The organism is Cyanobium sp. ATX 6E8, assembly GCF_024346335.1.
In the GTDB taxonomy this organism is placed as follows: Bacteria; Cyanobacteriota; Cyanobacteriia; order PCC-6307; family Cyanobiaceae; genus Cyanobium_A.
Genome location: NZ_JAGQCT010000011.1, coordinates 1 through 55,558, shown reverse-complemented (window position 1 = coordinate 55,558; position 55,558 = coordinate 1). Strand labels below are relative to the sequence as shown.

Annotated in this window: 54 protein-coding genes and 1 tRNA gene (1 of these 55 cut by a window edge); 25 read left to right on the top strand and 30 right to left on the bottom strand. The window is 67.0% G+C overall.

Annotated features, from left to right (window positions below; translation table 11 throughout):
- On the top strand, positions 1–1,227 hold the 3' portion of the coding sequence (locus KBY70_RS10055; protein ID WP_254988402.1) for a DNA polymerase III subunit gamma/tau. 585 nt of this gene lie to the left of the window's left edge; the window shows 1,227 of its 1,812 coding nt (coding positions 586–1,812); the start codon falls outside the window, past its left edge; its stop codon occupies positions 1,225–1,227.
- Between the two features lie 45 nt (positions 1,228–1,272).
- Here the strand turns inward: KBY70_RS10055 and KBY70_RS10050 are convergent, their stop codons facing one another.
- Both KBY70_RS10050 and KBY70_RS10045 read right to left on the bottom strand, forming a co-directional pair.
- Positions 1,273–2,616: a glycosyltransferase gene (locus KBY70_RS10050; protein WP_254988401.1), complete on the bottom strand. Its 1,344-nt coding sequence runs from the start codon at positions 2,614–2,616 to the stop codon at positions 1,273–1,275.
- Positions 2,617–2,640: 24 nt separating this feature from the next.
- The gene (locus tag KBY70_RS10045; protein WP_254988400.1) at positions 2,641–4,239 is read right to left on the bottom strand and encodes a SpoIID/LytB domain-containing protein; all 1,599 of its coding nucleotides are present in this window, start codon (positions 4,237–4,239) and stop codon (positions 2,641–2,643) included.
- Positions 4,240–4,316: 77 nt separating this feature from the next.
- On the opposite strand from KBY70_RS10045, the gene rpmI reads away from it, so the two are divergent.
- Genes rpmI through KBY70_RS10030 form a run of 3 tightly spaced genes read left to right on the top strand, consistent with a single transcriptional unit; the run spans position 4,317 to position 5,477 of the window.
- Positions 4,317–4,514: a 50S ribosomal protein L35 gene (gene rpmI, locus KBY70_RS10040; RefSeq protein ID WP_094558996.1), complete on the top strand. Its 198-nt coding sequence runs from the start codon at positions 4,317–4,319 to the stop codon at positions 4,512–4,514.
- Positions 4,515–4,567: 53 nt separating this feature from the next.
- Complete coding sequence (gene rplT / locus KBY70_RS10035) at positions 4,568–4,915, top strand: 50S ribosomal protein L20 (RefSeq protein ID WP_094558995.1); 348 nt, start codon at positions 4,568–4,570, stop codon at positions 4,913–4,915.
- 19 nt (positions 4,916–4,934) lie between these two features.
- Complete coding sequence (locus KBY70_RS10030; protein WP_094558994.1) at positions 4,935–5,477, top strand: tetratricopeptide repeat protein; 543 nt, start codon at positions 4,935–4,937, stop codon at positions 5,475–5,477.
- A gap of 19 nt (positions 5,478–5,496) precedes the next feature.
- On the opposite strand, the gene KBY70_RS10025 is transcribed toward KBY70_RS10030, so the two are convergent.
- Complete coding sequence (locus KBY70_RS10025) at positions 5,497–6,114, bottom strand: hypothetical protein (protein ID WP_254988399.1); 618 nt, start codon at positions 6,112–6,114, stop codon at positions 5,497–5,499.
- 58 nt (positions 6,115–6,172) lie between these two features.
- Here KBY70_RS10025 and KBY70_RS10020 point away from each other — a divergent pair, with 58 nt between their 5' ends.
- From KBY70_RS10020 to KBY70_RS10010, 3 genes are all read left to right on the top strand, one after another.
- A complete protein-coding gene (locus KBY70_RS10020; RefSeq protein ID WP_315859730.1) occupies positions 6,173–7,003 on the top strand; it encodes a thiazole synthase in 831 nt (276 codons plus the stop codon).
- 99 nt (positions 7,004–7,102) lie between these two features.
- Complete coding sequence (locus tag KBY70_RS10015; protein WP_254988398.1) at positions 7,103–8,296, top strand: NAD-dependent epimerase/dehydratase family protein; 1,194 nt, start codon at positions 7,103–7,105, stop codon at positions 8,294–8,296.
- Positions 8,297–8,312: 16 nt separating this feature from the next.
- Positions 8,313–9,449: a glycosyltransferase family 4 protein gene (locus tag KBY70_RS10010; protein WP_254988397.1), complete on the top strand. Its 1,137-nt coding sequence runs from the start codon at positions 8,313–8,315 to the stop codon at positions 9,447–9,449.
- A gap of 1 nt (position 9,450) precedes the next feature.
- Here the strand turns inward: KBY70_RS10010 and mrdA are convergent, their stop codons facing one another.
- From mrdA to cbiD, 5 genes are all read right to left on the bottom strand, one after another.
- A complete protein-coding gene (gene mrdA / locus KBY70_RS10005; RefSeq protein WP_254988396.1) occupies positions 9,451–11,208 on the bottom strand; it encodes a penicillin-binding protein 2 in 1,758 nt (585 codons plus the stop codon).
- Between the two features lie 2 nt (positions 11,209–11,210).
- The gene (locus KBY70_RS10000) at positions 11,211–11,594 is read right to left on the bottom strand and encodes a hypothetical protein (protein ID WP_094558989.1); all 384 of its coding nucleotides are present in this window, start codon (positions 11,592–11,594) and stop codon (positions 11,211–11,213) included.
- A gap of 50 nt (positions 11,595–11,644) precedes the next feature.
- Positions 11,645–12,226 (bottom strand): hypothetical protein, encoded by a 582-nt coding sequence (locus KBY70_RS09995; protein ID WP_094558988.1) that lies wholly within the window; start codon positions 12,224–12,226, stop codon positions 11,645–11,647.
- A 108-nt stretch (positions 12,227–12,334) separates the two neighbouring features.
- Positions 12,335–13,939 carry a glutamine-hydrolyzing GMP synthase gene (guaA, locus tag KBY70_RS09990; protein ID WP_254988439.1) on the bottom strand — a complete coding sequence of 535 codons (1,605 nt, stop codon included), beginning with the start codon at positions 13,937–13,939 and terminating at the stop codon, positions 12,335–12,337.
- 47 nt (positions 13,940–13,986) lie between these two features.
- On the bottom strand, positions 13,987–15,168 hold the full coding sequence (gene cbiD / locus KBY70_RS09985) for a cobalt-precorrin-5B (C(1))-methyltransferase CbiD (protein WP_254988395.1): 1,182 nt from the start codon (positions 15,166–15,168) through the stop codon (positions 13,987–13,989).
- Between the two features lie 75 nt (positions 15,169–15,243).
- Between cbiD and KBY70_RS09980 the strand changes: the two genes are divergently transcribed.
- Positions 15,244–16,395 carry a pyridoxal-phosphate-dependent aminotransferase family protein gene (locus KBY70_RS09980; protein ID WP_254988394.1) on the top strand — a complete coding sequence of 384 codons (1,152 nt, stop codon included), beginning with the start codon at positions 15,244–15,246 and terminating at the stop codon, positions 16,393–16,395.
- A 60-nt stretch (positions 16,396–16,455) separates the two neighbouring features.
- Positions 16,456–16,527 (top strand) — tRNA-Gly (locus KBY70_RS09975).
- A 405-nt stretch (positions 16,528–16,932) separates the two neighbouring features.
- On the opposite strand, the gene KBY70_RS14570 is transcribed toward KBY70_RS09975, so the two are convergent.
- Positions 16,933–17,178 carry a hypothetical protein gene (locus KBY70_RS14570; protein WP_369802005.1) on the bottom strand — a complete coding sequence of 82 codons (246 nt, stop codon included), beginning with the start codon at positions 17,176–17,178 and terminating at the stop codon, positions 16,933–16,935.
- Positions 17,179–17,222: 44 nt separating this feature from the next.
- Positions 17,223–17,480 carry a hypothetical protein gene (locus tag KBY70_RS09970; RefSeq protein WP_094558984.1) on the bottom strand — a complete coding sequence of 86 codons (258 nt, stop codon included), beginning with the start codon at positions 17,478–17,480 and terminating at the stop codon, positions 17,223–17,225.
- Positions 17,481–17,624: 144 nt separating this feature from the next.
- Here KBY70_RS09970 and KBY70_RS09965 point away from each other — a divergent pair, with 144 nt between their 5' ends.
- Positions 17,625–18,077: a DUF6554 family protein gene (locus KBY70_RS09965; RefSeq protein ID WP_233128383.1), complete on the top strand. Its 453-nt coding sequence runs from the start codon at positions 17,625–17,627 to the stop codon at positions 18,075–18,077.
- Between the two features lie 100 nt (positions 18,078–18,177).
- A complete protein-coding gene (locus KBY70_RS09960; protein ID WP_094558983.1) occupies positions 18,178–18,459 on the top strand; it encodes a hypothetical protein in 282 nt (93 codons plus the stop codon).
- 5 nt (positions 18,460–18,464) lie between these two features.
- On the opposite strand, the gene KBY70_RS09955 is transcribed toward KBY70_RS09960, so the two are convergent.
- Positions 18,465–20,054 (bottom strand): DEAD/DEAH box helicase, encoded by a 1,590-nt coding sequence (locus tag KBY70_RS09955; RefSeq protein ID WP_254988393.1) that lies wholly within the window; start codon positions 20,052–20,054, stop codon positions 18,465–18,467.
- Between the two features lie 74 nt (positions 20,055–20,128).
- Between KBY70_RS09955 and KBY70_RS09950 the strand changes: the two genes are divergently transcribed.
- Entirely contained in the window at positions 20,129–20,551 is a 423-nt protein-coding gene (locus tag KBY70_RS09950) for an HNH endonuclease (RefSeq protein ID WP_094558981.1), read from the top strand.
- Here the strand turns inward: KBY70_RS09950 and KBY70_RS09945 are convergent.
- On the bottom strand, positions 20,497–20,760 hold the full coding sequence (locus tag KBY70_RS09945) for a hypothetical protein (RefSeq protein ID WP_143592817.1): 264 nt from the start codon (positions 20,758–20,760) through the stop codon (positions 20,497–20,499). The genes KBY70_RS09950 and KBY70_RS09945 overlap by 55 nt on opposite strands.
- A gap of 35 nt (positions 20,761–20,795) precedes the next feature.
- Here KBY70_RS09945 and KBY70_RS09940 point away from each other — a divergent pair, with 35 nt between their 5' ends.
- Positions 20,796–21,746 carry an SDR family oxidoreductase gene (locus KBY70_RS09940; protein WP_254988392.1) on the top strand — a complete coding sequence of 317 codons (951 nt, stop codon included), beginning with the start codon at positions 20,796–20,798 and terminating at the stop codon, positions 21,744–21,746.
- 108 nt (positions 21,747–21,854) lie between these two features.
- Entirely contained in the window at positions 21,855–22,904 is a 1,050-nt protein-coding gene (pdxA, locus tag KBY70_RS09935) for a 4-hydroxythreonine-4-phosphate dehydrogenase PdxA (RefSeq protein ID WP_254988438.1), read from the top strand.
- A gap of 18 nt (positions 22,905–22,922) precedes the next feature.
- Here pdxA and accB read toward each other — a convergent pair whose 3' ends face one another.
- Both accB and efp read right to left on the bottom strand, forming a co-directional pair.
- Entirely contained in the window at positions 22,923–23,408 is a 486-nt protein-coding gene (gene accB / locus KBY70_RS09930) for an acetyl-CoA carboxylase biotin carboxyl carrier protein (protein WP_094558978.1), read from the bottom strand.
- Between the two features lie 5 nt (positions 23,409–23,413).
- Entirely contained in the window at positions 23,414–23,974 is a 561-nt protein-coding gene (efp, locus tag KBY70_RS09925; protein WP_094558977.1) for an elongation factor P, read from the bottom strand.
- 191 nt (positions 23,975–24,165) lie between these two features.
- Between efp and KBY70_RS09920 the strand changes: the two genes are divergently transcribed.
- A complete protein-coding gene (locus tag KBY70_RS09920; protein WP_254988391.1) occupies positions 24,166–25,197 on the top strand; it encodes a peptidylprolyl isomerase in 1,032 nt (343 codons plus the stop codon).
- Between the two features lie 63 nt (positions 25,198–25,260).
- Here the strand turns inward: KBY70_RS09920 and gap are convergent, their stop codons facing one another.
- Complete coding sequence (gene gap, locus KBY70_RS09915) at positions 25,261–26,283, bottom strand: type I glyceraldehyde-3-phosphate dehydrogenase (protein ID WP_094559209.1); 1,023 nt, start codon at positions 26,281–26,283, stop codon at positions 25,261–25,263.
- 191 nt (positions 26,284–26,474) lie between these two features.
- Here gap and murC point away from each other — a divergent pair, with 191 nt between their 5' ends.
- The 3 genes from murC to KBY70_RS09900 are packed head-to-tail and all read left to right on the top strand — an operon-like array spanning position 26,475 to position 29,228.
- Positions 26,475–27,935 carry a UDP-N-acetylmuramate--L-alanine ligase gene (murC, locus tag KBY70_RS09910; RefSeq protein WP_094559208.1) on the top strand — a complete coding sequence of 487 codons (1,461 nt, stop codon included), beginning with the start codon at positions 26,475–26,477 and terminating at the stop codon, positions 27,933–27,935.
- 4 nt (positions 27,936–27,939) lie between these two features.
- A complete protein-coding gene (murB, locus tag KBY70_RS09905) occupies positions 27,940–28,851 on the top strand; it encodes a UDP-N-acetylmuramate dehydrogenase (RefSeq protein WP_094558975.1) in 912 nt (303 codons plus the stop codon).
- 35 nt (positions 28,852–28,886) lie between these two features.
- Entirely contained in the window at positions 28,887–29,228 is a 342-nt protein-coding gene (locus tag KBY70_RS09900) for a YbaB/EbfC family nucleoid-associated protein (protein WP_254988390.1), read from the top strand.
- On the opposite strand, the gene rsgA is transcribed toward KBY70_RS09900, so the two are convergent.
- The 4 genes from rsgA to grpE are packed head-to-tail and all read right to left on the bottom strand — an operon-like array spanning position 29,203 to position 32,393.
- Positions 29,203–30,333 (bottom strand): ribosome small subunit-dependent GTPase A, encoded by a 1,131-nt coding sequence (rsgA, locus tag KBY70_RS09895; protein ID WP_254988389.1) that lies wholly within the window; start codon positions 30,331–30,333, stop codon positions 29,203–29,205. The two genes, KBY70_RS09900 and rsgA, sit on opposite strands and share 26 nt — an antisense overlap.
- Entirely contained in the window at positions 30,323–30,583 is a 261-nt protein-coding gene (locus KBY70_RS09890) for a sulfurtransferase TusA family protein (RefSeq protein ID WP_254988386.1), read from the bottom strand. Before KBY70_RS09890 ends, rsgA begins: the two co-directional genes overlap by 11 nt.
- Entirely contained in the window at positions 30,580–31,701 is a 1,122-nt protein-coding gene (dnaJ, locus tag KBY70_RS09885) for a molecular chaperone DnaJ (RefSeq protein ID WP_094558972.1), read from the bottom strand. Before dnaJ ends, KBY70_RS09890 begins: the two co-directional genes overlap by 4 nt.
- Complete coding sequence (gene grpE, locus KBY70_RS09880; protein ID WP_094558971.1) at positions 31,701–32,393, bottom strand: nucleotide exchange factor GrpE; 693 nt, start codon at positions 32,391–32,393, stop codon at positions 31,701–31,703. The genes dnaJ and grpE overlap by 1 nt, the downstream gene beginning before the upstream one ends.
- A gap of 88 nt (positions 32,394–32,481) precedes the next feature.
- Here grpE and KBY70_RS09875 point away from each other — a divergent pair, with 88 nt between their 5' ends.
- From KBY70_RS09875 to KBY70_RS09865, 3 genes are read left to right on the top strand one after another with little or no spacing between them, the layout of a single operon-like run.
- Complete coding sequence (locus KBY70_RS09875) at positions 32,482–34,278, top strand: GspE/PulE family protein (RefSeq protein WP_254988383.1); 1,797 nt, start codon at positions 32,482–32,484, stop codon at positions 34,276–34,278.
- 7 nt (positions 34,279–34,285) lie between these two features.
- A complete protein-coding gene (locus KBY70_RS09870; protein WP_254988381.1) occupies positions 34,286–35,365 on the top strand; it encodes a type IV pilus twitching motility protein PilT in 1,080 nt (359 codons plus the stop codon).
- A gap of 21 nt (positions 35,366–35,386) precedes the next feature.
- Positions 35,387–36,646, top strand: coding sequence for a type II secretion system F family protein (locus KBY70_RS09865; protein WP_254988379.1), 1,260 nt, complete (start codon positions 35,387–35,389; stop codon positions 36,644–36,646).
- A 9-nt stretch (positions 36,647–36,655) separates the two neighbouring features.
- On the opposite strand, the gene KBY70_RS09860 is transcribed toward KBY70_RS09865, so the two are convergent.
- The gene (locus KBY70_RS09860) at positions 36,656–37,867 is read right to left on the bottom strand and encodes an NAD(P)/FAD-dependent oxidoreductase (RefSeq protein WP_254988437.1); all 1,212 of its coding nucleotides are present in this window, start codon (positions 37,865–37,867) and stop codon (positions 36,656–36,658) included.
- 98 nt (positions 37,868–37,965) lie between these two features.
- Here KBY70_RS09860 and dusA point away from each other — a divergent pair, with 98 nt between their 5' ends.
- Positions 37,966–38,991 carry a tRNA dihydrouridine(20/20a) synthase DusA gene (gene dusA / locus KBY70_RS09855; protein WP_254988378.1) on the top strand — a complete coding sequence of 342 codons (1,026 nt, stop codon included), beginning with the start codon at positions 37,966–37,968 and terminating at the stop codon, positions 38,989–38,991.
- On the opposite strand, the gene KBY70_RS09850 is transcribed toward dusA, so the two are convergent.
- From KBY70_RS09850 to KBY70_RS09820, 7 genes are all read right to left on the bottom strand, one after another.
- Positions 38,988–39,500: an RNA recognition motif domain-containing protein gene (locus KBY70_RS09850; protein ID WP_094558966.1), complete on the bottom strand. Its 513-nt coding sequence runs from the start codon at positions 39,498–39,500 to the stop codon at positions 38,988–38,990. The genes dusA and KBY70_RS09850 overlap by 4 nt on opposite strands.
- Positions 39,501–39,558: 58 nt before the next feature.
- Positions 39,559–40,953, bottom strand: a complete 1,395-nt coding sequence (gene argH, locus KBY70_RS09845; RefSeq protein ID WP_254988377.1) for an argininosuccinate lyase — start codon at positions 40,951–40,953, stop codon at positions 39,559–39,561.
- 48 nt (positions 40,954–41,001) lie between these two features.
- Positions 41,002–42,402 (bottom strand): PP2C family protein-serine/threonine phosphatase, encoded by a 1,401-nt coding sequence (locus KBY70_RS09840; protein WP_254988376.1) that lies wholly within the window; start codon positions 42,400–42,402, stop codon positions 41,002–41,004.
- A gap of 67 nt (positions 42,403–42,469) precedes the next feature.
- Positions 42,470–43,999 carry a signal recognition particle-docking protein FtsY gene (ftsY, locus tag KBY70_RS09835; protein WP_254988374.1) on the bottom strand — a complete coding sequence of 510 codons (1,530 nt, stop codon included), beginning with the start codon at positions 43,997–43,999 and terminating at the stop codon, positions 42,470–42,472.
- A 7-nt stretch (positions 44,000–44,006) separates the two neighbouring features.
- Complete coding sequence (gene nusB, locus KBY70_RS09830; RefSeq protein ID WP_254988372.1) at positions 44,007–44,648, bottom strand: transcription antitermination factor NusB; 642 nt, start codon at positions 44,646–44,648, stop codon at positions 44,007–44,009.
- A gap of 15 nt (positions 44,649–44,663) precedes the next feature.
- Complete coding sequence (locus tag KBY70_RS09825; protein WP_254988370.1) at positions 44,664–45,389, bottom strand: DUF502 domain-containing protein; 726 nt, start codon at positions 45,387–45,389, stop codon at positions 44,664–44,666.
- 57 nt (positions 45,390–45,446) lie between these two features.
- Positions 45,447–46,097, bottom strand: a complete 651-nt coding sequence (locus KBY70_RS09820; protein WP_254988369.1) for an HpsJ family protein — start codon at positions 46,095–46,097, stop codon at positions 45,447–45,449.
- 47 nt (positions 46,098–46,144) lie between these two features.
- On the opposite strand from KBY70_RS09820, the gene queG reads away from it, so the two are divergent.
- From queG to KBY70_RS09805, 3 genes are all read left to right on the top strand, one after another.
- The gene (gene queG, locus KBY70_RS09815) at positions 46,145–47,092 is read left to right on the top strand and encodes a tRNA epoxyqueuosine(34) reductase QueG (protein ID WP_254988367.1); all 948 of its coding nucleotides are present in this window, start codon (positions 46,145–46,147) and stop codon (positions 47,090–47,092) included.
- Between the two features lie 72 nt (positions 47,093–47,164).
- Positions 47,165–48,097 (top strand): tetratricopeptide repeat protein, encoded by a 933-nt coding sequence (locus tag KBY70_RS09810; protein ID WP_409996052.1) that lies wholly within the window; start codon positions 47,165–47,167, stop codon positions 48,095–48,097.
- Between the two features lie 76 nt (positions 48,098–48,173).
- Positions 48,174–50,669 carry a DNA topoisomerase (ATP-hydrolyzing) subunit A gene (locus tag KBY70_RS09805; RefSeq protein WP_254988365.1) on the top strand — a complete coding sequence of 832 codons (2,496 nt, stop codon included), beginning with the start codon at positions 48,174–48,176 and terminating at the stop codon, positions 50,667–50,669.
- On the opposite strand, the gene purF is transcribed toward KBY70_RS09805, so the two are convergent.
- The 3 genes from purF to KBY70_RS09790 form a co-directional block, all read right to left on the bottom strand.
- On the bottom strand, positions 50,666–52,180 hold the full coding sequence (purF, locus tag KBY70_RS09800) for an amidophosphoribosyltransferase (RefSeq protein ID WP_254988364.1): 1,515 nt from the start codon (positions 52,178–52,180) through the stop codon (positions 50,666–50,668). The genes KBY70_RS09805 and purF overlap by 4 nt on opposite strands.
- 71 nt (positions 52,181–52,251) lie before the next feature.
- Positions 52,252–54,621: a phosphoribosylformylglycinamidine synthase subunit PurL gene (purL, locus tag KBY70_RS09795; RefSeq protein ID WP_409996051.1), complete on the bottom strand. Its 2,370-nt coding sequence runs from the start codon at positions 54,619–54,621 to the stop codon at positions 52,252–52,254.
- Between the two features lie 65 nt (positions 54,622–54,686).
- Complete coding sequence (locus tag KBY70_RS09790) at positions 54,687–55,394, bottom strand: hypothetical protein (protein ID WP_254988363.1); 708 nt, start codon at positions 55,392–55,394, stop codon at positions 54,687–54,689.
- Positions 55,395–55,558: the final 164 nt, after the last annotated feature.

The following is a 55,558-nucleotide window of genomic DNA, read 5'->3' as shown; positions in this document are numbered from 1 at the left end:
CAGGAGTCGATCGGCATTACCCCCGAAGCCCTGCACGTGGTGGCCCAGCGGGCCCAGGGGGGCCTGCGCGACGCCGAGAGCCTGCTTGATCAGCTCAGCCTGCTGCCGGCGCCGATCGAGGCCATGGCGGTGTGGGAGCTGCTGGGGGCAGTGCCAGAGCAGGAGCTGCTGGCGCTGGCCCGGGCCCTGGCTGGCGCCGAACCCCTCGCCCTGCTGGAGAGCAGCCGGGAGCTGCTGGAGCGGGGCCGGGAGCCCGCCGCGGTGCTGCAGGGGTTGGTCAGTCTGCTGCGCGATCTGGTGCTAGCCGGCACCGCCCCCGACCGGCTCGAGCTCACCAGCGTGTCGCCCCAGTTCCGCACCGAGCTGCCCGATCTAGCCCGCTCCATCGGCAAGGCGCGCCTGCTGCAGTGGCAGGCCCAGCTCAAAGGCAGCGAGCAGCAGCTGCGCCACAGCGTCAACCCGCGCCTGTGGCTGGAGGTGCTGCTGCTAGGCCTGCTGGCCGAACCGGTTGCCACAGCCACAGCGGCTCCGGTGGCCGCACCAGTCTCCGCGCCTGCATCAACCCCCGCACCCGCCCCAGCTCCAATTCCGGTTCCCGTGGCCGCGGCCGCCCCCCTGCCGGCCACCCCGGCACCACCAGCAGCCGCACCAGCAGTCGCTCCGGCCGCCGAAAACGCCACCAACCTGCCAGAGCTGTGGCAACAGATCCTGGCTGGGCTGGAGCTGCCTTCCACCCGCATGCTGCTGTCCCAGCAGGCCCAGCTGGTGCGCCTTGACGAGCGCCGGGCGGTGGTGCAGGTGGCCGGCAACTGGATGGCCATGGTGCAGAGCCGCGCCTCCCTGTTGGAGGCCGCCGTGGCCAAGGCCCTGGGCAGCCCGCGGCAGCTGGTTTTGGAAGGCGGGGGCGAACACACGCCCCCCCCCAGCGCCGCCCCAGCGCCAGCGGTCACCCGGGTGATTGCGCCCCCAGCTCCTGCCGCAACTCCTGCCCCAGCCCCAACCCCGACTCCCGCGGCCATGAGTCCCTCAGCGCCGGTGGCCCAGACCCCAATGGCCCAGCCGGCTGCGGCTGCGATTCCAACGCCTGCTCCAACCCCCGCTCCAGCTCCAGCTCCGGCCGCCCCCCTCGATGAAAAGGCGAGGCGGCTGGCCGAGTTCTTCAACGGCGAGGTGATCGAACTCGATGGCCCGCTCGACGGCATTCCCTCCAACGAAGCGGCGGCCTGAACCACGGCGGTCTGAACCAGCCAGGGCTTAAACGGTCCCCCTGGCTCAGGCGGTGGCCGGATCCTCGATCGGGGTGTCCTCGTCTTCGCCGAGGTGCATGGTTTTGACCCACACCAGGGTCTTGGGCAACAGCGCCATGCGCAGGCTGGTCCAGGGAATCACCACAAACCAGTGGGCCAGGTAGGCGATGCCCAGGGCCAGGTTCCAGGGATTCATCGCCGGCAGCGCCGGGCCTTCGCTGGGACGGCGGCAGCCCGCCAGGATCGCGCCGCCCGAGAGACCAAAGGCCACAAATGAGAGGGGCCAGATCGTCGGCGGGGTGCGGGTGAGCACGGCGCCGAGCAGATCGGCGATCGCCACCACGGGCAAGACGTACTGAAGCAGGAAAAAGCAGGCCAGATCGAGTTTCTGAGTGCCGTTAAGCCGATCCGAGAGCAGGCCCGGCCCGTAGTCGAAGAAGCGCTGCAGGCCGCCTTCAGCCCAGCGCTGACGCTGGCGCCACAGGGCCGCCAGGCTGAGCACGGCCTCCTCCTGCACCGGCGGGTCCCACAGGATCCCGATCGGCTGACCATCAAGCAGCAACCGGAAACTGAGGTCGAGATCGTCGGTGACCGTGGCCTCGTTGAAGCCACCGCTGCTGAGCAGGGCATCGCGGCGCAGCAACTGGCCGTTGCCCCGCAGCTCCGCCACACCGCCCACCGCCAGTCGGCCCTGCTGGATCACCGCATCCAGGGCCATCTCCATGGCCTGGGCCCGGGTGAGCCAGTTGGCGTTGGCATTCACCTCCGCCTTGCGCAGCTGCACCGCCGACCAGCCACCCGCCTCGGCGTAGGGGATGAGCTGCTCCAGGGTGTCGCTCTGGAGATCGGCATCGGCATCGAGCACAAACATCCAGCGCCCCTGCAGCTGCTGAAGCACGAGGTTGAGGGCGCCGGATTTGCCACCGCCGGCATCGGGCTCCCGGCGCAGCACCTGCAGAAAAGGATGGCGCTCCTGCAGCTCCGCTAACACCTGAGGGGTGCGGTCGCGGCTGGCGTCGTCGATCACCCAGAGCCGCAGTTGGCCCTCCGGGTAGCGCAGCTGGGCGATGCGCTCCACCAGCCGGCCGATCACGGCCTGCTCGTCGCGGGCGGCCACCACCACATCCACCGCCGGCAGCGACTCAGGCGGATGGGAGGGGTCTATGGAAGGGGGAGACGCGGGTCTGAAAGCCTGCAGCAACACGGTGCGCAAGCTGTAGCTGCCCAGCAGCAGCGCCAGGCTGAGGGCGGGAATCAGGCGCAGCGATTCGGCCAGCCAGTGGGGGGACAGGCCCGCCCAGCCACAACCGATCAGGAAGAGGGCGGACTTGCCACGACGGTGATCGGTGGAACGGTCACCCGCAGCCATGGCGATCCCGGAAGTGGCCAAACTCTAAGGGGAGCTTGCGGCAGGGCTGTTGGGCCCCGTGGGGTTCGCACCTGGCAAGGCGCCCAAGGGCTGCAGACTGGTGCCCGGGTAGTAGTGCTCGAGAATCCGCGCCAGGCTCCAGCCACGCCGGGCCAGATCGATGGCACCGGCCTGCGACAAACCGGCGCCATGGCCAAAACCACCGCCCTCAAAGCGCCAGCGCCCCAAACCATCAGGCCGCACCACAAACAACGTGCTGGGCAACTGCCGCAGGGTGCGGCGGATGGCATCGCGGCGCAGCACCTGGCGCTGCGGGGCACCTGCCGAGCCCTTCGCCTCGATCTCCAAGGCCAGCACCCGGCCGCTGGGGCCCCGCTGCAGCACCGCCACACGGGTGGGGGCAGCCAGTGGCAGGGCGGCACGGCTGAGTGCCTGCTGGATCTGGGCGGCATCGAGGCTGCGGCTCCAACGGAAGCGGGGATGGTCGAAGCCGTAGGCCCGGGCGGTGGCAGCTAGGGCCGCCGGCACCCGGGCCGGCTCCAGGGGCAGGGCGACGCGAGCCTGCACAGCAGGCGAAGCATCCACCCGCGGCCGCAGGTAGGGCAGCGCGTCGCCGCTCCACACCTCCTCAAACCCAGCCGCAATGCCGCCGTTGGTGGCGTGATACACCGCATGAATCGGGGCGCCTTGCCAGGCCAACACCTGGTGACGGGTGGCGCCGATCGCCTGGCGCACCGCCGCACCGGCCTGGCGCGGATCCGCATACACCTGGCACTGGGTGTCGGCGCAGAGGTGGTAGCCATCCACCGCAAACCGCTCCTGGTTGCGCACGGCCCAGGTGCGGGCGAGCACCGCCTGGGCTGCCAAGGCGGCCGGGGGAGCACCGGCCCCGATCTCGTGGGGCACCACGCCGAGCAGATAGCGCTCCAGGGGCACCTCCTCCACCAGCGTCCAGCTGCCGTAGGCATCGCTCTGCAGCCGGAACGGGCCGGCAAACACGCCCCCCTGCCAGCGCAGGCCCCCCGGCGCCTCGAGTCGCAGCGGACCCTCCAGCAGCAGCGGGCCATCGGAGCGCCGCAGCTCCAACACGAGGCGCTGGCGCTGCAGCTGCTCCAGCCGCCGCACGGTCACCCCCGCAGGCACCGGCGCATCGGCGGCGGCCCACACCTCCCACTCCCCCGGATGGGCGATCACCGGGCTGGCCCCGGCCTGGCGCCAGCGGGCTGCGGCCTCCTGGGCACTTTCATGACTGGCGAAGGGGCCCCACACCTGGCGCCGCAAGGTGAGGGGATCGGCCAGGGGCTCGCTGCGCCAGTGCAACTGCAGCTGGGGCGCCTGAAACCGCTGGCCGCTGGCGGTTTGCAGGGTGAGGTTGCCGGCGGCACTGCGCAGCTCCAGGGGAGCCGGCGGGCGCAGATGGGCCGCCAGGGCCACCCAGAGCACGGGTGAGGCAGCGGCCACCGCCGGCGGCGGCGGTACGGGCCAATGCAGAGCAGAGGGGGGCACCACCGCCGAAGGGACCGGAGGCACCGCCGCCCGACAGCCCCCGGCCAGCAGCAGCGAACCCATCCAGACCGCCGCCGGCATCAGCAATTGGGGCGGGGAGATCCGGGAGGAGGGCATCGCGGTGGGTCGGGGGTCTTGGTGGAAGGCACTGCCACGTCGTACTCTGGTTGTCTGTGCCCGCCGCGACGCGAGACATGCCGAAGCTCAAGACCCGCAAAGCAGCCGCCAAGCGGTTCAAGGCCACCGGCAGCGGCAAGTTCCTGCGTCGTCGGGCTTTCCGCAGCCACCTGCTCGACCACAAGAGCCCCAAGCGCAAGCGCTACCTGGGCACCATGGCAGTGGTTGACGAGCGCGATGCGGACAACGTGAGCGCCATGCTCCCCTACGCCTGACCTGCAGGCCTGCCGCCGCATCTTCAAGTTTTTATTTTTTCTGATTTCCTGCCATGGCTCGCGTCAAGAGGGGCAACGTTGCCCGCAAACGCCGTAACAAGATCCTTCGCCTCGCCCGCGGCTTCCGCGGCGGCAACGGCTCCCTCTTCCGCACCGCCAACCAGCGGGTGATGAAGGCGCTGTGCAACGCCTACCGCGACCGTCGCCGCCGCAAGCGCGACTTCCGCCGTCTGTGGATTGCCCGCATCAACGCCGCCGCCCGCCTCAACGGCCTCAGCTACAGCCGCCTGATGGGGGGTCTGAAAAAGGCTGACGTGCGCATCAACCGCAAGATGCTGGCCCAGCTCGCCGTGGTCGATCCGGCCAGCTTCACCAGCGTGGTGGGTGCCGCCAACAACTGAGTTTCACCCGTAGGTCTCCTTGGACGCCCTCCTGCCGCAGGCCTACCTGATTGGGCTGATTGTTCTCCTCGGGGTCGCCGCTGTGGTGGTGGCCCGTCAGATCTGGCGGGTGCGGGCCGATGAGGTCACCCTCGCCAAGCTGGAACAGAAGGATGCAGCCAAGCCCTCCGATGCAGCAACGCTCTACGAACTCGGCTCCGTCCAACTGCGCAAGCGGCTCTACGGTCAGGCGGCAGAGTCTCTGAAACAGGCCTTGAAAAAGGCTGAAGCCTCCAAGGAACCTCCCGAAGCCCAGGCCGTGATCCAAAACGCCCTGGGTTTTGCGTTAGCTGCCCAAAACAACTACAAGGGCGCCCTTCGCCACTACCGCCTGGCCCTGGAGGCCAAGCCGGCCTATCCCGTGGCGCTCAACAATTTGGCTTACGCCCTCGAAAAGCAGCTCAAGCTTGAAGAAGCCCGGGCCACCTACGAGCAGGTGATCGCCCTGGATGCCAGCAACAAAACAGCGCGCAAACGCTTGAAGCTGCTCGAGCGCAAGGCTGGCCTCAACCAAGCCGCCTGAACCGGCCAATCCCCTGCGCTCACCAGAGTCCGCGCACCGCTGCACCAGAAGCACTGCCCATCCCGCCTGAGCTGCCTGCATTAGTGGAGCTCACCGGGCGCAGATCCAGACGCCCGCCTGGGTTGGTGAGCCGAGGGGCCTGCCAACCGGACAGCTGCAGCCCCTGCAAGCCCGTGAACACCCCGCCGGGCTCGAGACCTGCCACCTCGCACTGGCAGAGCATCAATAAATCGAGCTGGTCCGACTCCGCATTGAGATTGCCCTGCACCGGCGTGGTGACCCCGCCCAGCGTGAGCTCACCGCGTAGGTCAATCATCTGGCCCATCGGCACAACACTGGCCAACCGCAGCTCGGCGTTGACGGCCTGGGACTGGCCAAACGACTGATAGCGCCCGCTCCAGTTGAGCGGCATCTCCCGCGCCAAAAGCTGAGCTCTGGCCACAGGATCAAAGGTTTCGGCGCCACCGAGGCCGCTGAGCGACTCACCGCCCAGAATTGACGCAACAGGGGGCGTGAACGGCACAAATGCGTCGCTGGCCAGGGGGGTGGCGGCCATCGCGGCAGACGCCGCCAGGGGCAGAACAGCCAGGGGCAGAGCAGCCAACGGCCAGGCGGCCCGAAGCACGGCGATGGACACGACAAGGGTTACCAACTGATGGGAGGCTAGGACCGTTGCCGAGATCTGGGCCTGCTCCGTGGTCACCCCCGTCCGTCCAAGCGATCCGCACACCGACCGGGATCCGCTCGTGATCGGCGGTCGCCGCTTCCGCAGCCGCCTGATGACCGGCACCGGCAAGTACCCAAGCCTGCAGGCCATGCAAGCCAGCCTGGCCGCCAGCGCCTGCGAGATCGTCACCGTGGCGGTGCGGCGTGTGCAAAGCCAGGCCGCCGGCCATGAAGGCCTGATGGACGCCATCGACTGGACGCGGATCTGGATGCTGCCCAACACCGCCGGCTGTGCCACTGCCGAGGAAGCGATCCGCGTGGCCCGCCTGGGGCGGGAACTGGCCAAGTTGGCCGGCCAGGAAGACAACACGTTTGTGAAGCTGGAAGTAATCCCCGACACGAAGCATCTGCTGCCCGACCCCTTCGGCACCCTTGAGGCGGCCGAGCAACTGGTGAAGGAAGGCTTCACCGTGCTGCCCTACATCAATGCCGATCCGCTGTTGGCCAAGCGGCTGGAGGAGGCGGGCTGCGCCACGGTGATGCCGCTGGGCTCACCGATCGGCTCGGGCCAGGGGATCCGCAACGCCGCCAACATCGCCCTGATCATCGAAAACGCCACGGTGCCGGTGGTGGTGGACGCGGGCATCGGTGTGCCCAGTGAGGCCGCCCAAGCCATGGAAATGGGGGCCGACGCCCTGCTGATCAACAGCGCCATCGCCCTGGCGGGCGATCCCCCTGGCATGGCCCGCGCCATGGCCCTGGCGACGGAAGCTGGTCGCACGGCCTTCCACGCCGGCCGGCTGCCGGTCCGGGGCCAGGCCAGCTCCAGTTCCCCCAGCGCCGGTCGGGTGGGCAGCTGAGCTCCCTGCCGAACGCCTGTAGTAGCTTGCGAGGCAGAGCATCCGCTCGTCCTGCAGGGGTCTGGGGTTTTTCGGAATGAGGTCGGAATGGGGGTTGGGATGAAGGTCTTCGTTCTCGGTGGCGACGGCTTCTGTGGTTGGCCCTGCGCGGTGAACCTCGCCGACGCGGGCCACGAGGTGGTGATCATCGACAACCTCAGCCGCCGCAAGATCGACGTCGACCTGGAGGTCGACTCGCTCACCCCAATCGCCACCATGGGCGACCGCCTCAGGGCCTGGGAGCAGGTGGGCGGCAAGTCGATGCGCTTCGTGCACCTCGACCTGGCCCATGAGTACCAGCGGCTGGTGGATCTGCTGGTGGCCGAGCGCCCCGACTCAGTGGTGCACTTCGCCGAACAGCGGGCCGCGCCCTACTCGATGAAGAGCAGCGCCACCAAGCGCTATACCGTCGACAACAACGTCAACGGCACCCACAACCTGCTGGCCGCCATTGTGGAGAGCGGCCTCGACATCCACATCGTGCACCTGGGCACGATGGGCGTGTACGGCTACGGCTCCCACCGCGGCGCCACCATCCCCGAGGGCTATCTCAAGGTGGAGGTGCCCCAGCCCGACGGCAGCCGCTTCGAGGAGGAGATCCTGCACCCGGCCAGCCCGGGCAGCGTCTATCACATGACCAAGACGCTGGATCAGCTGCTCTTCCTCTACTACAACAAAAACGACCAGATCCGCATCACCGACCTGCACCAGGGGATCGTCTGGGGCACCAACACCGAAGCCACCGAGCGGGATCCGCGCCTCACCAACCGCTTCGACTACGACGGTGACTACGGCACCGTGCTCAACCGCTTCCTGATGCAGGCAGCCATCGGCTACCCGCTCACGGTGCATGGCACCGGCGGCCAGACCCGCGCCTTCATCCACATCCGCGACTCGGTGAAGTGCGTGCAGCTGGCGCTGGAGAACCCGCCAGCCCGGGGCGAACGGGTCAAGATCTTCAACCAGATGACCGAGAGCCACCAGGTGGGTGAACTGGCCCGCAAGGTGGCCGCCCTGACGGGTGCCGAGCTCAACTACCTGCCCAACCCCCGCAATGAGGCCGTCGAAAACGACCTGATCGTCGACAACCGCTGCTTCATCGAGCTGGGCCTCAACCCCACCACCCTCGACGACGGCCTGCTGGCGGAGGTGGTGGATGTGGCCCGCCGCTGGGCCGACCGCTGCGACCGCAGCCGCATCCCCTGCCAGTCCGCCTGGACCCGCACCCAGGCCCAGGCCATCCAAACGGTCTGACGCCGGCCCCCCACCCTTGAAGATCGCCTTTTTCACCGAGACCTTCCTGCCCAAGGTGGACGGCATCGTCACGCGCCTCACCAAGACGGTGCAGCATCTGGTGGCGGCTGGCGATGAGGTGCTGATCTTCTGCCCGGAAGGCGCCCCCGAGACCTACATGGGAGCCCAGGTGGTGGGGGTGCCGGCCATGCCCCTGCCCCTCTACCCCGAGCTGAAACTGGCCCTGCCGCGGCCAGCGGTGGCCGAAGCCCTCGATCGCTTCCAGCCCGACCTTGTGCACGTGGTGAACCCGGCGGTGCTGGGCCTGGGCGGCATCTGGCTGGCGAAAACCAAGGCCTACCCCCTGGTGGCCAGCTATCACACCCACCTGCCGAAGTACCTCGAGCACTACGGCATGGGCATGCTGGAGCCCCTGCTGTGGGAGCTGCTCAAGGCCGCCCACAACCAGGCCCGCCTCAACCTCTGCACCTCCACAGCGATGGTGCAGGAACTAAGCGAGAAGGGCATCCAGCACACCGACCTGTGGCAACGCGGTGTCGACACCGAGCTGTTCCAGCCCTCGCTGCGCTCCGACGCCATGCGGGCACGGCTGCTCAACGGCCAGCGCGACACGGGCAAGCTGCTGCTCTACATCGGCCGCCTCTCGGCCGAGAAGCAGATCGAGCGGATCCGGCCGGTGCTCGACGCCATGCCCGATGCGCGCCTGGCCCTGGTGGGCGACGGCCCCTACCGCCAGCAACTGGAAAAGATCTTTGCCGGCACCCCCACCCATTTCGTCGGCTACCTGGCCGGCCAAGATCTGGCGGCCGCCTACGCCAGCGGTGATGCCTTCCTGTTCCCGTCGAGCACCGAAACCCTGGGGCTGGTGCTGCTCGAAGCCATGGCTGCAGGCTGCCCGGTGGTGGGCGCCAACCGGGGCGGCATTCCCGACATCGTTAGCGACGGGGTGAACGGCTGTCTGTACGAGCCCAACCAGGAGGGCAGCCTGGCCGCGGCCGTGGAACGCCTGCTCGGGGATGCGAGCCAGCGGGCCCAATTGCGCCAGAACGCCCGCGAGGAAGCCGAGCGCTGGGGTTGGGCCGGCGCCACCGAACAGCTGCGCGGCTACTACCGCACGCTGCTGGAGCAGCCGAAACTGCAGCTGGTGGCCTGAATCAGGTTCGGGCGGCCGCGCTGGGCAGGCTGCCTCGGAACCAGGTCGTCATCAGGGCCTTCACCATCGGCACCGCCACGGTGCCGCCATAGCCGCCGGAATTTTCTCCAAAGGCAATGATCACCAAGGTGGGTTTGTCGGCCGGCGCATAGCCGCCGAACCAGGCATGGTCGGGCCGGGGTGGATCCTCGCCGGTGCCGGTCTTGCCCGCCACCGGCGGCAGGCTGGGATCGTTGAGCATGGTGGCGGTGCCGTTGGTCACCACCTGGCGCAACCCATCGCGCAGCACCTGAAGGGTGGCTGGCTTGAGGCCGATCCAGGTGCGTTCGGCGGGGCGCTCCACCAAGTGGGGCGTCACCAGCCAGCCGCCATTGGCCACCGCGGCGTAGAGCCGGGCCATCTGGATCGGGGTCACCTGCAGGGCCCCCTGGCCAATCGCCGAGGTGATGGTGTCGACCGGCGTCCAGCCCTCACCCAGCACCTCCCGTTTCCAGGCCTGATCACCCAGCAGCCCTGGGGTCTCCTCCTCCACCAGCTCCACGCCGGTGACCCGGCCGTAGCCCATGCGACGCGCCGCCTTAAACAGCTCATCGGGGCCGACTTTCAGCCCCACTTGGTAATAGAAGGTGTTGCTGCTCACCGCTAGGGCGAAGGGAAAGCCGATGGCCCCATGGGCGCCATGGTCGCCGTAGCAGAGGCCGGCGTAGCAGAACGAATTCATCGTCATCACCTTGGAATCGGCCGCATAGCGGCCCGATTCCAGCCCCGCCACGGAGGTGACGATCTTGAAGGTGCTGGCGGGGGGGAAGCCCTGGAAGGCGCGGTTGAGCAGGGGCGAATCCGGGGCGTTGAGCTTGGCCCACTGGCTGGAGCTGGGAGCGGGGGAAAAGACGTTGGGATCGAAGCTGGGGCGGCTGGCCAGGGCCCGGATCGCCCCGGTCTGGGGGTCGAGCGCCACGATCGCCCCCTTGCGCACCCCATCGAGGGCCCGCTCCGCCGCTTGCTGCAAGGCCAGATCGAGGGTGAGGCGCAGGTCCTTGCCGGCCCGGGCGGGCTTCTCCCCCAGGATCCGCTGCACCTGGCCCGCCGCATTCACCTCCACCTGCTGGCCACCCCACTCGCCGCGCAGGTGGCGTTCAAACTGCTTCTCCATCCCACTGCGGCCGACCCGATCGCGGATCCGGTAGCCCTTGACCTGTAGCTGGTCGTATTCCTCCTCCGTGATGCCGCTGGTGTAACCCAGCACGTGGGCCGCCAGCCGGCCATGGGGATAGCTGCGCAGGATGTCCACATCCACCTCGGCGCCCGTCAGCCCGTTGGCCTGCTCGCGGAAGCGCAGCACCTGCTCGGGCTTGAGGCCACTGGCCAGGGGGATGCGAAACCCTTCCGCATTGGCGCCGCTGCGGCGCCGCTCCTCCAGCTGGGACGGCGCAACGCCGATCACCGCCGCCAGCCGCTCCCGCAGGGCCGGCCACTGGGCATCGCCCACCTCCCGGGGCTGGATGTAGAGGTTGTAGGTGAGGCGACTGGTGGCCAGCACCTGGCCATGGCGATCCAACAGCCGGCCCCGGATCGGATTGCGGGGCATCAACCGGATCCGGTTTTCATCAGCCCGGGCGCGGTTCTCAGCGCCGTGGGCCAGCTGCAGCCAGGCCAGGCGCGCCACCATGGCGCTGCTGAACAGCACCACCACCACCAGCAACACGGCCGGTTGACGGCCCATGCCGGTGTGGCGCGACGCTGCCGGACCAAACGCCATGCTCAGTTGCTGCCGGCGGCCAAACGCTCTGGGCTGCCGAGCCGCTGCTCCAGCTGCTCCAACCGCTCGGCAATGCGGGCCAACCCGTGCTGCAGCTCCAGGGCGTCCTGGGGATCAGCCGTTTCGGCAGCGACATCGTGCACCTCCACCTTCATCACGGGATTGCCCAGGCCGGGCCGCACACGATCCAGCCCCTGGCGCAGCTCGCTGGCGGCGGGCTCCCCTTCCTGGCGCAACGTGCCGAGGGGATCGGCGGAGCGGCCATCGAAGGCCGCCATCACCTCCTGGGCACCGCCTTTGCGGGCCCGCTCCACCACGGCCAGCCCCACGGGCAGCACGTCCTGCATGAGGGTGAGCCGGAGGGCATCGAGGGGGTCGGTGGCCATGGCGGCGATCCAGGCACAGGGCCTCCAGTCTGACGCGCGCCGGGTCGGCGTTAGGGAGCCGGGCGCTGGATGCCCGGATCGACGATCACCTGGCGGCAATTCTGCTGGCTGCCCCACCACCAGCCTGCCCCCACGGCGATCACCAGCAGCGAGGCCAGCGGCACCAGGGCCTGGCGGGTCACATCCAAGGCCAGCCACTCGCCCCAGGCCCGCAGGGTGCGCTCCCGATCGAAGCGGCGCCGGGCCTTGTCCTCCTCCTGCTGGCGCCGGCGCAGGGAGCGGGCCACCCAGCGCTCAAACGACTTCTTCTTGGTGACCGCCATCTTGCGCTCCACCTCAAGCAGGTGGCCGGCCGTGAGCTCGGGGTTGAAGGTGCTGATCAGCTCCAGGCTCTTGAGAAACATCTCCACGGCGCCATCCTTGGCAGCCCGTTCGGCGTCATCAAGCAACTCCCAGTCGATCTCGGGGTAGAAGCGCGCCCGATTGCTGGCGATCTGATCCTCCATCAACTGACCGGGCTCCCGCAGCCATCGGTCGGTGTTGGCGTCGAAGCGGCGCCAGTAGAGAAAGGGGTTGAGGTAAACCGTTTTCCCACCCAGCACGATGCTGTCCTGCTGCAACCGGCGCTGCATGTCGGGATCCGGGGGTGTCGAGCTGGGGGGCGCGGAGGCGGCAGTCACGACGGCTGGGCTGGGAGCCGATGGTATCGAACGTCGACCGCCGGGGCTACTCCCACCCCCCTACTCCCACTCGATTGTGCCGGGGGGCTTGCTGGTGATGTCGAGCACCACCCGGTTGACGCCCTTCACCTCATTGACGATGCGGTTGGAGATGGTCTCCAGCAGGTCGTAGGGCAGGCGTGACCAATCCGCCGTCATGCCGTCTTCCGACGACACGCAGCGCAGCACGATCGGGAAGGCATAAGTGCGCTTGTCGCCCATCACGCCCACGCTGCGCACCGGCAGCAGCACGGCGAAGGCCTGCCAGATCTCGTTGTAGAGCCCAGCTTCCTTCACCTCCTCACGCACGATCAGGTCGGCATCGCGCAGGATGTTGAGCTTCTCGCTGTTGACCTCGCCCAGAATGCGGATCGCCAGACCCGGCCCCGGGAAGGGGTGGCGGCCGACGATCTCCTCAGGCAGGCCCAGGCTGCGGCCCACCTTGCGCACCTCGTCTTTGAACAGTTTGCGCAGGGGCTCCACCAACTTGAACTGCAGATCCTTGGGCAGGCCGCCCACGTTGTGGTGGCTCTTGATCTTCACCGCCACCCGCTCACCGGTTTTCGGGTCGATGCCCGTGCCCGCGCTCTCGATCACATCGGGATAGAGGGTGCCTTGGGCCAGGTAGTCGAAGGGACCGAGGCGCTTGCTCTCCTCCTCAAAGACGCGAATGAACTCGGTGCCGATCAGCTTGCGCTTCTCCTCCGGATCGGTCACGCCATCGAGCTTGCTGATGAAGCGCTCACGGGCGTTGATGTATTCGACGTTGATGTGGAAACGCTTGTCGAAGAACTCCACCAAAAACTCGGGCTCGCCTTTGCGCATGAAACCCTGGTCGATGAACATGCAGGTGAGCTGATCACCGATCGCCTTGTGCAGCAAAAAGGCGAGGGTGGAGGAGTCGACGCCGCCCGAAAGAGCCAACAGCACCCGCTTGTCGCCCACCTGGGCGCGCACATCGGCGACCGCTTCGTCGATGAAGGCGGCAGTGGTCCAGTCGGCTTCGCATCCACAGATGTGGTACACGAAATTGCGCAACATCGCCATGCCGCAGATGGAGTGCACCACCTCGGGGTGAAACTGCACGCCATACAGCCGGCGCTGGTGATCGGCCACCGCCGCTTCGGGCGTGTTGTCGGTGTGGGCCAGGCGCGCAAACCCCTCCGGCAGGCGCTCCACCGAGTCGCCATGGCTCATCCACATCGTCGAGCCGTCGTCGACGTTGGTGAGCAGATCCACCGGATCATCCACATGCAGCGGCGCCTTGCCGTATTCGGCGCGGCCAGCGGCCACCACCGAGCCGCCCAGCTGCTGCACCATCAGCTGCATGCCGTAACAAACCCCCAGCACCGGAATGCCCAACTCCCAGATGCCGGGGTCGCACACCGGCGCACCCGCCTCGTAAACCGAACTGGGGCCGCCGCTGAGGATGATCCCCTTCGGCGCAATCGCCCGCAGCTCCTCGGCGGTGGTGGTGTAAGCCATCACCAGGGAAAACACTTCCGTTTCCCGCACCCGCCGGGCGATCAGCTCCGAATACTGGGAGCCGAAATCCAGGATCACAATCGCCGGATGGCGCGTCGACTGGGAGGCGGCGTCGAGCCGGGGAGACGCGGTTTGAGACATCGACAACGCTGGGCCCAGGGGCATTCGAACCACACTAGGCGGCGCCCTCAGGCAACACCCCGCAGGGCGGTGAGCAGATCCAGACCCACCGGACCCTCGGCACAGATCTGCCGGGAGCGGTCAAACAGCACGGCCCCCACCGCCATCCCCTCCTGCCCATAGCGGGCCAGATAGCTTCGGCTGCGCCGCTCCACCGCTGCGGCAATGCTCTGGCGAAGCTGGGCGGCCCGGGGCCCATCGCGCTGGGCCAGCTCGGCCAGGGCCGCCTCCACCGTGGGGGCGTCGTGCAGGGCCTGCAAAGCTTCACCGCCCAGGCCCGCCAGGGCCGCCAGAGCTGTGAGCACCTCGGCGCGGCCATCGGCCAGGTGGTGATGGGTGTGGAAGATGCCCCCGGCCAGCTTGATCAGCTTGCCCTGGTAACCAAACAACAACAGCCGCCGCACCCCCGCTTCGGCCGCGGCCACCAACAACGGGCCGAGCCAGTTGCCCGCCTTCACCACCAGCTCGGGCGGCAAGCCCAGTCGCGGGGCCAGATCGAGGCCGTTCTCGCCGATCACCAGCACCAGATCGCCAGCGAACTGCGGAGCTGCCGCTCGCTGGCGCAGCGCCGCCAGAGCCGCCTCCAGCTGATCGGGGGCGGCACTGCGCTGCACCTCGGCCTGGGTGCCGATCAGGGCCAGGCCCTCCACCACCCCGAAGGCGGCGTTGCTGGTGCGCTCCGCCAGACGGCGGCCCTCGGGAATCACCACCTGCAGCTCCAAACGACGCCCCGGCGGCAGCAGGGGACGCAGATTGACCTCCAGCAACTGGCGGGCATAGGTCGACAGACAGGGCTCGCCGCTGGCCTGCAGCACCCCCACGCCCGCGCCGGCCCGCAAGGTGAGCCAGTCGCCGGGCCCCTCCTGCCAACGCAGCAGCACCCACAGGGCCAGGTCGCGGGTGAGATCGAGCACGCCAGGGCCGGGATCGCAGCGGGCGATGGCCAGCACCCAGCCATCCGCCAGGGGGGCAGCCGCCTCCACCGGCACGTGCCGGGGCTCGCTACCAGGTGCACCAGGGGCGGCTGCGGGATTAAGCCAGAGCAGCTGGAGCCGCTCCCAGGGTTCACTGCGCAGGGTCAGCAGGGCTGCCCTCGCCGCCGCCGTGAGCCACACCGGCACGGTGTAGCCCCCGGTGTAACCCCCGGTGAAATCCCCGGCGGTGTTCTGGGGTTGGATCGACTCGGCCAAGGGCCTGGGGAGCACTGTTTTTTATGGTGGTCGATTGTGCGGTCCGCCGCCGCCCGCCGCAGCGCCCCCCTACCCATGCAGGACAAGCTCACCCTGATGATCCCTGGCCCAACCCCGGTGCCGGAAACCGTCCTGCAGGCGATGGGCCGCCACCCGATCGGCCACCGCAGCGCCGACTTTCAGAAGATCGTCAAGCGCACCACCGAGCAGCTGCAGTGGCTGCATCAAACCAGCAGCGACGTGCTGGTGATCACCGGCAGCGGCACCGCCGCCATGGAAGCCGGGATCATCAACGTGCTGAGCAAGGGCGACACGGTGCTCTGCGGCGACAACGGCAAGTTTGGGGAGCGTTGGGTGAAGGTGGCCCAGGCCTATGGCCTGGATGTGCAGGTGATCAAGGCTGAGTGGGGCCAGCCCCTCGATCCCGAGGCCTTCCGCGCTGCCCTGGAGGCCGACACGGCCAAGGCGATCAAGGCGGTGATCCTCACCCACTCGGAAACCTCCACGGGCGTGATCAACGACCTGGAAACCATCGCCAAGCACGTGAAGGCCCATGGCACGGCACTCACGATTGCCGACTGCGTCACCAGCCTCGGCGCCTGCAACGTGCCGATGGATGCCTGGGGCCTCGATGTGATCGGATCCGGCTCCCAGAAGGGCTACATGATGCCGCCGGGCCTGGCCTTCGTGGCCATGAGCGAGCGCGCCTGGGCCGCCTACGAGCGCTCCGACCTGCCGAAGTTCTATCTGGATCTGGGCAAGTACCGCAAATCGGCCAAAGCCGACAGCAACCCATTCACGCCCGCCATCAACCTCTACTTCGCCCTCGAGGCGGCCCTGGAGATGATGCAGGCCGAGGGACTGGAGGCGATCTTTGCCCGCCACAGCCGCCACCGCGCCGCCGCCCAGGCCGGCATGAAGGCCATCGGCCTGCCCCTCTACGCCGCTGAGGGCACGGGCAGCCCCGCCATCACCGCCGTGGCCCCCGAGGGCATCGACGCCGAGGCCCTGCGCAAGGCCGTGAAGGAGAAGTTCGACATCCTGCTGGCCGGCGGCCAGGACCATCTCAAGGGTCACGTGTTTCGCATCGGCCACCTGGGCTTCGTGTGCGATCGCGACGTGCTCACCGCCGTGGCCGCCATCGAAGCCACCCTCGCCGATCTGGGCCTGCACAAGGGCACACCAGGCGCTGGCGTGGCCGCCTGCGCTGCAGCCCTGGCCGGCTGATGTCCTGACCGGGTACATTGGTGAAGTGAAGCAAATTCCAAACGGCTTTACTTCACTTCTGCGGGTGTAATTCAGTGGTAGAATGTCAGCTTCCCAAGCTGAACGTCGCCGGTTCGAGTCCGGTCACCCGCTTCGGTTCGCAAACAGCTTTATTTCGCAGTCGTTAGAAATAGCGCCGGATTCAAGCAACAATCTGATACAAGCAACAAAGCACCTCAGCTCCGGGGCTTGATCAGTTGCAGCACCTGGGGACCCGTTGATGCCATGCGGCGTTCACCGTCCAAAGCCGCCAAAATGAAGCGCGCAGACTGAGCCAGATCCCCCTGTTCAGCCGCGAGCTGAGCCCGGGCCTCATTGTCTCGAATGGCTTGCTTCAGCTGGCCGCGACGCTCGTCAGGAATGGGAGCTGCCGATGGCGATCGCATGGGCGCGGAAAAAATAGCTGTCATCGCAACGCCTGCTGTCAAAAGTTGTCGCCAAGAAGGGCGAACCCCAAAACCGTGGCCTGGATGGGCTCTCAGGCCACGGGATCAGCCATCACGTACCGGGCTCTTCCTGATTGCCACCCAATGCCGCAATTTGATCTCTCAGAGCCTGGGAGCGCTGAAGATCGCCGCGGGTGAGGGCCACAGCCAGGGCAAATTCTAGTTTCTCCAACTGATGCTCTCCCTCACCAGACGAGGGGGGAAATCCAGGGCGAGAAGCTTGGGTGAAACGGCTGGAGGATCCGTGCTGGGAGCCAAGGTGAGACGGACCCGGATGAGAAGCAGTGGGGTAAGCCATGTCCACTTTCTTCCCATTGTGACACCGCTGGCCAGCCCCCGTGTTCAAGCTGCCGTCGCGTAGGACACGTCCTCGGCCGGCTCTGCCATCTCGAGCAGAGCGCGGCAGTCGAGCAACAACCGCTCCACATTGTCGAGACTGCTGATCTCCTGCGGATCCCGTTCGACCTGGCGATCCAGTTGCAGCTCCAGGGCTTCCAGGCGCTGCTCCAACTTCACCAACCGCTGCGACAGGGCATGCACGGTGTGGGCCAGATCTTCAGCGTTGCGGCTGATGCGGAAGGACACGGACTCAGAAACCACGGTGCAACGAGCAGAGGAACCGATGACAACACACCCAGCCGCCACGGCCAAGACCAAGCCAAGACCAGACTGCTGCTCCAGGGCTCGACCCAGGCCGGGCCGATCGATACGTTGGGGCCAGGTTGTTCGACGTTGCCCCCAGCCATGGCTCTGAGCCTGTCTTCTCCGCTGTGTCCTCGGCTGCGCCGGGCCCTGCTCCGCGTGGGCCTGATCAGCGCCCTTGGTGGTGCGGGACTGGGCCTCGGTGGCCTGCCCGTTCGGGCCCAGACAGCGGAAAACAACACCGCTGCCGCCAACGCCGGGCCCGGTGGCAAGGGCGCCCAGATCTATTGCTTCATGCGCAACAGCGGCAACAACCATCAGGTGAGCTGGGATGCGGCCTATGCCGTGATCAAGCGCCAGAGCGACAAGCTGTTCAAGACCTCGCCGGAGCACGCCGCGGTGATGATCACCGAAGCGGTGGTCCAGAACCCCAGTGTCTTTCCCGACTGCGGCCGGTATCTCGGTGACCTGTTCACAAAGCCCGAACCCAAGCCAGAGGCCAGCACCAACACGGCCCCCAGCGGCGTCACCCGCAGCGATCGACTCGGGCAATAGGTCGGCCCATGACCCATGGCGGCGCATCAGCCTGGCCGGCCTGAGCGGGCTGCTGCTCCTGGCCACGGGCTGTGCGGAGGAACCCCTGCCCCAGCGGCAGGTGCGCAGCGATGACTGTCTCCAGGCCGTGCAGCTCGACCAGCTGGCCGAGCAGATCCGCCGCTGCGACGCCGTGGTGGCCGCCTTCCCAACCAACCCCGCCCCGCTGAACGACCGCTATTTGCTGCACAGCCTGGCGGGCAACGAGGTGGCAGCCTGCGCCGACATCGCCCGGGCGGCAGCCCTGGCCCGCGCGCTGCCGGCCAACCGCCTCGACCCCCAGCTGCGCACCGATCTGACCTTGCGCCAGGAGCTTTGCCGGGAACCACGCCCCGGCCGCTGAAACCATTACCAGCGATCGATCAGATCGCGCACCATGGCCGGCAAATTGCGGCGCTCGAGCTGATGGGGGCGGCGCTGCAACAACAGGGCAATGCGCTCGGCCTTGCTGGCGATCAAGCCATCCACCAACTGATCGGCCACCCCCAACTGCAACCAGTGGCTGGTCAGGGCGGCTCCCATGCCGATGCGGTGGCAGCGATCTTCGGCCTGCTCCGCATCACCCGGCGTCCAGGGGCGCTCCACCAACACCACATGCCGGGCCCGATGCAGCGTGAAGCCCAGCCCGCCGGTGCCATAGGTGGCAATCAGCAGGGGGTGATCGCCCCGTTGAAAGGCATCCACCTGCGCCTGCCGCTGGGCCGGCGGCAGGGCCCCGGTGAGCAGTGCACTGGCGGCGAAACGGCGATGCAGCAACTGGGCGGTGGCCACGAAAGCGGTGAACACCACCACCGCCTCGCCCTGGGCCAGCAACGACGCCACCAACGAGCAGGTGGCCGGCAGCTTGTAGTCGGAGCCGATCTGGCGCAGGGCCGTCAGCACCGCCAACACCTCGGCATCGCGGCGCACCTCACCGCTAGCTGCTCGGCGGCGGTAGTCGTCCACCTTGATCTGCAGGCGGTGTTGAAAGCCACGGGCCTGGAGGTCGTCCAACGCCACAGGCCACAGCTGCCGGTGCTTGGGGGGCAGATCGAGACAATCCTGCTTGCGCCGATGCAGCACCAGGGGCCGAACCAGCCGCTGCAGCTCCTCGAGATGGCTGGCGCCACTGGCCTGCCAGAGGCGGCGTCCCCCCTGCTCGCGCCAGTGGCCCTGACAGAACACCTCCTCGAAGGACCGTTGGTCGCGGGCCAGGGGATGGCCGATGGCGGCCAGCAGTGGAAACAGCTGGGCCGGCCGGCCATTTTTCATCGGAGTCCCCGTCAGCAGCCAGATGGCCCGCAAGCGGGGGTGACGGGCCAACCGCAACAGCCCCTGGCTGCGTCGGGTCTGGCCGTTCTGGGCGTAATGGGCCTCGTCTGCAATCAGCACGGTGCCAGCCGGGGGCAGCGCCTGCGGCAGGCGCGCCCAGCTGTGCAGCTCCAGCCGCAGGCCGAGGGCCGCCGCCTCGCTCTGCCAATGGCCATGCAGACCAACCGGGGCAATCACCAGGATGCGGCAATCCGCCAGCCGCACCATCGCCCGGGCTGCCGCCAGAGCGGAGAGGGTCTTGCCGAGGCCCATGGCGTCCGCCAGCACCGCCCCACGCCGGGCCAGCAACCACCGCACCGCCGCCCGCTGGTGGGCAAACAGCTGACGACCATCCGGCAAGGGCCGCTGCAGATCGGCCGCCGCCACCAGCTGCCGGTGGAGTGGCAGAGGGGGCAGCGGTTGCTCCATCCAGGCCAGCCACTGGGCCAGTTCGGGCTCCACGGGGAAGCGGCCCGCCAGCACCCGCTGCAGCGCTGGGGCGGCCTCCAGGGGAAAGTGCCAACAGCGCTGCCGGCCCGACCAGACGCCCCGGGGGCGAATCGCCCGCAACTGGGCCTGGGTCACCGCGTCGTAGGGACTGACCACCTCGATCTGGCCCGTCGCCCCCAACCGCAGCAGACAGCGCATCCGCGGAAGTGCAACCCTCGACACATTGACAGCCCAGACGCTGGGGGCAAACTGCCGCCAACCGAGACGCGCCGATGCAGGCCAGGGATGCGGTTTTCCTTGAAGATCTCTGCCCCAAGTTGCGCGTCAGACGCTGGCGCCAATCCCTGCATTACGCCACCGACCAACGCTGCATCTATTGCGGCGAGCGGTCGGAATCCATCGACCACGTGCATCCCCAAAGCCGGGGCGGTCTGAGCGTGACCGAAAACTGTGTACCGGCCTGCCTGGCCTGCAACGGCCACAAAGGCGACGCCGACGCCTTTGAGTGGTATCGCCGCCAGCCCTTCTACGACCCGCGCCGCGCCATGGCCATCCGGGCCTGGACCGACGGAGATCTGCGCCTAGCCCTACGCCTGTTGCAGTGGGCCCATCCCGACCAGCCCCAGGCGGCTCCAGGGCCTCACCAAACGCGACAGGCGTCCACCCCGTTGTGGCGCTGGCAGATGGCTTCCTGATCCTGGGGCCGCTCGGGGGCCAGCACCACCGCCACCACCAGCAACACCGCGGCCAGGGCCGCCGGGACCATGACACCCGAAGCAGCAGGACGCGACGGGGAGGCGGACAACGGCCCAGACTGGCTGCGCAGGGAACGGGAGACCCGGGCGATGCGGGGACGGGAGAGGGAAGCCGGAGTCAGAGAAGTGGGAGCGAGAGAAGCTGTCATGGCGAGCATTGCAAAGCGTTGATACAGATGTACTCATGACGCGGGAGCTTGTCAAGTCCGAGCGGCGGTTGCTGGTGATTGGCGGTGGCTACACCGGTGTGCGTCTCGCCAGGGCAGCCCGCCAGCAGGGCATGGCGGTCAAGCTGACCAGCCGTCAACCGCGCCCAGACGCGGGCGGCCTGGCCTGGCTCCCCTTCAACAGCGATCCCGAAGCGCTCGTCCTGCCGCCAGCCGCAGCCCTGGCCGACACCACCGACGTGGTGGTGTCGGTGCCCCCGGAGCCGGGCTTGGGCGATCCGGTGCTGCGGCTGCTGGGGCCGATGCTGCGGGAGCTGCCACTGCAGTGGCTGGGCTACCTCTCCACCACCGGCGTCTATGGCAACACCGGCGGGGCCTGGGTGGACGAAACCGCCCCCACCCCCGCCCGAGCCGGCCGCAGCCTGCTCCGCCTCGAGGCGGAGCAGGCCTGGTTGGCCAGTGGGCTGCCTGTGCAGCTGTTCCGCTTGCCGGCGATCTACGGCCCCGGCCGCTCGCCGTTTGCGGCCCTACGGGCCGGCCAGAGCCGCCTGATCCACAAGCCCGGCCAGGTGTTTTCGCGCGTGCACGTGGATGACATCGTCGGCTGCCTGCTGCATTGCCTCAACCTGCCGCTGGAGCAACGCCCGCCTGTGGTCAACGTGGCCGACGACTGCCCCTGCCCCTCCAGCGAGACCCTGGGCTACGCCGCCCACCTGCTGGGGCAAACCCTGCCGCCGATGGAGCGCTACGACACCATTGCCGCCAGCATGAGCCCCATGGCCCGCAGCTTCTGGGCCGAAAACCGGAGAGCCAGCAACCAGCTGCTGCGCCAGAGCCTCGGCTACGTGCTGCGCTACCCCAGCTACCGGGAGGGCTACCGAGCCTGCCTGGCCGAGGAAGGGGCGGCAGGAGCGGCTGAAGGCCGGGGGGGCGGGCAGTCCCCCAGATCACCAGGATCCGCCACATAGGGCAAGCCCAGGTCGCCCAGCAAGCGACCCCAGCGCAGCTCAAGCCAGCCCTTGCTGAATCCCGTCCCCAGACCCAGCACCAACCCCCCCAGCACCAACCAGCGCAGCATGGGCTCGTCCACCAGCAGCCAGGCCCCATCCAACCCCAGGCCCGTCCGGCTGGCCATTGCCTTGGGGGATCCCGCCGGCATCGGCGCCGAGGTGACCCTCAAAGCCCTGGCCCATCCTGAATGGTGCTCAGCCGAGGCCCGCCAGCCCCTGCTGGTGGGCTGTCGCCGCTGGCTGGAAACCAGCTACCAGCAATTGCGCCGCCACGCAGCTGCCAGCAACGGCCTCGAACCGCTGCGGGATCCCGCTGAGCTCGAGATCATCGACAGGCCCCTGGCGGAGGCCTGCCGGCCTGGCCTCAGCACGCCGGCCTGCGGAGACGCCAGCTTCGCCTGGCTCACCGACGCCGTCGAGCTGGTGCAAAGCGGTCGCTGCCAGGCCCTGGTCACCGCGCCGATCGCCAAGGCCAGCTGGCACGCCGCGGGTCACACCTACCCAGGCCAGACCGAGCGGCTGGCCGAACTGACGGGCAGCCCGGAGGCCTCGATGCTGTTCACCGCCCTGGCGCCCGTAGGCCAGTGGCGCCTGAACACCCTGCTGGCCACCACCCACATCCCCCTGGCCGCCGTGCCCCTGCAGCTCAATGCAGCCCTGGTGCAGCGCAAGCTCGATGCCCTGCTGGCCTTCTGCCAGCGCTTCAGCGCCTCCCCCCACCTGGTGGTGGCCGGGCTTAATCCCCATGCGGGGGAGGTGGGTCAACTGGGCGGCGAAGAATCCACCTGGCTGGAAGCGGCCCTGGACGCCTGGCGCCAGCGGCATCCCCAGGTGCGGCTGGAGGGGCCGCTGCCGCCCGACACCTGCTGGCTCAGCGCAGCAAGCGCCTGGAGGGGCTCAGGCTCGGGACCGGATGGGTACCTGGCGCTGTATCACGACCAAGGCCTGATTCCGGTGAAGCTGCTGGCCTTTGATGCGGCGGTGAACACCACCCTGGGCCTGCCATTTCTGCGGACCTCGCCGGATCACGGCACCGGCTTCGCCATCGCCGGCCAGGGCCTGGCCCGGGCCGACAGCATGACGGCAGCCCTGCGCACGGCCCGGGATCTGGGCTGAGGATTTAAGCGCAACCGATCAGGCCGGCCGCACCCGCATCAGCACCTGTCCAAATTCCACTGGGGTGCCGTTTTCCACCAGGATTTCGACAACCTCGCCACCCACCTCCGACTCGAGCTCGTTCATGAGCTTCATCGCCTCGAGGATGCAGACGGTTTGGCCCACCTTGATGCGAGCACCCACCTCCACGAACGGAGGCTCGCCAGGAGCCGCGGCCCGATAGAACGTCGCCACCATCGGAGCCGTGACCTCCAGCAGATCGCCGCGGCTGGCCGCGGCGGGCGGAGGCGGGGCTGAAGGGGTGGCGGGCAGGGGAGCGGCCGCGGGCAGTGACATCGCTTGGGGAGGAGCCGCTGCGGCCTGAACCACCGCCGCCGGTGCCACGCCGGGGAGATTGCGACGCACCTCCAGACGGAAATCGTCGCCCTCGAGCTTTAATTCCTGGATGTCACTGTCTCCCAGAAGGGCCAGGAGCTGGTGTAGCTGGTCTTGGTTGAGCTGCATGGCGATCAGTTCTCCCGACCGAGGTAGCTGTCGGTGCGCGTGTCGATCTTGATCTTCTCGCCGATCGAGAGGAACAGGGGCACCATCACCTGAGCTCCGGTTTCGACAATGGCGGGCTTGGTACCGCCGGTGGCGGTGTCGCCCTTGACGCCTGGATCGGTCTGGGTGATCTCGAGCACCACCGAGTTGGGAAGCTCCACCTCGAGAGGCTTGCCGTTCCACGCCACCACGTTCACCTCCATGCCCTCTTTGAGGTACTTGCGGCTGTCACCGATTTGCTTGGCGGTGAGCCGGGTTTCCTCATAGGTGCCCATGTCCATGAACACGTAGTCGTCGCCCTCCATGTAGGTGTGCTGGAGGGTGCTCTTCTCGAGCACGGCCTGGGGCAGCATCTCGCCCGCCCGGAAGGTCTTTTCCACAACGTTGCCGCTCTGCACCGCCTTGAGCTTGGTGCGCACGAAAGCCGATCCCTTGCCGGGCTTCACGTGCAAAAACTCAACGACCCTCCAGACCTGGCCATCCAGCTCAATTGAAGTACCAGTGCGAAAGTCGTTGCTGGAGATCATTCCGGCAGTTCAGATCTGAGCGATTGTACGGCTGGCTACCAGAGCGGGCCCGACGCCGGGCCGGGCATCCCGAGGGCTGGAGAGTTGTGCCAAAGTCCGCTCAACAACACAGCATTGCCATGGCACGGCGCCAATCCGGGTGGACGCATCGGTCCGGATGGGCGCCTCTATGGGCCGGCCTGATCAGCCTGATGGTGCTCCTGACGCTGTCAGCCCCCGCCGCCTGGGCAGCCCTGCCCCAGGGCAATGCCGTCACCGATCCGGCGGCTTTGCTGCGCAATGCCCTGCCGATCCAGGCCCCCGACCTGCAGGATCTCCAGCACCGGCTGGAGAGCACCAGCGACGACCTCCGGGCCAAGCGCTGGCCAGCCCTGAACAGCACGGTGCGGCGCTGCGGCTCCCTGCTCGGCACCCGCAAGGCCGCCATCCTGGAGGGCTTCTCCAACGACACCAGACCCCAGGCCGCCACCCTGCTCGACCAGCTGGAAGACCAGCTGCAGGTGCTCGCCGCGGCCGCCGAACAGCAGGAACGCGATCCCTTCCTGGCCGCCCGCCGCGATGCCCTCGCCACGATAGGGGACGCGGAAGACCTGCTGGTGGGCCCCTTCCCCTTTGAGATTCCAGCCGAATTTGCTGGTCTGCCGCGGCTGCTGGGCCGGGCCACCGTGCAGCTCACCACCACCAAGGGCGACCTCACCACCGTGGTGGACGGCTACAACGCGCCCCTGACCGCCGGCGCCTTCGTGGATCTGGTGCAGCGCGGCTTCTACGACGGCCTGCCCTTCATCCGCGCCGAAGACTTTTACGTGCTGCAAACCGGTGATCCAGCCGGCCCGGAAGACGGATTCATCGACCCCAACACCAAATCCGAGCGCCGAGTCCCCTTGGAGATCAAGGTTCCCGGTCAGCCGGCGCCCTTCTACAACGAGACCTTCGAAGACCTGGGCCTGTTCAAGGCTGCCCCGGAGCTGCCCTTCTCGACCAAGGGCACCCTCGGTTGGGCCCACTCCGACGAAGTGCTCGACGATGGTTCCTCCCAGTTCTTCCTGTTTCTGTTCGAACCGGAACTGACCCCCGCCGGCCTCAATCTGATCGATGGCCGCTACGCCGCCTTTGGCTATGTGGTGGATGGCTTTGACGTGCTCGAGGAACTCACCGCCGATGACGGGATCGTCAAAGCTCGGGTGCTGGCAGGTGGCGAAAACCTCAAGCCCCAAGGCTGAAACGAACGGGCATGAAAAACCCGCCCTGTGGGGCGGCTTTGAACCAGAGCTGATCGGCTCAACTCACTTCCAGTTCTTGGCAACGATTTCGGCGAGATCGACAACGCGCTGGCTGTAACCCCATTCGTTGTCATACCAGGCGATGACTTTGACCATATTGCCGCCCATCACCAGGGTGAGAAGAGAATCGATGATCGTGGATTCATCAGTGCCACCGTGGTCGCTTGACACCAGGGGCAGATCGCAGTACTTGATGATGCCCTTCATGGACGTTTCCGATGCCGCCTTGAGCACAGCGTTCACTTCATCCTTGGTGGTGTCGCGGCTGATATCGAGCACCATGTCGACCACCGACACGTTGGGGGTTGGCACCCGCATGGCAATGCCGCTGAGCTTGCCCTTGATCGGCGGGTAGACCAACGCCACAGCCTGGGCGGCCCCGGTGCTGGTGGGCACGATGTTCACCGCAGCAGCACGGGCACGGCGCAGGTCGCGGTGGGCCGCATCCAAAATGCGTTGGTCGCCGGTATAGCTGTGGGTGGTGGTCATCGTGCCCTTGATGATGCCGAACTCCTGGTCCAGCACCTTGATGACGGGAGCCATGCAGTTGGTGGTACAGCTGGCATTGCTGAGGATGTCCCAGTCTTCGTGGCGGTATTGATCAGCGTTGACGCCGACAACAAAAGTGCCGACTTTGGCTCCCTTACCGGGAGCCGTGAGAATCACCTTCTTGGCACCAGCTTCAAAGTGCTTGCTGGCTCCCACATCGTCGTTGAACACGCCGGTGGACTCGATCACCAGATCGACGCCCCATTCCTTCCAAGGAAGGTTGGCAGGGTTGCGGTCGTAGAAGGTTTTGATCGTCTTGCCGTTGACAACGATCGTGTCTTGGGTCGTGGTGACGTCAACGCCCCGCAGGGGGCCCAGCATCGAGTCGTACTTGAGCAGGTGGGCGTTGGTGTTGGTGTCACCGGAGCCATTGATGCCCACTAGTTCGATGCCGGTATTGGCCCCACGGCTCAGCCAGCAGCGCGTGAAGTTGCGACCGATCCGGCCAAATCCATTGATCGCAACGCGCAAAGTCATGGCCGAAAACGGCAAAAGCCGCTAGCGAAGGTGGTTTTGGCTGCAGATCATACAGAAATTGATCCGCTCTCCCCTCTTGCAAACGGGGCGTTCACGACGGACCATGCACAGACGCGCAGCATCTCGTAAAGGTTTACGGGCCGTTGTCGGCTTAGTTTCGTGCTCACCGAAGCCCTGAACCGGAGTTGCCCTTGGCACCCCTGCTCGATCGCCACCAGCCGCTTCATTTCATCGGGGTTGGCGGCATCGGCATGTCGGCCCTGGCTGGGATCCTGGCGGAACGGGGCTATGCGGTAAGCGGCTCGGATCCCCGCGATCACGCCGTGCTCGACCGCCTGCGCCGGCTGGGCGTGCGGGTGTTCCTCGAGCAGAGCGCCGCCACCGTGGCTGCAATCCGCAGCGGCACCTCCGTCGCTCCCCGGGTGGTGATCAGCTCCGCCGTTCCGGAGACCAATCCGGAGCTGGTCGAAGCCCGTCGCGTGGGGCTGGCCATCTGCCATCGCTCCGATGTGCTGGCCGCCCTGATCAACAGCCAGGCTTCGATCGCCGTGGCTGGCAGCCATGGCAAAACCACCACCAGCTCTCTGGTGGCCACGCTGTTGGCCGCCACCCACCACGACCCCACCGCCGTGATCGGTGGCATCGTGCCCGCCTTCAGCAGCAATGGCCGCCATGGGCAAGGGCGCCTGCTGGTGGCCGAAGCTGATGAATCAGATGGATCGCTGGTGAAATTCCGCGCCTCCCTGGGCGTGCTCACCAACGTTGAGCTTGATCACACCGACCACTACCCCGACCTCGAGGCCCTGATCCATACCCTGCAGCGGTTTGCCGGCAACACCGAGCGACTGCTGGCCAACCGGGACTGTCCGATCCTGCGGGAACGGTTCAAACCGGCGCACTGGTGGTCGATCGAAACGTCTGAAGGGGTCTCGTTTGCCGCGATTGCCCGCGAAGAGCGTGGGGACGGCACCGTGGCCGACTTCTACGAAGACGGCGTCGCGGTGGGCTGCTTCGAGCTGCCCCTGCCCGGCCGCCACAACCTCAGCAATGCTGTCGCCGCCATGGCCGCCTGCCGGCTGGAGGGGGTGTCGTTTGCCGAGCTGCGCCAGGCCGTCGCCGCCCTGAAAACCCCCGGGCGTCGCTTTGATTTCCGCGGGCTCTGGGAAGGCCGGCTGGTGGTCGACGACTATGCCCACCATCCCAGCGAAGTGGCGGCCACCCTGGCCATGGCCCGCCTGATGGTGACGAGCGGATGCAGCTCCCTGCCAGTGGCGCCTCGGCGTGTGGTGGCGGTGTTTCAGCCCCATCGCTACAGCCGCACAGCCCAGTTTCTGGAGGGCTTCGCCGCGGCCCTCAGCGAGGCCGATTCCGTGCTGATCGCGCCCCTCTACGCGGCCGGTGAGGCCCCGATCCCGGGCATCAGCAGCGCGGCGGTGGCTGACGCTGTGCGCAAACGGGCGCCGCAGCTGCCGGTTCAAGTGGCCGGCAGCCTCGAGGAACTGGCAGCCCAGCTGGCCAGCGCCAGCCGCGAGGGCGACCTGGTGCTGGCGATGGGGGCAGGCGATGTCAACAGCCTCTGGGATCGCCTCGGCCAATGGCAACCAGGTGCTCATGGCAGCACGGCCGACGCGGACACCGCCCTGGCGGCCTGACCCCATGGTTGCGGCCTCCAGCTGCCCTCCCGCGCTGCGCCAGGCCGTGGCGCTGCACGCCTTCACCACCTGGAAAGTGGGGGGCCCGGCCGAGTGGTTCGCCGAACCTGGCACCCAGGACGAGCTGATCGCTCTGGCGACCTGGGCCCAGATCCAGGGCCTGCCCCTGCGTTGCATCGGCGCCGGCTCCAACCTGCTGATCGCCGATGCCGGGCTGCCGGGCCTCACCCTCTGCAACCGCCGCCTGCAAGGCAGCCGGCTTGAGGCCAGCAGCGGCCTGGTGGAGGCGGAGGCCGGCGAGCCGATTCCCAGCCTGGCGCGCAAGGCAGCCCGCCTGGGGCTCAGCGGGCTGGAGTGGGCCGTGGGCATCCCCGGCACCGTGGGGGGGGCTGTGGTGATGAATGCGGGAGCCCAGGGTGGCTGCACCGCCGACTGGCTGCGGACGGTACGCGTACTGGATCCCGCCCAACCCGAAACGCCCTTCGAACTGCCGGCCGACGAGCTGGCGTTCGCCTACCGCCACAGCCGCCTCCAGGCCGAATCCTGGATCGTGCTGTCGGCCTGCTTCCAGCTGGAGCCCGGCCACGATCCCGTGGCGATCACGGCGCGCACCAGCGCCAACCTGCACAGCCGCACCAGCACCCAGCCCTACCAGCAACCCAGTTGCGGCAGTGTGTTTCGCAACCCAGAACCGCACAAAGCCGGGCGCCTGATCGAGGAGCTGGGGCTCAAGGGGCTGCAAATCGGTGAGGCCCAGGTGTCGCCGATCCATGCCAATTTCATCGTCAACACGGGCCAGGCCACCGCCGCCGACATCGATGCCCTGATCCTGGAGGTGCAACATCGGGTGATGGCCAGCCACGGCATCGCCCTTCACCCGGAAGTGAAACGGCTGGGCTTCCAGCCAGCCCCCTAGCCGACCCTTAGCCTGCAACAAACACCTCCCTTGGCATGGCTGGCTTCGGACTCCCCAACTTCGGTCAGCTGACCGAGGCCTTCAAGAAGGCCCAGGAACTCCAGCAGAACGCCCAGAAGCTCCAGGAGGAGCTCGATGGCATGGAACTGGAAGGCCGCAGCAGCGATGGCCGAGCCAGCGTCTGGCTCTCCGGCAACCAGCAGCCCCTGCGGGTGCAGCTGGCGCCGGAGCTGGTGGCCGAAGGGGCCGCAGCCAGCGAGGCCGCTGTGCTCGAAGCCCTGAAGGCGGCCTATGAGCTCTCCACCGGCACCATGAAGGGCCGGATGGAAGAGCTCACCGGCGGTCTCAATCTCAATTTGCCGGGTCTGGGGGGCTGAGCTCGCCGCTGGGGTCTGCACCGTCTTCGGCACCAGATTCCCCGTCTGATTCGTGGTCTGATTCCTGGTCTGATTCCCCGTCGAGCAGTTGCTGGCGCTGACGACGCCGGGAAAACTGACGCAAGCCTGGAGCCAAGCGCGGCTCCAACCCCTGCCCGCGACGACGCAGACCGGGCTCCACGGACCGGCCCTGGCTGCGGCCGGCCCGCTCGCCCTCCAGCACCAGATCGGCCAGGCATTGGCCATACAACCCGTACCGCTCCCAGTCGCAGCCCACGGCACAGCCCGGATCACCCTGGTGCAGGCAGTTGCTGAACCGACAGGACGTGGAACGGAGCCGCTGCCGGATCTCTGGGAACAAGGCCCCCAGGGCGGCGGGATCAGCGGGTAGGCACGGACGGTTGAAGCCGGGCGTATCGGCCAACAGGGCCCCGGGCGCCAGGGGGAAGAGCTCCACATGGCGGGTGGTATGCCGCCCCCGCTGCAGCCGCCCCGATACCGCCGCCACCCGCAGACCCAACTCCGGGCAAAGCCCGTTGAGCACGCTGCTTTTGCCCACCCCGGAGGGGCCACAGAACACGGAAATGCCCGGCTGGGCCAGCCGCTGCTGCAGCCGCTCCAGGCCCTGGCCGGTGCGGGTGGACACCGCCAGGGCCTCGTAACCCCAGGCGCTGGCCCGTTGGCACCAGTCGTCGGCCACATCAGGGGGCACCAGATCGGCCTTGGAGAACACCAACACCACCGGCCGGCCCGTGGCCTCGGCGGTGAGCAGGAAGCGGGTGAGTTGCAGGGGGTCGAGCGCGGGCTCAGCCAAGGCCACCACCACCACCACCCGCGCCACATTGGCCACCGCGGGCCGCTCCAACAGGCCGTTGCGGGGCTCCAGGGCCGCCACGGCCCCACGGCCTGCCGACCAATCGATGCCGTCAACCCGAACCCGATCGCCCACGGCGATGGTCTGGCCACTCTTGCCCAGCCGGGTGCGGCGGGTGCACAGCAACCGGCTTACGCCACTCGGGCCCGCTCGCTCCAGCTCGACCCAGCAGTAATTGGCCAGCAGGGCCACCACCAACCCGGGTTCGCTGTGCCCAGGTTCAGCCCCCATGGCGCCGGATCAGCAGCCGCACCGCCCCGTCCTGGTCCGGATGGGGCTGGGAGTCAACCACGTGGCCGGCACTCTCCAAGCCCTGGGTCACCAGCTGCTGGGGCTCGCCGGCTTCGAGATCCACCTGGAGCCAGCTGCCAGGGGCAACCTGCTCCAGGGTGAGCTTGGTGCGAATGAAGTTGAGCGGGCAGGGGGTGCCCCGCAGGTCGAGCTGGGCGGCCGTTTCGTCATCAGCGCACCCCGGCGTCAACCGAACAAGCCTCCAAACAGGCCACTCTTGTGGGGGTGTTTCTGACCCTTGCTGGTGTGGTGCCCGGCCAGCTGCTCCAGCAACTCCCGTTCCTCGCTGTTGAGCTTGGTGGGCAACTGCACCTTGATGCTCACCAGATGGTTGCCGCGGGCCACGGGATTGCCGAGCTTGGGCACCCCCTTGCCCTGCAGGGTGAGCACGGCGCCAGGCTGGGTGCCGGCTGGAATCTCCAGTTGCTCCTGGCCATCGACCGTGGTCACCTCGATGGTGTCGCCCAGGATGGCCTGGAGGTAATTGAGGGTGACCTCGGAGTGGATGTGGATGCCATCGCGGCGCAAGCCGGAGGCCGACTGCACACTCAGGAACACATACAGATCGCCGGCCGGGCCACCCCGCTGGCCGGCGTTGCCTTCATTGGCGACCCGCAGCCGTGTGCCCGAATCGACGCCGGCGGGGATGTTGATCCGCAGCTTCTTGCGCACCTGCTGGAGCCCCTGGCCGCCGCAGGCGCTGCAGGGGTCGGCGATCACCTGACCTGAGCCTTCACAGGTGGGACAGGCCGCCACCTGGGTGAAGCTGCCGAAGGGAGTGCGGGTGGCGCGCCGCACCTGACCGGCGCCACCGCAGGTGCCGCAGCTGGTGGGACCGCTGCCCGCCTTCGCACCGGAGCCCTGGCAGGTGGTGCAGGTTTCGAGATGGCGGATCTGCACCTCCTTCTCGATGCCGAACACGGCCTCCTGGAAGCTGATGCTGAGATCGAGGCGCAGGTCGTCGCCCTGCCGGGGCCCTCGGCGCCGGGGGCCCGACGCACCGGGGGAGGCACCGCCAAAACCGCTGAAAAAGGTTTCAAACAGATCGGCGAAGCCGCCCATGTCGCCCATGTCGGGCATGCCACCGCCGCCGCCCAGGCCCGCCTCACCAAACTGGTCGTAGCGAGCGCGGGTCTGGGGATCGCTCAGCACCTCATAGGCCCGGCCGATCTCCTTGAATTTGTCCTCAGCGCCCGGATCCTTGTTGACATCCGGGTGGTACTGACGCGCCAGACGCCGGTAAGCCCGCTTGAGGGTGTCGGGATCAGCATCGCGGGCGATGCCCAGCAGGTCGTAGTAGTCGGCCATCAGCCGCCTTGCTCCTCAACCGGGCCGCTCTCCGAAACGGTCGCTGCACCAGCATCGGCCGGACCAGGGCCCATCGACACCTTGACCAGGGCATGCCGCAGCACCCGGCCATTGAGGTGGTAACCACGCTGCAACTCCTCGATCACCACATCTTCCGGGTGGGCGTCGCTCGGTTCGCGCAGCACCGCTTCGTGCAGGCTGGGGTCGAAGGGCTCACCCTCCACCCGCATCGGCGAGACGCCGAGCAGCTTGAACACATCCACCAACTGCTTGTAGAGGCCCTGGTAGCTGCGGTGCAGGCTTTGGGCCTCCTCATGCTGGGGGTTGAGCTGCTGACGGGCTCGATCGAAGTTGTCGACCACCGGCAGGATTTCGCCGAGCGTTGAACAGGTGATCTGCAGGCGCAGGTCCTCGCTGTCACGGCTCTGACGCTTGCGGAAGTTGTCAAAGTCGGCCGCCAGCCGCATGTACTGGCCATTGAGGGCCTCGTGCTCGGTCTTCAGTGTTGCCAGCTGGACCTCGAGCTGGGCGGCCCGGTCCAAACCAGTGGCCTCAGCTCCATCAGTCTGATCAGCGTCCACGGCCTGTTCTGAGGCACTCCCCGGGCTGGGCGGGGTCTCGATGGATTCGCCGGGATGGGAGACCTCGGCTCCCGGATTGCTATCACCGCTCATCGAGGTGTCCCCGCTCATGGCTGACATGGTCAGACTTTGTTTCTAGACATGTTGAAGCTCAGGGCCCACCTCCCACAAGCGGCGGAAGCCCGCACCTTCTGACGCCATGACTCTCACACCCTCGCGTCCTGTTCCTGAAGCCGCCAGCGAGGAGCAGCAACGCCTGGAGGTGGAACTGCTGATGGGCGAACCAGTGCTGCAGGACATCCAGCTGCAAGCTGTCGGCCAAGACCTGCTTCTGAGCGGCAAGGGACTGTGCACCGATCGCTGGCGCGAGCTGGGCGCCCTACCCCTCCACGAGTCCGATGGTCGGCTGGTCGTGGCTGTTCCCAGCCACTGGACCCCCCAGCAGCGCCAGGAGCTGCGCGAGGAACTGCAACGGGCGGGGTTTGGCGCCGATCTCCAGCTGGCCTTGGCCAGCAACCTGACCGCAGTTCTCCACGCCAGACCCCCCCAACCCAAGCCCACCTCGACCTCCAGCACCCCCCGATCCCTCACCCAGGATCTGGACATCCCCGGTGCATCGGACGGCGATCTCCAGGAGACCGCCGCTATCGAAAACCTCGAAATCGACGACACCGCGACAGCGAGCGCGAACGCCTCCCCCATCATCAGCTTGGTGGACCGGATTCTGATCGAGGCGCTGACTTCGGGAGCCAGTGACATACATGTGGAACCCCAGGAAAACTCCCTGGAGATCCGCTTTCGCCTTGACGGGGTGCTGCAGAAGCAGTTTGACGATCTGCCGAAGAGCCTGACGCCGGCCGTGACCTCAAGAATCAAGATCATGGCTGACTTGGACATCGCCGAACGGCGCTTGCCCCAAGACGGCCGGGTCCGACGCCTGTTTCGGGGCCGCAAAATGGAATTCCGGGTGAGCACGTTGCCCAGCCGCAACGGCGAAAAGATCTGCATGCGGCTGCTCGACAGCGGCGCCACCCAACTGGGCCTGGATACGCTCATCACCGACTCAGAAGCCCGAAAAATCGTGCGGGACTTGGGTTCCAAGCCCTACGGGATGCTTTTGGTCACGGGTCCAACCGGCTCGGGCAAATCGACCACGCTCTACGCCCTGCTGTCGGAACGCAACGACCCCGGCATCAACATCTCCACCGTTGAAGACCCGATCGAATACACCCTCCACGGCATCACCCAAACCCAGGTCAACCGCGAAAAGGGCCTCGACTTCAGCACAGCCCTACGTGCCTTCATGCGTCAAGACCCGGACGTGCTCTTGGTGGGAGAAACGCGCGACTTAGAGACAGCAAAAACCGCGATTGAAGCCGCACTCACCGGCCACCTGGTGATGACCACTCTGCACTGCAACGACACGGCCAGTGCTATCGCCAGACTGGACGAAATGGGCGTGGAGCCCTTCATGGTGAGCGCCTCGCTGCTGGGCATCGTCTCCCAGCGGCTGGTACGACGCGTGTGCCCCGATTGCCGCATACCTTACAAGCCCAGCCATGAAGATCTCGGCCGTTTTGGCCTCTTGAGCAGCCACGAAACGAATGTGAACTTCTTTCGGGCAAACACCCAGCAGAACAGCCAGGAGGGGTGCTGCCCAACCTGCAACGGGTCTGGTTACAAGGGGCGCGTCGGTGTCTACGAAGTTCTACGAATGAACGACACGCTCGCTGCGGCTGTGGCCAAACGGGAAACCACAGATGTGATCCGCCGGATGGCCCTGGAAGGCGGCATGAAAACCCTTTTAGGCTATGGACTCCAACTCGTCCGAGAAGGTCTCACAACGTTGACGGAAGTTGAGCGCATGCTGTTGACCGACTCCGGGCTCGAATCAGAACGTCGGTCTCGCTCGCTCAGCACGCTCACCTGCAACTGCTGCGGTGCAGGACTGCAGGATGAATGGCTTGAATGTCCCTACTGTCTGACCAGCCGCTGAACGCCCCATGGCCGTGATGATCGAAGACCTGATGAGCCAACTGGTGAGAGATGGTGGCAGTGATCTCCACATCAGCGCCGGGGTGCCACCCTACGGGCGTTTCAATGGTCAACTCAGGGCCCTACAGGATGAACCATTAGCTGAAGAAGATTGCAACAAGCTGATCTTCTCGATGCTCAACAATGCCCAGCGCAAACAACTCGAGCAAACCTGGGAACTGGACTGCGCCTACGGTCTCAAAGGGGTCGCACGATTCCGGGTCAATGTGTATCGCCAGCGGGGGACCTATGCTGCCTGCCTGAGAGCTCTCGGCAACAGCGTACCCACCCTGGAAAACCTCGGTCTGCCTCCAATTGTTGAGGAAATGAGTCACATGCCAAAGGGGCTAATTCTTGTTACCGGACCCACCGGCTCAGGCAAAACAACGACCCTGGCTGCCATTCTGGAGCACATCAACCAAACACGTGCTGAACACATCCTCACCATAGAAGATCCGATCGAATTTACCTACAAACCTGTCAAGAGTGTGATCCACCAGCGTCAACTCAATGACGACACCCGTAGCTTTGCCAACGCCCTTAAAGCCGCCCTGCGGGAAGATCCGGATGTAATCCTTGTGGGAGAACTGCGCGATCTGGAAACCATCCAGCTAGCCATCACAGCGGCAGAAACCGGTCACCTGGTGTTCGGCACCCTGCACACCAGTTCCGCAGCCCAAACGGTCGATCGCATGGTGGACGTCTTTCCACCCAGCCAGCAGACCCAGATTCGCGTCCAGCTGAGCAGCAGCCTCGTGGCCGTGTTCGCCCAGACCCTCTGCAAACGCCACAACCCAAGTCCTGGTCAATTTGGACGGGTGATGGCCCAGGAAATCATGATCAACACGCCGGCCACCGCCAACCTGATTCGGGAGGGCAAAACGGCTCAGCTCTACTCCCAGATCCAGACCGGTGGCCAGCTCTCCATGCAAACCCTTGAAAAAGCCCTGGGCGATCTGGTGCTCAGCAACCAGGTGACCATGGACGAAGCCCTGCTGAAAACCTCTCGGCCCGAGGAACTCAAACGCCTCGTGGCCCAACTGAGCTGATCTTCGGCCACCCCCAGAGCCATGGCCACATTCATCGCCACCTACATCAATCCCCAGGGCAAGTCGGCGCTGATCGACGTTGAGGCAGCCGATCCAATCCAGGCCAAACGCAGCCTGCGCCTGCGGGGCATTCGAGCCACCGAAATCAAAGTCAAACCAAATGCGACCGCCACCAGCTCAAGTGCAGCTGCCCAACTGAACAACAAGCTGAGGTTTTCCAAGCTGAATGAACTGCTGGAGGCCAAGCCCGGCATCAAGGAGAAAGCTGTATTTGCCAGCAAGATGGCCGCCCTCGTCAATGCCGGGGTACCGATTGTGCGCAGCATCGACCTGATGGCATCCCAGCAGAAGATGCCGCTGTTCAAACGTGCCCTCCAGTCGGTCAGTCTAGAAGTAAACCAAGGAATGTCGTTGGGTGAAGCGCTGCGCCGTTGGCCCAAGGTGTTCGACAAGCTGAGCATCGCCATGGTGGAAGCCGGTGAGGCCGGTGGCGTCCTTGATGAATCGCTCAGGCGGCTGGCCAAGCTGCTGGAGGACAACGCCAAGTTGCAGAACCAGATCAAAGGCGCCCTGGGCTACCCGGTGGCAGTGCTTGTCATCGCTGTTGCAGTTTTTCTAGGAATGACAATCTTCCTCGTTCCTACCTTCGCTGAGATTTTTGACAGCCTGGGCGCCGATCTGCCTTGGTTCACCCAAATGATGGTGGATCTCAGCAGTCTTCTGCGCTCAACCTTTTCGCTCTACCTAGGGCTCGGTCTGATTGTTTTCGTCTATCTCTTCAGCAAATTCTATGCCACTCCCATTGGCCGTCGCCGGGTGGATGCCATCATTCTCAAACTTCCTCTGTTTGGCGAACTGATTCAAAAGACAGCCACAGCTCAATTCTGCCGAACCTTCAGCTCCCTAACCCGAGCTGGTGTCCCGATTTTGATGTCGCTGGACATTGTGCGAGAAATCACCAACAACTCCATCATTTCAGACGCGATCACCAACAGTCGCGAAGATGTTCTCCAGGGCATTCCATTGAGCGTGGCCCTCGGACGCATGAATGTCTTTCCAGATATGTCAATCAGCATGCTCTCGATCGGCGAAGAAACGGGCGAGATGGATGCCATGCTCTCCAAGGTTGCCGACTTCTACGAAGACGAAGTGGAAGCCATTGTCAAAGCCCTCACCTCGATGTTGGAGCCAGCCATGATCGTGCTAGTGGGCGGAATCGTTGGCTCCATTCTTCTGGCAATGTATATGCCCATGTTTGCCGTTTTTGAAAATATCAAATAGTGCTGGGGGTTATTCAGTTGCCAGAGCCTGACCGGCCAGCCAACCACTGCTCCAGCAGTGCTGAAAGTTGAATCCCCCGGTCACGCCATCCACATCCAGCAGTTCACCCACCAGGTAGAGGCCGGCGTGCTGGCGGCTCTCCATCGTCGCGAGATTCACCTCCCCCAAGGGAATGCCGCCCGCCGTCACGAATTCCTCGCCGAAGGGGCCCCGTCCCGTGACCGCCACCCGGGTGTCGCGCAGCGCCGTGATCAGCAGCTGCTGGTGTCGCTTGGCCAGGTCGGCCCAGCGCTGCTGGGGATCGAGGCCATGGCGCTGCAGCAGGGCCAGCCAGAGGCGCCGGCTGAGGGCGGGCCAGGGCCGCCAATTGGCCAGCTGCCGCTTGGCCTGAACCCGCTTCGCTTCGGCAAACAGGGCGTCGAGATCCTGCTGGGACTGTCCGCCGCTCCAGTCGAGCCGCAACTCCCCCCGGTAGACGGCGGCCTTGAGGGCCCGGGCGGCAAAGGCGGTGAGACGCAGGGTGGCCGGACCGGACAACCCCCAGTGGGTGATCAGCACCGGCCCGCGCTGGCGGAAACGCTGTTCAGCGCCACCGCCGCCGGCTTGCGGATCCGCTGGCAGATGCAGGGCCAGCTCCACGGGATCCATCACCACTCCCGCCAACTCCAGCAGGGGATCGCCCGCCAGAGCGAGCGTGAACAGCGACGGCACGGGCGACACCAGCCCATGGCCGAGGGCGGCGGCAAGCTGGCGGCCGCTGGGGTGACTCCCCGTGGCCAACACCAGCCGATCGGCGGCCATCGTCTGGCCACCGCGCAGCCGCAGATCAAAACCGCTCCCAGCCCGGGGACTGGCCTGCTGCAGCGCCACCCCGGTGTGCAGCTGCACGCCGGCCTGCAGGGCCGCCCGGCGCAGGGTGGCGGCCACCGACTCGGAGCGGTTGGAGCGAGGGAACAGCCGGCCGTCGGCCTCCTCCACCAGCTCCAGGCCGTGCGCGTCGAACCAGGCCACCGCATCGCCCGTGGCGAAGCGAGAGAAAGGGCCCCTCAGGGCCTGGCCGCCGCGGGGGTAGTGACCCACCAGCGCCCGCGGATCCCAGCAGGCATGGGTGACATTGCAGCGCCCGCCGCCACTGATCAACACCTTGTGCAGCGGCTCGGCGGTGGCCTCGAGCAGAACAATGTTGCGGACGCCCGCCTCAGCGGCTGCGATGGCGGCCATGAATCCGGCGGCGCCACCACCTGCCACCACCACGGCGGCATGGCTCGGGAGGCTCACGGAGCAGCAGGGCGGGGGACACGGGTGGGCAGCATGGGGTGATGGGCCAGACCGATCCAGCCAGCTTTCGCTTCAGTGTGGCTCCGATGATGGACTACACGGATCGGCACTTTCGGGTGTTGATGCGGCAGATCACCCGGCGCAGCTTGCTTTACACCGAAATGGTGGTGGCCCAGGCCCTGCACCACGCCCGCCGGGAGCCCGGAGCCAGCGGGCCGGGGGGCCGGCTCGAGCGGCTGCTGGGCTTCGATCCCGTCGAAAAGCCCCTGGCCCTGCAGGTGGGCGGAGACGATCCGGCCCTGCTGGCGGAGGCCGCCCAGCTGGCAGCCGACTGGGGCTACGACGAAATCAACCTCAACGTGGGCTGCCCCAGCGAAAAAGTCCAGAAGGGTCGCTTCGGAGCCTGCCTGATGGCCGAACCCGACCAGGTGGCACGCTGCGTCACCGCCATGGCCGACGCCTGCCCACTGCCGGTGACGGTGAAACACCGGATTGGCATCGACGACCGCGACTCCTACGCCGAGCTGCTGGCCTTCGTGGATGCGGTGGCTGCCGCGGGAGCCCAGCGCTTTGCGGTGCACGCGCGCAAAGCCTGGCTGGAGGGCCTGGATCCCAAGCAAAACCGCACGATTCCGCCCCTGCGTTACGACATCGTGCACCAGCTCAAACGGGATCGGGCCGGGCTGACCATCGAACTCAACGGGGGCCTGGAGAGCCTGGAGAGCTGTTTGACACACCTGGAGCAGCTGGATGGGGCCATGGTGGGCCGGGCCGCCTATGCCCATCCCCTGCAGTGGGCTGCAGTGGATCAGCGGGTGTTCGCCGACACCAGCCGGCCTCCGGCCAGCGCTTCGCACGTGGTGCGCGGGCTGATTCCCTACGCCGAGCAGTGGCGCAGCCGGGGCGAGCGGCTCTGGCCGATCGCGCGCCACCTGGTGCACGTGGTGGAGGGTGTGAACGGCGCCCGGCGCTGGCGCCAGCAGCTCACCCAAGCCGCCGGAGACCGGCAGGCCGGTGCTGAGGTGCTGGAGGCCGCCGCTCGGGCGCTGGAGGAACGGGGGTATTAACCCTCGGCGCTGCCACTGCGGCGGCGCCGGGTGCGGCCGGCATCAAAGCCATCGCTCGGCGCAGCACTGCCAGCGCCGTAGCTGCGGTCTTCCCAGCCCCGAGCCCCTGAACCCCGATCTCCACCACCACCGGCACCGGCGTAGCCCCCGCCGCTATCTCCGCGGTTGTAGCCCCCGCCACCGCCATAACCACCAGCGCCTGCATAGCCGCCGCCACCGCCGTAGCCACCACGACGCTGACCTCCTCCTCCTCCGCCACCACCAGCTCCCCGGGGCTCCGCCTTGTTGATGCGCAGGGGGCGGCCCATCAGCTCGGCGCCTTGCAGCGAATCAATGGCTTTGCTTTCCGCGGTGTCATCCGACATTTCCACAAACGCGAAACCACGCTTGCGCCCGGTCTCGCGTTCGAGGGGCAGCGAACAGTTGACCACTTCACCGAAGGGTGCAAACAATTCCGCTACGTCGTCCTGCTCAGCGCGGAAGGGAAGGTTGCCGACAAAAATGCTCACGAACCAGAGGGGCCGCTAACCAAAACAGCCTAAGACCCCCGGCGAGGCCTACTTCCCCTCAGGGGGCAACACGGATCCGGATTCGCTGCAACTGCTGCTGAACCTGCTCGAAACCGGTGCCGCCCTCACTGCGGCGGGCCGCCACCACCTGCTGGGGAGTGATGGCGGCGTAGATGTCGGCTTCAAAAGCAGGATGGAGCTGCTGCCAGCGCTCCAGCGGCAGGTCCCGCAGCAAAATCCCCTCCGCCAGACATCCCTTCACCAGGCCGCCGACCAGTTGATAGGCATCGCGGAAGGGCACACCCTTCGCCACCAGATAGTCGGCCACATCGGTGGCATTGGAGAAATCCGCCGCCACCGCCGCCTCCAGCCGCTGGGGCCGAAACTCCAGACCTTCCTCAAACAGAATCGCCATCGCCTCCAGGCAATCAAGACAGGTGCGCACCCCATCGAACAGGGCTTCCTTGTCCTCCTGGAAGTCCTTGTTGTAGGCAAGGGGCAGGCCCTTGATCATGGTGAGCAGCCCCATCAGGTGGCCGAACACGCGGCCGCTCTTGCCCCGCACCAGCTCCGGAACGTCGGGGTTCTTTTTCTGGGGCATCAGGCTGCTGCCGGTGGCGCAGCGGTCGGTGAGGCCCACGAAGCCGAACTCCTCGGAAGCCCAGAGAATCACCTCCTCACTGAGGCGGCTGAGGTGCACCAACACCAGGCTGGCGGCCGCCATGAACTCCACCGCAAAATCCCGGTCGCTGACCGCATCGAGGCTGTTGGCGTAGATGGCCTCGAAGCCCAGCTCCTCGGCCGTCTGGCGCCGATCGATCGGCACGGGAGTGCCGGCCAGGGCCGCCGCCCCCAGTGGGCAGATGTTGACCCTCTGGCGCACATCGGCGAGCCGGGAGCGATCCCGCTCTGCCATCTCGATGTAGGCCAGCAGGTGGTGGGCCAGGCACACCGGCTGGGCCCGCTGCAGGTGGGTGTAGCCGGGGATTAAAACGCTGCTGTGACGCTCGGCCTGGGCCAGCAGGGCCCGCTCAAAACGCAGCAGCGCCGCATCGATGGCGTCGATCTGGCCCCGCAACCAAAGGCGCAGATCAGTGCCCACCTGGTCGTTGCGGGAGCGGCCGGTGTGGAGCTTTTTGCCCAGGGGCCCCAGGAGCTCGATCAGGCGCCGCTCCACGGCGAAATGGACGTCTTCGGCCTCCAGCCCTGGGTTGAAGTCACCCCTGGCGGCTTCAGCGCGGATCGCCTCCAACCCCTCGATCAACCGGCTGGCTTCGTCCTCGGCAATCACGCCACAGCGACCCAGCATGCGGGCATGGGCGATCGAGCCATCGAGGTCCTGCTGCAACAACGTGATGTCGAAGCCGATCGAGGCGTTGAAACGCTCGATGGCCGGATGCAGACCCTGCTCGAAGCGCTGGCTCCAGGTGGAGGCGGTGGAATCAACGGCCATTCGGGACTTGGCAAGCTGCGCGGGGCAGAAGGTTTGCTTCGCAGGCAATCAGCTTGGCAGGGAGGGCAGCATCACCTCCTCCCGCACCTTGAGCACCACCATCGAGGCGTCATCGTCGAGCTGCCGATCGGCCCCCACAAAACGATCGAGCCGGGCGAACAGCTGATCGAGAATCCCCTGGGCGCCGATGCCGGAGCGGCAGGCCCCCTGCAGGTGCCGCACCAACCGCTCCTCGTCGAAACGGTCGCCACTGAAGCCCGTGGCTTCCGTCACGCCATCGGTGTAATAGAGCAGGACATCGCCTGGATCGAGCACGGTCTGCTCGAGCCCGTAATCGGCTTCGCTCTGCAAACCGATCAGCAGCCCGGGGGCATCGAGGCGCTCCACCTGGTTGCGCTGGCGGCGCCAGATCAAGGGCGGATTGTGGGCCGCATTGGCAAAGCGCAGCAGGCGGGTGCGGGGGTCGTAGTCGGAATAGAACAGGGTGACGAACCGGTGCGACTGGGCCAGGTCCTCCTGGGCCAGCTGGTTGAGGTCGTGGAGGATCCGCTCGGGGGAGTGGCCGCTCAGCACCTCGGCCCGCAACATGCCGCGCAGCAGGGTCATCAGCAGGCCGGCCGGCACTCCCTTGCCCATCACGTCCCCCATCACCAGAGCCCAGCGAGCCTGCTCACGGCGGCGGCCCAACAGCTGGGGCCGGGTGGGGATGAAGTCGTAGTAATCACCCCCCACCTGGAAGGCGGGGCGGCAGCGGGCCGCCAGCTCCACGCCGTCGATCAGCGGACAGCGATCCGGCAACAGCTGGGCCTGGATCTCGGCGCCAATGCTGAGCTGACGGTCCAAGCGCTCGTGGCGCCGCATGGTTTGCAGCAGCGCCTCGTTTTCCAGGGCCACGGCGGTGAGATCGGCCACCAGCTGCAGGTGGCGGCGGTGCACTTCGCTCCAGGCAAACCCCTTGCGGCCACTGAAGACATACAAACGACCCCGCTGCAGGCTGCGGGACACCACCGACGTGGCAAACACCTGCTCTGCCCCCAGCAGCCGGCCGATGCGCTGATCGAGCAGGGCGACCACCGCCGCTTCGCCGCTGAGGGCCGCCAACTCGGCATCGCCGAGGGCCGCCAACTGGCGCACCAACTCAGCGCAGCGCTCCACCGGGGTGGCCTGCAGTTGCTCGCGCCAGAGGCGACCGTCCTCGTGGAACACCACCAGCACGGCCCCTTCCGCCTCCACCAGGCGGGTAGCCACCACGGGCACCAGCTCCAGAAACCGGCCCAGGTTGGTGAAGCTGCGCAGGGCGAAGGCCAACGAGGCGAGCAGCTCCTGGTTGCGCCGCTGCTCCCGGTTGAGGCTGTCGAGCAACTGACGCAGCGAGGCCGCAGCCGAGAGCACCGGGGCGGCGGCAGACGCGGCCTGCTGGAGCGGGTGGGGGGGCGGCTTGTTGCTCACCGATTGCTCACGGGACGGCCGCGGCGAGCCCGCAAGATAGCTCTCGAATCCGGCGTTGCCTGATGGCTTAACGGGCCAACAGGGCCTCCACAAATTCGAAGCTGTTGAAGGGCCGCAGGTCGCGGATGCCTTCGCCGGCGCCGATGAAGCGGATCGGCAGACCCGCCTCGGAGGCCACCGCCAGGGCCACCCCACCACGGGCACTGCCATCGAGCTTGGTGAGCACCACGCCAGTGAGCCCAGCTGCTTTGGCAAAGGCCATGGCCTGGCGCAGGCCGTTCTGGCCCTGGCTGGCATCGAGCACCAGCAGCGACTCCACCACCGCCTCCGGCGCCAGCTTGTCGACGATGCGGCGCACCTTGCTGAGCTCCTCCATCAGGTTGTGCTTGGTCTGCAGGCGGCCGGCCGTGTCCACCAGCACCAGCTCGGTGCCCTTGGCCTGGGCAGCACCGATGGCGTCGTACACAACGGCGGCCGGATCGGCGTTGGCGCTGGGATTGGCAATCACCGGCACGTTGCTGCGGTCGCCCCACACCTGCACCTGCTGCACCGCCGCAGCCCGGAAGGTATCGGCGGCGGCAATCAAACAGCTGTAGCCGCTGCGCACCGCCAGGTTGGCCAGCTTGCCGAGGGTGGTGGTCTTGCCGACGCCGTTGACGCCCACCATCAGCCACACGTTGAGCCGATCGCGTTCGGGGGCCAGCAGGGGGGAACCGCTGGCCCGGGTCGGGGCATCCAGCAGGTCCTGGAGCTGTTCCTTGAGGAAGCGCAGCCCCTCGGCCGGATCCACCACCTCCTCGTTCATGCGTTTGCGCAGGGCGTCCAGCACCTGATCAGTGGCCTGCACGCCCACATCGGCCCGCAGCAATGTGGTTTCCAGGTCGTCGACCACCTCGGGGGTGAGCGGATCGTCGCCGAGGGTGTCCAGCAGCTGGGTGACAAAACCCTGCCGGGTCTGCTCCAGGCCCTGGCGCAGGCGCCCCAGCCAGTCGATCTCCTCGAGCGACACCTGATCGACCCGCTTGCCCTGGGCCGCCAGCACCTCCGCCGACCAGGTGAAGGTGGTGTCGAAGTCGCCCAGGCTGGGCTCGGCGGAGTCTGCGGGGGCTGCCTCGACCGGAGCGACGGCAGCACTCGCGGTGATGGCCTGCTGGCGCTCAGCCCGCTGGGCGGCGGCCTGCTCCAACAGCGACAGGCCTGGAGATGGCTCAGCAGAGGTAGGGGAAGCGAAGCCCTCTGCAGAATTCTGTACAGCTTGTACAGAATCGGGACGGGAGCTGGGCAGGGACTGTTGTGCTTGGGAGTCCGCCTGGAGATCAGCCTGCAGTTCGTCAGTGAGGTTCGGCACAGACTCCTGCTGGGCCTGCTTCTGGGCTTCCTGCTGAGCTTTCAGGCGGGCGTAGGCCTGACGCGCCCACTCGAGGGCCTCCGCATTGGGATCCGGGTTGGGATCAGCCGAGCTGCCTTCGGGCTGGGCAGCAGCAGAAGCCGCTGGGGTCGGATCATCCGGGGCAAGCGAAGGCCCAGATGCCTGGCTGGGCGGCGTCTCGCCGTCGGCTGCGTCAGGCCCGGTGCGATTGAACCAGTCGTACACCATGGCGCCCTCAGGCCTCCGCCACGGGCCGGGCGGCCGTGAAGCGCCTCAGCACGCCGTTAATCATGCGGCGGCCCTGCTCGTCGCTGTAGCGGTTGGCCAACTCCACGGCCTCGTTGCAGGCCACCGCGGCGGGGGTGCGGAAACGGTCCAGATCCACGGCTGCCAGACGCAGGATGTCGCGGTCGATGCGAGGCAGGCGGGTGAGCCGCCAGCCCTCCATCACCCCGTCGAGTCGGGCATCGATGGACTCCCGATCGCGCAGCACCGCCTCCACCCGGTCGATAGCGCCGCGGCGCACCTCGTCCTGGTCGGCTAGAAGCAACAGCCGGGGCAGTTCCAGGCTGGCGGAAAGGCGGTTGATGGCCTGCTCCGCCGCCGCCAGTCCGGCATTGAGGTGCTGGCGCACCCGCGGCAACTGCTGCTCGCCCTGGTCCTGCAGCTCACTGTCCAGCAGGTCCTGCTGGGCGGCCTGCAGGTCCTCAGCAGAGCGGTCGAGGGCCTCGCGCACGTGCTGGCTGAGGGTGGCGAGCACCTGCTGCAACAGACCCTCCATCGCGATGGGCTGGGCTACGGAGGAGGCGCCGGCGCGGTCACTGGTCTGGCCGAGCATCAGCAGGGCCAGTTCGCGCGAGAGGGTGCGGCTCTGCATCAAAACGACTTGGCCTCAGGAAAGTTGGGAGGTGCGCAACTGAGCCAGCAGGCTGGAGAAGCTGCGGTTGGGCGTGGAGCGCTCGTCGGGATTGACGATGCCGGCGGAAATGATCGTGCGGAAAGCATCCTCCACCGAGATGTCCAGGTCCTTGACCGACCGCTCGGGCACCACGGTGTACCAGCCGGTGGTGGGATTGGGGGCTGTGGGGATGAACACGCTCAGCATCGGTTCGCTGAAACCAGCCTGGAGCGCCGTGCCGATCGCACCGGTGACAAAACCCAGGGCAAACAACCCCTCCCGCGGATATTCCACAAGCACCACCCGGCGAAACTTGCTGGAACTGCCCTGCAGGAAAGTTTCCAGCAACTGCTTGAGGGTCTTGTAGACCGAGCCCGCCAGGGGAATCCGCAGCAGGGTGCCCTCACCAAACTCCAACAACCAGCGCCCGACGATGTTGCGGGCCATCAGGCCGATCAACAGGATGCCGAGCAGGGGCACCAACAGACCCACCCCCAGGTTGATCAGCTCCTGCAGCAACGGGTTGAGGGTGTTGAACGGGTTGAACTGCTTCGGGATCGAGGTGAGAAACGCCAGCACAAAGCGGCTCACCGTGGTCGCCAGCCAGATGGTGGTCGCCAGGGGAATGACGACCAGCAGGCCGGCGATCAGGTCATTCTTGAGGTCGGCCTGAAGCCGGTCCCCCAGGGGCTGATCAGATTTGGGACTGGATTGAACCAACTGACAACCCGGACGTCCGGCCCATTCGCTACCTGTTGGCAACTTAGCCAGCCAGGCTCAAAGCAGGGCCACCAGGGCCGCCAGCACAAAGCCGATGGCCAGCACCACGGCGGTGCCGGTGCCGCCGTAGCGGCGTTGGTTGACGGTGAGATCCCGGGCGCGCTGCTGCTGCTGCAATTGGTCGTCGGCCTGCTGGAGCTGGCGCTCCATGAACGCCTTAGCGGCCTGCTGCTTCTGCTCGGCCGTTGCAGTGGCAGGGATCTGGCCAGCCTGCTCGGCCTGGGCAATCAACTGGTCGATCACCTGGGGGTTGTCCATCTGGGAGCGGGCCGCCGCCAGCTGGGCCTTGCGGGCCTCGAGCTGCTGGTCGGCCTGGTCGGAAAGGGCGCGGTCGCCACTGATCGACACCGGCACCGCCACGAGCATCGCCAGAGCCAGCAGGATGCTGAGCACCGCCACCAGCCAGCGCAGGGGCGTGCGGCCGGCGGCGGGATGGTCGAGGCGGCTGCCGAACAGCATCAGCAGCAGGCCCACCAATGCCATCGGCGACTGGGTCACCAACCGGTCCATCAGCAGCTGGCGGTAACCCTCCTCGCCCCAGTTCCAGGAGCCCAGCAGCACCAGCAGCTGGAGCGCCAGCAACACGACCAGGGTGAGGCCGAGCCAGTGCAAGAGATGGCCCAGGCGGCCGAAAGAGGCAGTGCTCACAGGAGGGGCTCGCGGCAGATTGAGAAGACGGCGCAACTGTACGGGCGATGACGCAGCACGCCCACCACGAGCTGGCACACCAGCTCAAACAGCAGGCCCGGCAGCTGGGGTTTGACCCGGTGGGCCTCGCCGCCGTGCCTGCCGGGGAGCGCCTAAGCCTGCGGACGGCGGCCCTGGAGCGCTGGCTGGCGGCCGGCTATCAAGCCGACATGGCCTGGATGGCCGACCCACGCCGGCGCGCGGTGGAGCAGCTGTTACCGGGGGTGCGCAGCCTGCTGGCGGTGGGGCTCAACTACTACGTAGCGGCCGAGCGCGCCCCCGGCTCCCTGAAGGTGGCCCGCTACGGCTGGGGCCGCGACTACCACCGGGTGATCGATGGCCGGCTGCGCCGGCTGGGCCGCTGGCTGGAGCAGCAGGTGCCCGGGGTGAGCTGGCGGGCCTGCGTCGATAGCGCCCCGCTGATGGACAAAGCTTGGGCCGAGCAGGCCGGCCTCGGCTGGATCGGCAAACACGGCAACCTGATCCACCGCCGCCGCGGCTCCTGGCTGCTGTTGGGCCACCTGCTCTCCAGCCTGGAGCTACCGGCGGATGTACCCGCCACGCCCCTGTGCGGCAGCTGCAGCCGCTGCCTGCCCGCCTGCCCCACCGGCGCCATCACGGAGCCCTTCGTGGTGGACAGCCGCCGCTGCATCGCCTTCCACACGATTGAGAATCGGGATCCCGAGCTGCCCGAGCCGATCGCCGGCGCCCTGGAGGGCTGGGTGGCCGGTTGCGACATCTGCCAGGAGGTGTGTCCCTGGAATCAGCAGCCCCTGGACAGCAGCCACGATCCGGATCTGCAGCCCAGGCCCTGGCTGCTCGATCTGCAGGCCGACGAGGCCCTGCTCTGGAGCGATGCCGACTGGGATCAACACCTGCGAGCCTCAGCCCTGCGCCGCCTCAAACCCTGGATGTGGCGGCGGAACCTGCGGGCTAGCCAGGGCGGCACTGCCTAGGCTGAACGGATCTGTCCCCAAGCGATGGCACCGCGCCAATTGCGCATCGACCCGTGGCGCATCCAGTGGCGCATGGGCCAGTGGCTCACTGGTTTGACAACAACCCGCCTCTGGAAGGCTCACCGCTCGAGCGCGGTTCTGGTGGGTGCGCTGGGGTTGCTGCTGGCGCCAGTTCTGCCCGCCCGGGCGCTGGTGCCCTACGTGTATGTCCCCCAACGCCAGGAGCTGGAAGGCGCCGGTCTTGGCATTGCCCAGGCCGCGGCGCGGTTGCTGCGGCTGGGCCAGGCCAGTGACGCCGCCCGCCTCGCGGCCCTCACGGTGCAACTGCTGCCCGACGACCCCCGCGGCTGGGTGCTGCTGGCCGAGGCCCAGCTGCGCAGCAACCAGCTCAAACAAGCCGGCGTATCGCTGGCCAAGGCCAAGCAACTGGATCCACGCAACCCGGGCATCTGGTTTGCCGAGGGCTCCCTGGCCCTTCGGGCCGGCAAACCCGAGGATGCGATCGGCCTGCTGGAGCAGGGGCTGAAGCTCGACAAAGGCAATGCCGGTGCCTACTTCGACCTGGGCAACGCCCGCATCCTGCTCGGCCAGAGCGGACAGGCCCTGGCGGCCTTCGAGCGGGCCTCCTCCCTGCGCAAGAACTTCTGGGAAGCCCTCAACAACCAGGGTCTGGTGCTGTTTGAACAGGGCAAAACCAAAGACGCCATCCAGCGCTGGCGGCGGGTTCTGACCATCAAGCCCGATGCGGCAGAACCGATGCTGGCGCTGGCCGCAGGACTGTTCGCCCAGGGGGCGGCCGGCCGCAGCGAAGCCCTGGAGCTGGCCGGCAAAGCCCTCGACAACGACCCCAATTACGTGCTGGAGAGCTACCAGAAGGAACAACTCTGGGGATCCAAACTGCGCAGCACCACCCAGGAGCTGCTGCAACAGGGCGATCTCAAAGCCGTGGTGGATCGGGCCCTCGCCAATGCCAGCCCGGAAGGCGAGAGCAGCGAGGAGGAGTAAGTCCCGCTGGAAGCGGCAGCCCTCGACAGCATCTGTAGGCTGAGCCCCACCTTCCGACCCCAGACCACGACACCGGATGGCCGAGGAGCGCCCAGGGGAGCGGAGCGGACCGGGCAACGACCCGCGCATTCAACCGATTGCGCTGCACCAGGAGATGCAGCGCTCGTACCTCGAATACGCGATGAGCGTGATCGTGGGGCGGGCCCTGCCGGATGTACGCGACGGCCTCAAGCCCGTGCAGCGCCGCATCCTCTTCGCGATGCACGAACTGGGCCTCACCCCGGATCGGCCCTACCGCAAATGCGCCCGTGTGGTGGGCGACGTGCTTGGCAAATACCACCCCCACGGCGACCAGGCGGTCTACGACGCGCTGGTGCGTCAGGTGCAGACCTTCGCCAGCCGCCACCCACTGCTCGATGGCCACGGCAACTTCGGCTCCGTCGACGACGATCCGCCGGCGGCCATGCGATACACCGAAACGCGGCTGGCGCCCATCGCCAACGAGGGCCTGCTCGATGAGATCGGGGCCGACACCGTTGATTTCGCCGCCAACTTCGACGGCTCCCAGCAGGAGCCCACGGTGCTGCCAGCCCAGCTGCCGTTTCTGATCCTCAACGGCTGCACCGGCATCGCCGTGGGCATGGCCACCAACATCCCGCCCCACAACCTTGGCGAAGTGGTGGATGCCCTGATCGCCCTGGTGCGCAAGCCAGATCTCTCCGACGACAAACTCCTGCAACTGGTGCCCGGCCCCGATTTCCCCACCGGTGGCGAAGTGCTGGTGGGCCAGGGCGTGCGCGACACCTACCTCACGGGCCGCGGCAGCATCCCGATGCGGGGTGTTGCCCACATCGAGGAGGTGCAACCCGGCAAAGGCCGTCACAAGCGCGGCGCCGTGGTGATCACCGAGCTCCCCTACCAGCTGAGCAAGGCGGGCTGGATCGAGAAGCTGGCCGAGCAGGTGAACGACGGCAAGATCGGCGGCATCGCCGACATCCGCGACGAAAGCGATCGCGAAGGCATGCGGGTGGTGGTGGAGCTGCGCCGCGATGCCAACCCGGAAACCGTGCTGGCCGATCTGCAGCGGCGCACGGCCCTGCAGAGCAATTTCGGCGCCATCCTGCTGGCCCTGGTCAACGGTCAGCCGGTACAGCTGAGCCTGCGGCGGCTGCTGCAGGAATTCCTGGAATACCGGGAACTCACCCTGATCCGGCGCACGCGCCACGCCCTCAAGCGCTGCGAAGACCGGCTCGAGGTGGTGGAAGGCCTGATCAAGGCCCTCGATGCGCTTCAGCACGTGATCGCCCTGATCACCGCCGCCAGCGATGCGGCCAGCGCCCGGGCTGCCCTGCAGGTGCAGCTCGACCTGAGCGAGCGCCAGGCCGATGCGGTGCTGGCCATGCCCCTGCGGCGCTTGACGGGCCTGGAGCAGGAGAGTTTGCGCAAAGAAGCGTCCGAGCTGATCGAGGAGCGGGGCCGGCTGCGTCACCTGCTCGACGACCGCACGGTGCTGCTCGACACGCTGGTGTCGGAGTTGAAGGCGCTGCGCAAGCGCTTTGCCACACCCCGGCGCACCCGCTTGGTGGAGGGAGGCGATGCGCTGGTGGCCCAGCGGGCGGCGGCGATCCGTCCCAACGCCGAACTCCAGCGCCAGCAGGCCTTTGCAGCCCTGGCCCCGGAAAGCCGGCTGCTGATCCAGGCGGATGGGGCGGTGAAGATCCTCAGCTCCCAGATGCTGGGACGGCTGCACCTCGATGAGGCCATCGCGCTGGGGGAGCACCCCTCCCCAGCCCGCCTAATCCTGCCAATTGCCGAACAACCGCTGCTGCTGGCCTTCACGGGAAGCGGGCGAGTCGCCCTGCTGCGCTGGGAATTTGCCGGGCAACAGCCGGGCAAGCTGGAGCGCTTCCTTCCCGACAGCCTCGAGGGAGAGCCGGTGGTGCAGGTGCTGCCCCTGCCCGCCCAGGGCAGCCTGGGCCTGCTGAGCAGCGACGGCCGCTTCAAACGGCTGCCCGTCGAAGACTTTCAGGAGTTGTCGGGGCGGGCGGCCACGGTGCTGAAGCTCAAGGAGGGCGTCAGCCTGCGGCGAGTGGTGAGTGGCCACGAGGGCGACACGCTGGTGGTGGCGAGCAGCACCGGCCGGATGCTGCGCCTCAGCTTCAACGAAACCGAATTACCGCTGATGGGCCGCGCCGCCCAGGGCCCCATGCTGATGCGGCTGCTGCCTGGGGAAGCCGTGGTGGGTGCCGCCTGCGTTGCAGCCAGCACTGCCAGCGCCTCGGTGCTGCTGGCAACTGAGGGGGGGCAGGTGAAGCGGCTAGAGGTGTCCAACCTGCGGCTTTGCCAGCGCGGCGACATGGGTCAGATCGGCTTGCGACTGCAACAACGGGGAGATCGCGTGATCGACCTGCAGCCAGCCGACGCCGCGGTGCTGAGCCTGCTGACCGAAAAGGGCTGGAGCGCAAGGCTCGACCTGAGCCAGCTGCAGGCCGAAGACTGCAGCGGCATCGGGATCTCAATCGCCCTGCCGCCAGGCCAGGTGCTGCAGCAGCTGGTGCCCTTAATCCGTTAGGAGACCGGGTGCTCTCGCAAAACAGCTGCCGCAATGCCGGCCGGCTCGAGCATCAGCTTGCTGGAGCGCACCTGCTCGGGCATCTCAATCGGATAGGCGCCGTCAAAACAAGCAGTGCAGAAGTTCGCGGAATTGGCCAGAGCCGCGTCCACCATGCCCTGCTTGCTCAGGTAGGCCAGGGAATCCACCCCCAGATGGGCTGTGATTTCAGCCAGGGTGAGCCGAGCCGCAATCAGTTGATCCTGGGTGTCGGTGTCGATCCCGTAGAAACATGGGTGGGTGACCGGCGGTGAACTGATCCGCATGTGCACCTCCGTGGCGCCGGCATCCCGCAGGGCCTGCACCAACTTGCGGCTGGTGGTGCCCCGCACGATCGAGTCATCGATCACCACCACACGCTTGCCCGCCAGCACATCGGGCAGGGGGTTGAGTTTCACGCGAATTCCCGCCTCCCGCATCGCCTGGGTGGGCTGGATGAAGGTGCGGCCGACATAGCGGTTTTTGATCAGGCCATCGCCAAAGGGGATGCCGCTGAACTGGGAGTAGCCGATCGCCGCCGGGATGCCGGAATCGGGTACGCCGATGACGATGTCGGCGTCCACCGGCGTTTCGCGGGCCAGGGCCTCGCCGATCCGCACCCGGTAGCTGTAAAGCGACTCGCCAAAAAAGCGGCTGTCTGGCCGGGCGAAATAGATCATCTCGAACACACACAGCTTCGCGGGCTGCTCACACCACCGGCTGCGGCTGGGGTTGGGATCCCCCTGGCGGAAGTGGATGATCTCCCCAGGCTCCACGTCGCCATCGAAGGCGGCGCCGATGATGTCGAGTCCGCACGACTCGCTGCTCACCACCCACTGGGCCTCGCTGGGTCCACCGATATGGCCAAACACCAGGGGCCGGATGCCGTGGCCATCGCGCAGGGCAAACAGCCCCTCCGGGGTGCCGATCACCAGACTGAAGGCGCCGCGGCAGCACTCCGCCGCCTGCCGGATGGCGCGATCCCAGTCGAGGCCTCGGTTCACCGCCTGTTGGACGGCAAAGGCAATCAGCTCGGAATCGGTGGTGGAGGTGAGCTCGCTGGCGATGGCGGCGAGGTCGTGCCGCAGCTCGCCGGCATTCACCAGGTTGCCGTTGTGGGCCAGGGCAAAGGGCCCGATCCGGGTGTTGAGCACCACCGGCTGGGCATTGCAAACCTTGCTGCTGCCGGTGGTGGAATAACGGTTGTGACCAATGGCCAGATCGCCGGTGAGGCGCTCCAGCACGGCCTGGTCAAACACCTGACTGACCAGGCCCATGTCCTTGTGCAGCCGCACCTTGTGGTCGGCATCAAACACGGCAATGCCGGCTGATTCCTGGCCGCGATGCTGGAGGGCGTAGAGCCCGAAATAGGTGAGGTTGGCCACCGGCTGCCCCGGTGCCAACACGGCGTAGACGCCGCAGGCCTCTTCGGGCTTGTCGGGGCGCTGGTCCAGATCGTGCTCTGCTGCCTGATCGTTGGGCTCCGAATGCATCACCAGCACAGGCCCATCAACGATCGTGGTGCAGATTCATTCTGCATGAGAGCGCCCGATCCACGCCCCACTCAAGCCGTGGGGGGCAGATCAACGCCCATGCGCCGCGGGATGGCCTGCTCGTAGCAGGTTTGCAAAGCCTGAAGACTCTGGTGGACCACCGCGCTACCGCCCTGGCTGATCACCAGATTGGCCGCAGCTGTCACCACACCAATCCGCTCGGCGGGCACCCCTGCAGCAGCCACGGCCTGCTGCCAGGCCTCGGCCTGATCAGGCGGCACACTCACGAGGATGCGGGCGCCGCCCTCGGCAAACAGCAGCCGATCGGTGCGGGCGCTGCTGGCGGGCAGCTCCAACTCAGCACCGAGGGGCTCGGCGGTGGCCATGCAGCACTCAGCCGCGGCCACCGCCAGGCCGCCGTCGCTGAGGTCGTGGGCGGAAGCCACCAAGCCCTGGGCGATCGCCTGACGCAGGAAGCCCTGCACCGAGCGCTCCAGGGCCAGATCGATCTCGGGCGGACGCCCCGTGACGGCTCCATGCAGCCGCTCCAGATAGCTGCTGCCGGCCAGGCCCAGGCGGGGATCGGCTGGAGCCTCGCCTGTTTCCAGCGGCACCCCCAGCAGCCAAATGGCGTCGCCGGCCGCACGCCAGGCCTGGCCGCGCACCTGGGCGAGATCGTGCACCAGGCCCACCATGCCCACCACCGGCGTGGGGTGGATGGGCTGCATGGTGCCATTGGGCAGGCGGGTCTCGTTGTAGAGGGACACATTGCCGCCGGTGACTGGTGTCTCCAGGGCGCTGCAGGCAGCCGAGAGGCCGCGGCAGGCCATTGCCAACTGCCAATAGCCGGTGGGGGTTTCGGGAGAGGGGAAGTTGAGGTTGTCGGTGATCGCCAGGGGCTCGGCGCCCACACAGCTGAGGTTGCGGGCCGCCTCGGCCACCGCCGCCATGCCGCCGCGCTCGGGGTCGAGGGCCACCCAGCGGTTGGGACAGTCCACCACCGCCGCCACCCCACGCGTGGCCGCCGCCATGGCGCCCTCGCCCTGCTGGGGGCGCAACCGCACCACGGCCGCATCGGCGCCGCCGGGGGGCACCACGGTGTTGGCCTGCACCTGGTGGTCGTACTGGCGGTACACCCAGCGCTTGGAGGCGATGGTGGGGTCGTCGAGCAGGGCCAGCAGGGCGTCGTTCCAACTGAAAGGCAGCTCGGCGGGCAGCTCAGCCTCGCTCCAGCGCCAGTGGGCCTGGATCTCCGCGGGAGGTTCGCTGATCAGCTCGTGGTGGTTGATCGGCGTGTCGTCGGCCAGGGCGCTGGCGGGCACCTCGGCGGCCACCGCACCGTTCTGGAGCACCCGCACCACGTTGTCTTCCAGCACCCGGCCCACCACGGCGGCCTGCAACCCCCAGCGGGTGAAACGCCCCATCAGCGCCTGCTCCCGGCCGGGCTTCACCACAAACAGCATCCGCTCCTGGGATTCGCTCAGCAGGAACTCGTAGGCCGTCATGCAGGCCTCGCGGGCGGGCACGCGATCGAGATCCAGCTCAATGCCCAGGCCGCCCTTGGCGGCCATCTCCGAGCAGCTGCAGGTGAGACCGGCGGCGCCCATGTCCTGAGCGGCCACCACATCGCCGCTCTGGAAGGCCTCCAGGCAAGCCTCGATCAGGCCCTTCTCCAGGAAGGGGTCGCCCACCTGCACAGCAGGGCGGTCGTCAAGGGAGGCCTCGGTGAGCTCGGCGCTGGCAAAGCTGGCGCCGCCCATGCCATCGCGGCCGGTGGTGCTGCCCACGTACACCACCGGAAAGCCCACGCCCTCGGCGCCGGAGCAGACGATCTCCTCGGTTTCCATCAGCCCCAGGGCCATGGCGTTCACCAGCGGGTTGCCGGAGTAGCTGGCATCGAAGGCCACCTCGCCGCCCACGGTGGGCACGCCCACGCAGTTGCCGTAGTGGGCGATGCCGGCCACCACCCCCTCCATCAGGCCCACATTGCGCTCGTCCTCCAGCGGCCCGAAGCGCAGGGCGTTGAGCAGGGCGATCGGCCGGGCACCCATGGTGAAGATGTCGCGCAGGATGCCACCCACGCCCGTGGCCGCCCCCTGGAACGGCTCCACCGCCGAGGGGTGGTTGTGGCTCTCGATCTTGAAGGCCAGCCGCTGGCCCTCACCCAGGTCCACCACGCCGGCGTTCTCGCCGGGCCCCACCAGGATGCGCGGGCCGCTGGTGGGGAAGCCCGACAACAGCGGCCGTGAATTGCGGTAGCAGCAGTGCTCCGACCACATCACGCCGAACATGCCCAGCTCGGCCCGGTTGGGGGCGCGGCCCAGGCGCCGGCAGATCTCGTCGTAGTCGGCCTGGCTGAGGTTCTCCTTTTTCAGGGCCTCGGGAACGGCGTAGTTGGGATCTGAAAAGGCAGTGGAGGACGAGTCAGCAGCAGCGGCCACAGACACCAGGGCAAGTTGAACCCAGTTTCACCGAACGGTGGCCCAAGCCCCGAACCGAAGGATGCTCAAGCCAGATCACCCGAGAAGTTTGCTGCCAGTCCCACGGTCATCCCCCACAATTCCGTACGCGTCAGGTCCCCACCTGTGTAGATGGCCTCCAGCCTGTTCATGGCAAAAATTCCAATGCCATCCAGAGGCCCCCAACTCGCACTCTCCAAATTGACCGACTTAAACCGCAACTGCTTGGTACGCGCCCCAAGGATGCCAATCCGATCCTCGGAACCCATCTCCTGGATCACGTCAACGGTGGCGGCCGCTTGAGAAATTTTGCGAGGACCATCGCGGCTGATGAATATCCAATCTTCCACACCATCTGCGGCACTGCGGAAAAGGTTGCTACCAGAACCACCCCACAACTCATCGCCGCCGCCACCACCAATCAACTTGTCATTGCCGAACTCACCACGCAAGAGATCTGGCCCGGGCCCACCGATGAGAATGTCATTGTTGTCAGTACCGATCAACCGCTGCCCCAAAGGAGCTTTTGCAACCTCGGATTCAACGCCCCAGATCAAACTCAGCGCAGCCAGATCATTGGCGCTAAAAGTGGTAGGCCAAACGCCACCCCGAGGAGAGCGATAGGCCATCACCGTGTCTTCCGGAAAAGCACTCAACCAAGGATCACGGCTTAGAAAAAAATCTCCATCACTATCATCAAAAGGATGCTCCAATCCAAGCGCATGTCCGATTTCATGCAAAGCGGCATAACGCAAATGTAACCGTTCAGGGGTCGGGACTGCTCAGTGCGAATGACGTGGACCCCGGCAATCGGTCCAGGGTGAATGAGAGTCCTCAGCCGGCCAGACTGGGCCGGGGACTTCACCATGAAACGCACCAGGCACACCGCGGAGCAGATCATCCGCAAGCTGAAAACGGC

What these genes read in the sequence shown, in the direction of transcription:
- KBY70_RS09995 (WP_094558988.1), bottom strand. Translation starts at nt 12,226, where the DNA reads ATGCAGCGCCGGTTGCAGCAGGACAGCATCGTGCTGGGTGGGAAAACG.
- guaA (WP_254988439.1), bottom strand. Translation starts at nt 13,939, where the DNA reads ATGTCTCAAACCGCGTCTCCCCGGCTCGACGCCGCCTCCCAGTCGACG.
- KBY70_RS14570 (WP_369802005.1), bottom strand. Translation starts at nt 17,178, where the DNA reads ATGGCTTACCCCACTGCTTCTCATCCGGGTCCGTCTCACCTTGGCTCC.
- mrdA (WP_254988396.1), bottom strand. Translation starts at nt 11,208, where the DNA reads ATGGCGTTTGGTCCGGCAGCGTCGCGCCACACCGGCATGGGCCGTCAA.
- KBY70_RS09860 (WP_254988437.1), bottom strand. Translation starts at nt 37,867, where the DNA reads ATGGCCGCCATCGCAGCCGCTGAGGCGGGCGTCCGCAACATTGTTCTG.
- KBY70_RS09945 (WP_143592817.1), bottom strand. Translation starts at nt 20,760, where the DNA reads ATGACAGCTTCTCTCGCTCCCACTTCTCTGACTCCGGCTTCCCTCTCC.
- KBY70_RS10050 (WP_254988401.1), bottom strand. Translation starts at nt 2,616, where the DNA reads ATGGCTGCGGGTGACCGTTCCACCGATCACCGTCGTGGCAAGTCCGCC.
- KBY70_RS09810 (WP_409996052.1), top strand. Translation starts at nt 47,165, where the DNA reads ATGGGCCAGTGGCTCACTGGTTTGACAACAACCCGCCTCTGGAAGGCT.
- grpE (WP_094558971.1), bottom strand. Translation starts at nt 32,393, where the DNA reads ATGAGCGGGGACACCTCGATGAGCGGTGATAGCAATCCGGGAGCCGAG.
- KBY70_RS09900 (WP_254988390.1), top strand. Translation starts at nt 28,887, where the DNA reads ATGGCTGGCTTCGGACTCCCCAACTTCGGTCAGCTGACCGAGGCCTTC.
- KBY70_RS09955 (WP_254988393.1), bottom strand. Translation starts at nt 20,054, where the DNA reads ATGCGCTGTCTGCTGCGGTTGGGGGCGACGGGCCAGATCGAGGTGGTC.
- rpmI (WP_094558996.1), top strand. Translation starts at nt 4,317, where the DNA reads ATGCCGAAGCTCAAGACCCGCAAAGCAGCCGCCAAGCGGTTCAAGGCC.
- KBY70_RS10015 (WP_254988398.1), top strand. Translation starts at nt 7,103, where the DNA reads ATGAAGGTCTTCGTTCTCGGTGGCGACGGCTTCTGTGGTTGGCCCTGC.
- dnaJ (WP_094558972.1), bottom strand. Translation starts at nt 31,701, where the DNA reads ATGGCCGACTACTACGACCTGCTGGGCATCGCCCGCGATGCTGATCCC.
- gap (WP_094559209.1), bottom strand. Translation starts at nt 26,283, where the DNA reads ATGACTTTGCGCGTTGCGATCAATGGATTTGGCCGGATCGGTCGCAAC.
- murB (WP_094558975.1), top strand. Translation starts at nt 27,940, where the DNA reads ATGGTTGCGGCCTCCAGCTGCCCTCCCGCGCTGCGCCAGGCCGTGGCG.
- KBY70_RS09865 (WP_254988379.1), top strand. Translation starts at nt 35,387, where the DNA reads ATGGCCACATTCATCGCCACCTACATCAATCCCCAGGGCAAGTCGGCG.
- KBY70_RS09940 (WP_254988392.1), top strand. Translation starts at nt 20,796, where the DNA reads ATGACGCGGGAGCTTGTCAAGTCCGAGCGGCGGTTGCTGGTGATTGGC.
- dusA (WP_254988378.1), top strand. Translation starts at nt 37,966, where the DNA reads ATGGGCCAGACCGATCCAGCCAGCTTTCGCTTCAGTGTGGCTCCGATG.
- KBY70_RS09805 (WP_254988365.1), top strand. Translation starts at nt 48,174, where the DNA reads ATGGCCGAGGAGCGCCCAGGGGAGCGGAGCGGACCGGGCAACGACCCG.
- KBY70_RS10045 (WP_254988400.1), bottom strand. Translation starts at nt 4,239, where the DNA reads ATGCCCTCCTCCCGGATCTCCCCGCCCCAATTGCTGATGCCGGCGGCG.
- KBY70_RS09980 (WP_254988394.1), top strand. Translation starts at nt 15,244, where the DNA reads ATGCAGGACAAGCTCACCCTGATGATCCCTGGCCCAACCCCGGTGCCG.
- pdxA (WP_254988438.1), top strand. Translation starts at nt 21,855, where the DNA reads ATGGGCTCGTCCACCAGCAGCCAGGCCCCATCCAACCCCAGGCCCGTC.
- argH (WP_254988377.1), bottom strand. Translation starts at nt 40,953, where the DNA reads ATGGCCGTTGATTCCACCGCCTCCACCTGGAGCCAGCGCTTCGAGCAG.
- rsgA (WP_254988389.1), bottom strand. Translation starts at nt 30,333, where the DNA reads ATGGGGGCTGAACCTGGGCACAGCGAACCCGGGTTGGTGGTGGCCCTG.
- KBY70_RS10000 (WP_094558989.1), bottom strand. Translation starts at nt 11,594, where the DNA reads ATGGCCACCGACCCCCTCGATGCCCTCCGGCTCACCCTCATGCAGGAC.
- efp (WP_094558977.1), bottom strand. Translation starts at nt 23,974, where the DNA reads ATGATCTCCAGCAACGACTTTCGCACTGGTACTTCAATTGAGCTGGAT.
- KBY70_RS09875 (WP_254988383.1), top strand. Translation starts at nt 32,482, where the DNA reads ATGACTCTCACACCCTCGCGTCCTGTTCCTGAAGCCGCCAGCGAGGAG.
- nusB (WP_254988372.1), bottom strand. Translation starts at nt 44,648, where the DNA reads ATGCAGAGCCGCACCCTCTCGCGCGAACTGGCCCTGCTGATGCTCGGC.
- KBY70_RS09870 (WP_254988381.1), top strand. Translation starts at nt 34,286, where the DNA reads ATGGCCGTGATGATCGAAGACCTGATGAGCCAACTGGTGAGAGATGGT.
- rplT (WP_094558995.1), top strand. Translation starts at nt 4,568, where the DNA reads ATGGCTCGCGTCAAGAGGGGCAACGTTGCCCGCAAACGCCGTAACAAG.
- KBY70_RS09920 (WP_254988391.1), top strand. Translation starts at nt 24,166, where the DNA reads ATGGTGCTCCTGACGCTGTCAGCCCCCGCCGCCTGGGCAGCCCTGCCC.
- queG (WP_254988367.1), top strand. Translation starts at nt 46,145, where the DNA reads ATGACGCAGCACGCCCACCACGAGCTGGCACACCAGCTCAAACAGCAG.
- KBY70_RS09950 (WP_094558981.1), top strand. Translation starts at nt 20,129, where the DNA reads ATGCAGGCCAGGGATGCGGTTTTCCTTGAAGATCTCTGCCCCAAGTTG.
- KBY70_RS09965 (WP_233128383.1), top strand. Translation starts at nt 17,625, where the DNA reads ATGGCTCTGAGCCTGTCTTCTCCGCTGTGTCCTCGGCTGCGCCGGGCC.
- accB (WP_094558978.1), bottom strand. Translation starts at nt 23,408, where the DNA reads ATGCAGCTCAACCAAGACCAGCTACACCAGCTCCTGGCCCTTCTGGGA.
- purF (WP_254988364.1), bottom strand. Translation starts at nt 52,180, where the DNA reads ATGCATTCGGAGCCCAACGATCAGGCAGCAGAGCACGATCTGGACCAG.
- ftsY (WP_254988374.1), bottom strand. Translation starts at nt 43,999, where the DNA reads ATGGTGTACGACTGGTTCAATCGCACCGGGCCTGACGCAGCCGACGGC.